At 48.1% G+C, this 43,444-nt stretch carries 37 protein-coding genes (1 of these 37 only partly in view); 12 read left to right on the plus strand and 25 right to left on the minus strand.

What is annotated here, in order from left to right; all coding sequences use genetic code 11:
• The 4 genes in view from BFC18_RS02390 to BFC18_RS02405 are tightly spaced (at most 9 nt apart) and all read left to right on the plus strand, a layout consistent with a single transcriptional unit that may run on beyond the window.
• A protein-coding gene (locus tag BFC18_RS02390; RefSeq protein WP_070123593.1) for a hypothetical protein crosses the window boundary here: on the plus strand, positions 1 to 324 show its 3' end. Its footprint begins 489 nt before the window's first position; only the last 324 of its 813 coding nucleotides appear in the window; its start codon lies off the left edge, out of view; it ends in the stop codon at positions 322 to 324.
• A gap of 9 nt (positions 325 to 333) precedes the next feature.
• A complete protein-coding gene (locus BFC18_RS02395) occupies positions 334 to 1,371 on the plus strand; it encodes an extracellular solute-binding protein (RefSeq protein WP_070123594.1) in 1,038 nt (345 codons plus the stop codon).
• A complete protein-coding gene (locus BFC18_RS02400; RefSeq protein ID WP_070123595.1) occupies positions 1,368 to 2,888 on the plus strand; it encodes an ABC transporter permease in 1,521 nt (506 codons plus the stop codon). The genes BFC18_RS02395 and BFC18_RS02400 overlap by 4 nt, the downstream gene beginning before the upstream one ends.
• Positions 2,888 to 3,898 carry an ABC transporter ATP-binding protein gene (locus BFC18_RS02405; RefSeq protein ID WP_070123596.1) on the plus strand — a complete coding sequence of 337 codons (1,011 nt, stop codon included), beginning with the start codon at positions 2,888 to 2,890 and terminating at the stop codon, positions 3,896 to 3,898. The genes BFC18_RS02400 and BFC18_RS02405 overlap by 1 nt, the downstream gene beginning before the upstream one ends.
• Positions 3,899 to 3,982: 84 nt before the next feature.
• On the opposite strand, the gene BFC18_RS02410 is transcribed toward BFC18_RS02405, so the two are convergent.
• Together BFC18_RS02410 and BFC18_RS02415 are read right to left on the minus strand one after the other, a co-directional pair.
• Positions 3,983 to 5,011 (minus strand): methionine synthase, encoded by a 1,029-nt coding sequence (locus BFC18_RS02410; protein ID WP_070123597.1) that lies wholly within the window; start codon positions 5,009 to 5,011, stop codon positions 3,983 to 3,985.
• A gap of 24 nt (positions 5,012 to 5,035) precedes the next feature.
• Positions 5,036 to 6,019 (minus strand): putative oxygenase MesX, encoded by a 984-nt coding sequence (locus BFC18_RS02415; protein ID WP_070123598.1) that lies wholly within the window; start codon positions 6,017 to 6,019, stop codon positions 5,036 to 5,038.
• Between the two features lie 350 nt (positions 6,020 to 6,369).
• Between BFC18_RS02415 and BFC18_RS02420 the strand changes: the two genes are divergently transcribed.
• Positions 6,370 to 8,667 (plus strand): FepA family TonB-dependent siderophore receptor, encoded by a 2,298-nt coding sequence (locus tag BFC18_RS02420; RefSeq protein ID WP_083272878.1) that lies wholly within the window; start codon positions 6,370 to 6,372, stop codon positions 8,665 to 8,667.
• 795 nt (positions 8,668 to 9,462) lie between these two features.
• On the opposite strand, the gene cspE is transcribed toward BFC18_RS02420, so the two are convergent.
• From cspE to xdhA, 8 genes are all read right to left on the minus strand, one after another.
• Positions 9,463 to 9,675 (minus strand): transcription antiterminator/RNA stability regulator CspE, encoded by a 213-nt coding sequence (cspE, locus tag BFC18_RS02425; protein WP_070123599.1) that lies wholly within the window; start codon positions 9,673 to 9,675, stop codon positions 9,463 to 9,465.
• Positions 9,676 to 9,990: 315 nt separating this feature from the next.
• Complete coding sequence (locus BFC18_RS02430) at positions 9,991 to 11,205, minus strand: urate hydroxylase PuuD (RefSeq protein WP_070123600.1); 1,215 nt, start codon at positions 11,203 to 11,205, stop codon at positions 9,991 to 9,993.
• 3 nt (positions 11,206 to 11,208) lie between these two features.
• Complete coding sequence (gene guaD, locus BFC18_RS02435) at positions 11,209 to 12,501, minus strand: guanine deaminase (protein ID WP_070123635.1); 1,293 nt, start codon at positions 12,499 to 12,501, stop codon at positions 11,209 to 11,211.
• Positions 12,502 to 12,524: 23 nt separating this feature from the next.
• Complete coding sequence (uraH, locus tag BFC18_RS02440; RefSeq protein WP_070123601.1) at positions 12,525 to 12,848, minus strand: hydroxyisourate hydrolase; 324 nt, start codon at positions 12,846 to 12,848, stop codon at positions 12,525 to 12,527.
• A 2-nt stretch (positions 12,849 to 12,850) separates the two neighbouring features.
• Positions 12,851 to 13,363, minus strand: coding sequence for a 2-oxo-4-hydroxy-4-carboxy-5-ureidoimidazoline decarboxylase (gene uraD, locus BFC18_RS02445; protein ID WP_070123602.1), 513 nt, complete (start codon positions 13,361 to 13,363; stop codon positions 12,851 to 12,853).
• The gene (xdhC, locus tag BFC18_RS02450; protein ID WP_070123603.1) at positions 13,360 to 14,184 is read right to left on the minus strand and encodes a xanthine dehydrogenase accessory protein XdhC; all 825 of its coding nucleotides are present in this window, start codon (positions 14,182 to 14,184) and stop codon (positions 13,360 to 13,362) included. The genes uraD and xdhC overlap by 4 nt, the downstream gene beginning before the upstream one ends.
• A complete protein-coding gene (gene xdhB, locus BFC18_RS02455; protein ID WP_070123604.1) occupies positions 14,181 to 16,538 on the minus strand; it encodes a xanthine dehydrogenase molybdopterin binding subunit in 2,358 nt (785 codons plus the stop codon). The genes xdhC and xdhB overlap by 4 nt, the downstream gene beginning before the upstream one ends.
• Entirely contained in the window at positions 16,531 to 17,973 is a 1,443-nt protein-coding gene (gene xdhA, locus BFC18_RS02460; RefSeq protein ID WP_070123636.1) for a xanthine dehydrogenase small subunit, read from the minus strand. Before xdhA ends, xdhB begins: the two co-directional genes overlap by 8 nt.
• Before the next feature lie 375 nt (positions 17,974 to 18,348).
• Here xdhA and BFC18_RS02465 point away from each other — a divergent pair, with 375 nt between their 5' ends.
• Together BFC18_RS02465 and puuE are read left to right on the plus strand one after the other, a co-directional pair.
• Complete coding sequence (locus BFC18_RS02465) at positions 18,349 to 19,002, plus strand: TetR family transcriptional regulator C-terminal domain-containing protein (RefSeq protein WP_070123605.1); 654 nt, start codon at positions 18,349 to 18,351, stop codon at positions 19,000 to 19,002.
• Entirely contained in the window at positions 18,999 to 19,910 is a 912-nt protein-coding gene (gene puuE, locus BFC18_RS02470) for an allantoinase PuuE (protein WP_070123606.1), read from the plus strand. The genes BFC18_RS02465 and puuE overlap by 4 nt, the downstream gene beginning before the upstream one ends.
• Positions 19,911 to 20,010: 100 nt before the next feature.
• Here the strand turns inward: puuE and BFC18_RS02475 are convergent, their stop codons facing one another.
• Complete coding sequence (locus tag BFC18_RS02475; protein ID WP_070123607.1) at positions 20,011 to 21,342, minus strand: NCS2 family permease; 1,332 nt, start codon at positions 21,340 to 21,342, stop codon at positions 20,011 to 20,013.
• Between the two features lie 377 nt (positions 21,343 to 21,719).
• On the opposite strand from BFC18_RS02475, the gene BFC18_RS02480 reads away from it, so the two are divergent.
• Positions 21,720 to 22,724: an adenosine deaminase gene (locus tag BFC18_RS02480; RefSeq protein ID WP_070123608.1), complete on the plus strand. Its 1,005-nt coding sequence runs from the start codon at positions 21,720 to 21,722 to the stop codon at positions 22,722 to 22,724.
• Positions 22,725 to 22,862: 138 nt separating this feature from the next.
• Here the strand turns inward: BFC18_RS02480 and BFC18_RS02485 are convergent, their stop codons facing one another.
• From BFC18_RS02485 to BFC18_RS02530, 10 genes are all read right to left on the minus strand, one after another.
• A complete protein-coding gene (locus tag BFC18_RS02485) occupies positions 22,863 to 23,921 on the minus strand; it encodes a purine nucleoside permease (protein ID WP_245680322.1) in 1,059 nt (352 codons plus the stop codon).
• A gap of 62 nt (positions 23,922 to 23,983) precedes the next feature.
• Positions 23,984 to 26,467 carry a TonB-dependent siderophore receptor gene (locus BFC18_RS02490; RefSeq protein ID WP_070123610.1) on the minus strand — a complete coding sequence of 828 codons (2,484 nt, stop codon included), beginning with the start codon at positions 26,465 to 26,467 and terminating at the stop codon, positions 23,984 to 23,986.
• Positions 26,468 to 26,665: 198 nt separating this feature from the next.
• Positions 26,666 to 28,099: a uracil-xanthine permease family protein gene (locus BFC18_RS02495; protein WP_070123611.1), complete on the minus strand. Its 1,434-nt coding sequence runs from the start codon at positions 28,097 to 28,099 to the stop codon at positions 26,666 to 26,668.
• Complete coding sequence (locus BFC18_RS02500) at positions 28,096 to 29,466, minus strand: adenosine deaminase family protein (protein WP_083272879.1); 1,371 nt, start codon at positions 29,464 to 29,466, stop codon at positions 28,096 to 28,098. The genes BFC18_RS02495 and BFC18_RS02500 overlap by 4 nt, the downstream gene beginning before the upstream one ends.
• A gap of 369 nt (positions 29,467 to 29,835) precedes the next feature.
• Complete coding sequence (locus BFC18_RS02505) at positions 29,836 to 30,201, minus strand: AraC family ligand binding domain-containing protein (RefSeq protein WP_070123613.1); 366 nt, start codon at positions 30,199 to 30,201, stop codon at positions 29,836 to 29,838.
• A gap of 14 nt (positions 30,202 to 30,215) precedes the next feature.
• Positions 30,216 to 31,445 carry an allantoate amidohydrolase gene (locus tag BFC18_RS02510; protein WP_070123614.1) on the minus strand — a complete coding sequence of 410 codons (1,230 nt, stop codon included), beginning with the start codon at positions 31,443 to 31,445 and terminating at the stop codon, positions 30,216 to 30,218.
• Positions 31,442 to 32,665 (minus strand): pyridoxal-phosphate-dependent aminotransferase family protein, encoded by a 1,224-nt coding sequence (locus BFC18_RS02515; RefSeq protein WP_070123615.1) that lies wholly within the window; start codon positions 32,663 to 32,665, stop codon positions 31,442 to 31,444. Before BFC18_RS02515 ends, BFC18_RS02510 begins: the two co-directional genes overlap by 4 nt.
• A gap of 8 nt (positions 32,666 to 32,673) precedes the next feature.
• On the minus strand, positions 32,674 to 33,453 hold the full coding sequence (locus tag BFC18_RS02520) for a sulfite exporter TauE/SafE family protein (RefSeq protein WP_425388346.1): 780 nt from the start codon (positions 33,451 to 33,453) through the stop codon (positions 32,674 to 32,676).
• A gap of 43 nt (positions 33,454 to 33,496) precedes the next feature.
• Entirely contained in the window at positions 33,497 to 35,092 is a 1,596-nt protein-coding gene (locus BFC18_RS02525; protein WP_170826549.1) for a gamma-glutamyltransferase family protein, read from the minus strand.
• Positions 35,085 to 36,278 (minus strand): amidase, encoded by a 1,194-nt coding sequence (locus tag BFC18_RS02530; RefSeq protein WP_170826550.1) that lies wholly within the window; start codon positions 36,276 to 36,278, stop codon positions 35,085 to 35,087. Before BFC18_RS02530 ends, BFC18_RS02525 begins: the two co-directional genes overlap by 8 nt.
• Positions 36,279 to 36,536: 258 nt before the next feature.
• Here BFC18_RS02530 and BFC18_RS02535 point away from each other — a divergent pair, with 258 nt between their 5' ends.
• Positions 36,537 to 36,932: a rhodanese-like domain-containing protein gene (locus BFC18_RS02535; RefSeq protein ID WP_170826551.1), complete on the plus strand. Its 396-nt coding sequence runs from the start codon at positions 36,537 to 36,539 to the stop codon at positions 36,930 to 36,932.
• 52 nt (positions 36,933 to 36,984) lie between these two features.
• Here BFC18_RS02535 and BFC18_RS02540 read toward each other — a convergent pair whose 3' ends face one another.
• A complete protein-coding gene (locus BFC18_RS02540) occupies positions 36,985 to 37,548 on the minus strand; it encodes a DUF924 family protein (protein WP_070123619.1) in 564 nt (187 codons plus the stop codon).
• Between the two features lie 191 nt (positions 37,549 to 37,739).
• Positions 37,740 to 38,558, minus strand: a complete 819-nt coding sequence (locus BFC18_RS02545) for a MurR/RpiR family transcriptional regulator (RefSeq protein ID WP_070123620.1) — start codon at positions 38,556 to 38,558, stop codon at positions 37,740 to 37,742.
• A 260-nt stretch (positions 38,559 to 38,818) separates the two neighbouring features.
• Between BFC18_RS02545 and BFC18_RS02550 the strand changes: the two genes are divergently transcribed.
• Positions 38,819 to 39,445: a CPBP family intramembrane glutamic endopeptidase gene (locus tag BFC18_RS02550; protein ID WP_070123621.1), complete on the plus strand. Its 627-nt coding sequence runs from the start codon at positions 38,819 to 38,821 to the stop codon at positions 39,443 to 39,445.
• Positions 39,446 to 39,603: 158 nt separating this feature from the next.
• Positions 39,604 to 40,224 (plus strand): CAP domain-containing protein, encoded by a 621-nt coding sequence (locus BFC18_RS02555; protein WP_211481005.1) that lies wholly within the window; start codon positions 39,604 to 39,606, stop codon positions 40,222 to 40,224.
• A 16-nt stretch (positions 40,225 to 40,240) separates the two neighbouring features.
• On the opposite strand, the gene BFC18_RS02560 is transcribed toward BFC18_RS02555, so the two are convergent.
• The gene (locus tag BFC18_RS02560; RefSeq protein ID WP_070123623.1) at positions 40,241 to 40,702 is read right to left on the minus strand and encodes an Lrp/AsnC family transcriptional regulator; all 462 of its coding nucleotides are present in this window, start codon (positions 40,700 to 40,702) and stop codon (positions 40,241 to 40,243) included.
• A 155-nt stretch (positions 40,703 to 40,857) separates the two neighbouring features.
• Here BFC18_RS02560 and leuA point away from each other — a divergent pair, with 155 nt between their 5' ends.
• On the plus strand, positions 40,858 to 42,513 hold the full coding sequence (leuA, locus tag BFC18_RS02565) for a 2-isopropylmalate synthase (RefSeq protein WP_070123624.1): 1,656 nt from the start codon (positions 40,858 to 40,860) through the stop codon (positions 42,511 to 42,513).
• A gap of 535 nt (positions 42,514 to 43,048) precedes the next feature.
• Here the strand turns inward: leuA and BFC18_RS02570 are convergent.
• The coding region (locus BFC18_RS02570; RefSeq protein WP_139138930.1) for a helix-turn-helix domain-containing protein at positions 43,049 to 43,444 on the minus strand (396 nt) is incomplete at its 5' end.

A 43,444-nucleotide genomic window follows, 5' to 3' on the forward strand; every position in this document is an offset into this window, starting at 1 on the left:
CCAACGGAAGTGATTGATGACATTAAAGTGCGTCTTGACCGTGTTGTCGCGAAGTATGCAGAACAGTTGTCTGAAGTGGCAACCACACTGGTGTTTGATACCTATCTGCAACGCTTCGAAGGCATTGAGGGCGCGTTAATTGAACTCGATGCACCACTGGTTGAAGATCTGGAGAAAGATTTCAATGTTTCATTACCGCAGGCTATTGAGCAAGACAAAGGCGTAGATGCGGTGCGTGACGTGGTGAATGCCATGCAGGTTAAGTTAGATAAGGCCTATGCGTTACTGGCAGAAGCGGAAAAAAATCGTAAAAGCGTGTTTTAAGGATTTATTATGCAACGCAGAACGTTCGTTCAGGGCTTAGGGCTGGCAGGCTTAGCTGGCGGTTTGGGGTTATTACCCGGCATGTCCTTCGCTAATCCGGCCAATGCGGTGTCCGTTGATTCACTACCCAAATTGAAAGGTGACCTCACGCTTTATCTTGGCAGAGGTGAGGGTGGACTTTACGAGAATGTGCTTGAAGCGATAAAGAAAAAGAATCCGGGATTGAATCTGCAAATCCGCCGCGGTGCGACGGCAGAACTTGCTAATATGCTAGTCGCCGAAGCTAAAGCCGGCGTGAAACGGGCAGATTTGTTCTGGGCCGTAGATACCGGTTCTATTGGTATGATCACTAATCAGGGGTTGGCCAAGCCCCTGCCTGATGATGTGGTTAATCAATTAAAACCGGGCTTTCAGTATCCCATGTGGTCGCCAGTAACCGGGCGCATTCGCACCTTACCGTATAATACTGAGCGAGTACGCGCAGACCAGATTCCTGACAGTGTGATGGCCCTTGCCGACACCGACCTGAAATTAGGCTGGGCGCCTGCTTATGCTTCTTTTCAGTCTTTTGTCACCGCAATGCGTATTCTTGAGGGCGAAAAAGCCACAGCCAACTGGCTGAAAGGTGTGAATAGCAAGGCGAAGAAATATGCCGGTGAACTGGGTGTGGTAATGGGCGTTGAGCGTGGCGAAGTCGATTTGGGTTTTGCCAATCATTATTACACGTTGCGACTAAAAGCCGGCAAGCCAGATGCCAAGGTGGATATTGCTTATACCAAGAACGACGCCGGATGTCTGGTTAATGCCTCGGGCATTATTTCGCTTACTGAGGGTGATTTACCGATAAACTTTATTCGCTACCTGCTTACTAAAGAAGTGCAGTCTTATTTGGCAACGGAGGCGAATGAAATCCCACTGGTTGCTGGGGTTGCGCCGCCCGTTGGGCTTACCCCATTGAGCAGTATTTCTCCTCCTGATTTGGATCTTCGTAAATTAGCTGATATAAGACCGACATTAGATTTGATGAGGAATGTTGGCGTTCTGTGAAAAACCTGCCTAAATCGTACCCCTTTGCAATCATCATTGCGGTGATTGCAATTTTGCCTGTTGGCGTTTTATTTAGTCTTGCCTCTGACAATACCGCCTTTTTTGATACCAGAAATATCACCGTATTGTTAAATACGTTGGCATTGATGGGGCTTACGGTGCTTGGCGCTGTGCTGATTGGCGTGCCGTTGGCATTGCTCTCCGCCTACGTGAACCTTCCGCTAAAACGTTTATGGCTGATCCTATTTGCAGCGCCCCTTGCAATGCCGAGTTACCTTGGCGCATTTACCCTGTATTTTTCTTTCGGCCGCGGTGGCGAGATTGAAAGTTTGACCGGCTTAACGACGCCTTCTCTGGAAGGGGTATGGGGAGCTGGCTTGGTCATGACATTGTACACCTATCCGTTTGTGATGATGACGACCCGCTCGGCACTGCTTAGTCTGGATGCCAGTCAGATAAATGCTGCACGCACGTTGGGTTTATCATTAGCCGCGAGTATTTGGCGCATTGTATTGCCCCGGGTGGTGAACAGCATTGCCGCTGGTGCGCTGTTGGCTGCGCTTTATGCGTTATCTGATTTTGGTACGCCGGCGATCATGGGGCTGGACACCTTTACCCGGGTCATCTTTGTTGAATACAATGCCTTTGGTCTAAGTCAGGCTGCCATGTTGTCGCTTCAACTCATGCTTATTGTGGTACTGATTTTGTTTATTGAATCACAAATTCGAGGCGCAAAGGAGCGGCCGGGTAAGCATATCCAAATACACATGCATCCAGCGAAAAGTCTCAGTTTTGTTGGGCTGTTTTCGCCGGTGATTCTCATGTCTTTGGTTCTGCCTTTAGGCATTTTTACCTTGTGGCTTTTGCAGGAAGGTGCCGAAGGGTTTGATATTGCCTATGCGTGGAATTCTGCCTATGCGTCTATGCTGGCTGCTGTTGTTGCTGTCATTCTGGCCATACCCGTTGCCCATGCTGCCATTGCAGGTCGTGTAGGGCGGTTCTTTGAGCGCATTACTTATTTCGGGTTCGGTGTGCCCGGTATTGTCATGGGCACAGCCTTAGTTTATTTAGGATTACAAATTCCGGTTCTGTATCAAACGCTGGGCTTGCTGGTGATTGCCTATGTATTGCGCTTTTTACCGTTAGCGGTGAGTACGGTTCGTAGTACCACTGAAAATCAGGATGGTGGTCTGGTAAACGCAGCACGGGTGCTGGGCGCTTCGCCGAAAGAAGCTTTTTTACGTGTTACCTTACCCCTTACAGCCCGTGGCATGATTGCCGGCGCTGCATTGGTGTTCCTTGAAGTTATGCGCGAATTACCGGCAACATTGATGCTGGGTCCAACCGGTTTTGAAACGCTGGCAACCTATTTGTGGCGTGTTTATGAAGCTGGCTATTTCGGTCGTGCTGCGGTGCCGGGCTTATGTTTGGTGTTCATTTCCGGGCTTGGGTTGATCCTGATGCTCACTGGCGAGCGAAAAGCAGAATTTTCAGTTAACGAGAGTCAACATTCCTGATGCTAGAAGTTAATGGTTTATCAGTCGATTATGGATCTAATCGCGTGGTCCGAAATTTAGATCTTAAGCTGAACGAAAGCGAGATCTTGATGTTAGTCGGACCTACAGGTTGCGGCAAAACAACGGTATTACAAGCGCTGGCGGGTTTGATCCCTGTTACTGAAGGGAAAATTGCACAAGGTGGATGGATCTCCACGCCGGAAAAATCAGTCCCGCCGGAGAAACGTAATGTGGGCATGGTGTTTCAGGACTTTGCCCTTTTTCCTCATCTCACTGTAGAGCAAAATGTTCAGTTCAGATTGAAAGACAATACGCTGGCTGATCACTGGTTGGAATTACTCGGGCTCAGTGACTTCCGACAAGCTAAGCCTTCACGATTATCTGGCGGACAAAAGCAGCGGGTGGCGCTGGCCAGAACGCTGGCACATGAGCCTAGCTATGTATTGCTTGACGAACCGCTTTCAAATTTGGATGCGGCACTTAAAGACACCTTGCGCTGGGATATTCGCGATGCACTCAAGAAGGCTGGTGTGCCGGCGATTTGGGTAACCCACGATCAAGACGAAGCCCTGTCAGTGGGTGACAGAGTGGGAATATTGAATAAAGGTGTGCTGGAACAACTGGACACGCCAGAGCAGTGTTTCGAAAAGCCGGCCAGTAAATTTGTCGCACGTTTTCTTGGTGAAGCCAGTTTTTTACAAGGCCGTATTGCTGGTAGCAACGTCGAAACAGCCATTGGCAGCGCGCCGGTGTATACCGCAAATAATGCTCAAGAGTTAGTGGAGTTACTGGTTAGGCCGGATGATGTGATTGTGTCGCACAGCCCAGAACATGCCAATGCCACCGTGTTGCGGAGTCGTTTTGAAGGGGGCAGCCGATTACTGTTTGCTGCACTGGATTCTGGTGAAACGGTGAGTGCCAGAGTATCTCATGAGCTAAAGGTTATGCCTGATCAGCGGGTACATTTAACGTTGCAATCTAGCCATCCATTGTCTGCACTCAGCCAATGATTTTTATTGGATAAAAGTAAGTTTGGAAGCACATTTTCCGTTTTCAATGCGGTCAATGTGCTTCAACTCAATCTCAGGGGTAATCTAGGCTGATACCTCTTCTCTAACGATATCAGCGCCTGCTGCTAATGCTGCAAGCTTGCCTCTGGCGACATCTCTGGACAAAGGCGCCATGCCGCAGTTGGTACAAGGGTAGAGCTTGTCCGCATCAACGTATTTCAGGGCTTCTCGAATCGTCGCTGCAACGTCCTCGGCAGTTTCTATTTCCGGGGTAGCCACATCGATAGCGCCAACCATCACTTTTTTGCCTTTGAGCAATGCAAGCACTTCAAACGGCACGCGCCCGTTATGACATTCCAATGAAATAATGTCGATGCTCGATTTTTGGATAGCAGGGAACGTTTTTTCATAGTGACGCCATTCTTCGCCTAATGTTTTTTTCCAGTCTGTATTGGCCTTAATGCCGTAGCCATAACAAATATGCACTGCCGTTTCGCATTTTAAGCCTTCGCATGCTTTTTCCAGTGCTTCGATTCCCCATTCATTCACTTCATCGAGGAACACGTTAAAAGCAGGTTCATCAAACTGAATAATATTCACGCCGGCGGCTTCAAGCTCTTTCGCTTCTTCGTTCAGCGCTTTTGCAAATTCGAAAGCCAGGGTTTTACGATCTTTATAATAATCGTCATAAAGTGTATCCACCATGGTCATTGGGCCGGGGAGCGCCCATTTAATTGGGCGATCGGTTTGTGCCCGCAGGAACTTAGCGTCGTCAATGAACACAGGTTTCTGGCGACTGACAGGGCCGACGATCCCAGGAACGCTCGCATCGTAGCGATTGCGAATTCTTACTGTCTTTTTATTTTCAAAGTCAACGCCACTTAAGTTTTCGATAAAGGTTGTGACAAAGTGCTGTCGAGTCTGCTCTCCGTCGCTGACAATATCGATACCTGATTTTTCTTGTTCTTGCAGCGTTACCCGAAGGGCATCGTTTTTACCTGCAATCAGTGCTTCTCCTTCTAGTCTCCAAGGAGACCAAAGCTGTTCAGGTTGTGCCAACCATGATGGCTTTGGCAGGCTTCCGGCGGTGGAGGTCGGGAATAATTTTGTCATTGTAATACTACCTGTAGCGTAAAATCAGTATGCAGACGCAATGTCAGAGGCCCATTGCTTAAGCGTATTTTCATGTTTTTGAATGAAGTTTTCTTCGCACCATTTACCTTGCTCAATGGCAAGACGGGCGCGCTCTTCCTTGTCGTATACCACTTGCGTTACTGAGTGGTCGTGATTTCTTAAGCTTGGTTTGTATACCTCGCCAGCGACAGAATTCGTGTTGTAGATTTCTGGTCGATAAATCTTCTGGAACGTTTCCATTGTGCTAAGCGTACTGATGAGTTCCAACACGCTGTAGTCGTTCAGTAAATCGCCGAAGAAAAAGAAAGCGTAGGGCGCTGAACTATTCGCAGGCATGAAGTAACGCACTTTCATCCCCATAGTTTTGAAGTACTGCTCTGTTAGAGATGTATCATCGGGTTTGTATTCCGTGCCTAACACCGGGTGCTTATTACTGGTTCGATGATACGTTTTGTTGTCTGAAACACTTAAACAAATGACTGGTGGCTTACTGAAGTTTTCCTCATAAGCCGAGGAATTGATAAAGTCCTGAAACATTTTACCGTGCAGTTCACCGTAATTTTCCGGTACTGAGAAATGGTCTTTTCCTTCATTGTGCTTGCGCAATACCACACTGAAATCGTAGTCGCGTACATAAGAAGAAAAATTGTTCCCCACAATACCTTCAATACGTTTATTCGAATAGTGATCTACGATGCTGGTTTTCAACACTTCAATCGTTGGAAACGTCTCACCGTTGCCTTCAACGTCAACGTCAACATGCACAATATCGAGCTCTACAGAATAACGGTCTTTTTGCGGGTTATCCCAGTTTGCCAGGCTATTAAAATTGTTATTGATCATGTTTATCGCTTTGCGAAGATTCTCCTGGCGGGCTTCACCGCGGGCCAGGTTAGCAAAGTTTGTAGTCAGGCGAGTGTCGTCCGCAGGTGAGTAGTGCTCATCAAAGCGAACAGTATTAATGGTGTAAGTGAATTTGCTACTCATAGTAATCTGAAGTCCCTGGATCAAAAATTAAATTGACGCGTTACGTCATGAGTTAATTCTAGGACGACTAAACTATGATGAATATTGATATTATTTAATGGTTACATGAACAACGCTCATGGTTTATGCGCGAAAAACCGAATTTTTCGGCTACTCCTTATTACATTTTTGTCGAATGTTGCCACGGCCAGCGTTCAAATAGTCTGGTTTCCCCGGTTAATGCCTTAATCAAAAGAGAATTTCTTTTGAAGGGTGGATTCAAGATGCTACTTAAGTATAATACGCACCACAATAAAAATAAGAACTATTATCATTCTCATGAAGTAAACATACTTAAATAGGAATCTCGCATGTTTAGAACAAACCGGAAGTTTGTCTGCACAGCAGTGTCTGCTGCTATCACCTCACTATTTTCAGTCACGGCACTTGCACAAGAAGATGCAGAAACGTTGGATGTCACCGTTGTTAAAGCCGCTTCAGAAGAACTGAAGCAAGCGCAAGGTGTGTCTGTAATCACAGAAGAAGATTTCAAACGCCGCCCAGTTACCAATGATATCTCTGAAATTGTGCGTACCATGCCAGGTATTAACCTGACAGGTAACTCATCTTCAGGCCAATACGGTAATAAACGTCAGATTGATATTCGCGGAATGGGCCCGGAAAACACCTTAATTCTGATAGACGGTAAGCCAGTGTTATCCCGTAACTCAGTGAAAATGGGGCGTTCAGGTGAACGAAATACACGCGGAGACAGTAACTGGGTGCCGCCTGAAGCCATTGAAAGTATCGAAGTAATTCGTGGCCCTGCGGCGGCGCGCTATGGTTCAGGGGCGTCAGGTGGTGTGATTAACATTATCACCAAGTCGCCAGAAGTTGCTTCTACAACGGTGTCTCTGCAAACCGAAATTCCACAGAACGACTATGAGGGTGGGAACCATCGCATCAACTTGGTTAGCAGTGCACCGCTGTCTGATCGCTTTTCTCACCGTACTATTGTGAACTACAACAAGCAGGAAGCAGATGATCCGCAATTAAACCTGGAAGTTACCGATACCACGTCGGGGCGGGGTGGTGAAGCAAAATCGGTGGGTGCAGGCCGTGAAGGTGTTGAAAATATCGACTTCCGCACCCTTGTACGCTTTCAGCAAAGTAAAGAACATCGCTGGGATTTCGAGGCCGCTTTTAGTCGCCAGGGTAACGAATATGCAGGGGATAACGCCTTTCAGGGAATTCGCTATGGTGTGGATGAAAATGATAATCCAATTATTCCCACGGAAGATGAGCTTAGCGAAACGGATGCGCTGGCCCTGATTGGGGAAGAAACGTTGGTGATGTACCGCCGCACGCTCGGTATTACCCACACCGGTCAGTACGATTTCGGGGATTCGTTCAGCTACATTCAGTATGAAGGCACAACGAACAGCCGTTTAGGGGAAGGTTCAGCTGGTGGTGGTGAAGGTGCCATCAATAGTTTGGATAAAACTACCATCAAACTGTCTAACATCACTGCTAAGACAGAGTGGAACGTACCCCTTGAGCTGGGTGGATTCGCCCAAACTGCAACATTTGGTGCTGAGTTTCGCGGTGAGACCCTCGACGATGCCGTGAGCAATCAGCTTACTTTAAATGTCGCCGATGAAAGTGAGATCCCAGGGGCGAATGCCGATCCTGAAAGTCGTCCGTCAGAAACGGATGCCACATTAATTGGTGTTTATGTTGAAGACAACATTTTGCTATCCGAGACAGTAACGCTGACGCCAGGCGTACGTTTTGACAACCACAGTGAAGCGGGCACTAATTTGTCACCCAGCTTGAATGCATCCTGGCAGGCAACAAAGAATATTGTTGTACAGGGTGGTATCAGCCGTGCGTTTAAAGCCCCTAACCTGTATCAGCTGAACCCTAACTACGTGTATTACACCCGTGGTAATGGCTGTCCGCTGGACTTCTCAAGCCTGGGGGGCGGCTGTCACATTATCGGTAACCCTGATCTTGAACATGAAACTTCAGTGAACAAAGAAATTGGTATTAACTATACCAACGACGAAGGTGTTAACGCCGGTATCACTTACTTCCATAACGATTACAAGAATCGCATCGGTACCGGTAACGTGGCGCCGGAATACATCCTGCCAAGTGAAGAGGGTGGTGAAGCCAATGTACAGGTTTTCCAGTGGTACAACATTCCTGAAGCCGTGATACGCGGTTTGGAAGGTAACCTGCAGTTTAACCTGACTGACAGTATTCAGTGGTCGACAAACCTTACTGTTATGCTGGAAACGAAAGACAAAGAAACCGGCATACCGCTGTCTATCGTGCCGGACTACACGGTTAATGCGATGCTGACCTGGCAGGCAACAGAGCAAATCCAGCTTGTACTGAGCGGTCAGCACTATGGTAAGACTGAAAGTCCTGAACTGAGCCAGACTTCAGGTCAGGCGATTACCGGTGAAGACCGCGATGCATACACCATCGCAAACTTAAATGCGGTGTACCAGTTCAACGAAAATCTGAGCTTCAATTTATCGGTGAAGAATTTCATCAATACTGACGTTCGTCGTGAAGGGACACAGGCTTCCAGCGCAGGTGCAAATACCTTCAATGAACCTGGTCGAAGCTACCTGGTGTCTGCAAATTACACGTTCTAATCATGATTAATAAACCCTTTTGAGGCAATAAATTCGCTAAGCGTTTCAGATAGAAACAGCGGCCCCATTTTTGTTTAATTAAACCATGACCCATACCGTCTGATGATGGTATGGGTTTTTAGGTTCTTGTATTCGTGTTTAACAGTGAATAGGTAATTTGGGACTGAGCTACGTCAGGATAATATTTGCGAAGTTCAGCTGTATCGCGTTCGTATTTATTATTGACGGTAACGACGAAATCAAGACAGCCGTCGATTTATGATCTGAAATGCGGTGAAGTACAACCTACAATAGCTAAACTAAGAAGGGAAACGCTGACAGAACGGTAAAAAATCATAATAAATTTCATTCTAAAAGCCGGTAACTGTGGTGCCGTCGACAGACGGAACAGGCGATTTGCGATGACCAGGGGAGCCAGTGTCCACAACTCGAATAACTGTTTAGAAGAAATATAAGATTGAAAAGAGAACTTAAATTTACAATAGCGAAGGTTCTTTCAAACGAAAGGGGAATTTTAGCTTTCTGTCGTGGGCTAAATTGTTAACAACCAGCTTAAAAATTTATTTTTATCAGCGTTATTCTGGAGGTGGATGAGCTTTGCATTATTCATATCTCTGAACGCAACACTGTTCTTATTTACAGAGATAGATGAAATTGGTGGCTGTGCTTCAATCGTCACGCCATTTAAAGTATGAATCATATTATTTTTCTTTTTTATAAGGGCAGATATGCCGGGAATACTGTTTCTTGAGGGTACTTTGAAAAAGGACCGGACGGTCCTTTTTCTGAGGTCGATTACGCAGGAACTACGTTGCTCGCCTGTGGTCCTTTCTGACCTTGCTCGATAACAAATGCTACCTGCTGGCCTTCAGAAAGAGACTTATAACCTTCTGATACAATTGAACGGAAATGAACGAATACGTCCTTACCGCCGTTTTCTGGCGTGATAAAACCAAAACCTTTATCTTCGTTAAACCACTTTACTGTACCATTTACTGAATTAGACATATTTAATACCTTTAATTTATTTGAGTGATGAAAATTTTCATCGGAATTACTATAGAAATTAAGACAAACCATTAACCATTAGAGCCAATGTAAAATCGAGTTCATCTTGAAAATAAATTAAAGAGGAAAAAGAGGAGCATCGAACAGTAGTAGATAAAGCTGCTTTTTCTAAAGCTAGGCGAAGATACGCTTATTTAGTGTGAATGTATACTATTATTTTAAGTTATTTTTAATATGGCTGAATTAAAAGACAATTAACCGGTACATAAATACCTTTTCTGACATTCATGTACCGAAAAGCTTGCTGCAGTTTTTTTAACGCTGCTGATACCAGCTTGCGATAGCCTGTCGTTCCTCTTCGGTCATGCCGGTTTTATTGAGAAACGGCATGTCTTTAGTAACAGCGGCACGCTGATAGATTTGCGGTGCATAGCGTTTAATATCTGCCCAGTTGTCGAATTTTACGCCAAGAGGCGCCACCTTGAAAATATCATCGGTAGGTTCAGATGCATGGCAGCTGGTGCAGTGTTTTTCGACAAGCGCCGCTACTTCATTATCTGCATCAGTCCGCACCGTCGCTGAGGATTCTTTTTTATCTTCATCTGCTGTCGCTTCCGCAGAGGGGGCGGCAACCGGCATCGATACCCAGATGGCTAACAACAGCATACCGATAGCGCCAGTAATTAAGATAGAGGGCTTTTTAACATGCTGGTGTTTGAGGTTGAAAAAGTGACGTATCCAGGCAGATAGCGCCATAATTGCAATCAGTACCAACCAGTTTTGAGGATGTTGATAGGTCATCGGGTAATGGTTGCTGATCATGATGAAAAGCAATGGCAGCGTAAGGTAGTTATTATGCACTGAGCGCAATTTAGCACTGGCGCCCCAGGCCGGGTCGATGTCACCTTTGTTTGCTACCGCAGCCACCATCTTGCGCTGATTTGGCATAATGTTCAGGAACACGTTAGCCACCATAATAGTGCCTACTAGTGCACCTACGTGAATGTACGCGCCCCGGCCACTGAATAATGTGCTGGTTAGCCAACTGGTAAAGCAGAGTAGGGTAATTAAAAAGATTGCAAAGGCCTTTGGGGATTTGGCCAATGGGCTTCTACAGGCTAATTCATAAATTGCCAGGCCACCAAAGATTACGCCGAGTCCAGACAAGATTGCACTTAGTGGTGTAAGTGCGTTTACCGACGGATCGATTAAATAGGCGGATGCGCCGAAGTAATAAACAATAATCAACAGGGCGAAGCCACTTAACCAGGTGGTGTAGGCCTCCCATTTAAACCAGTGCAGCGTGGTGGGCATGGCTTCAGGGCCGTAGGCGTATTTAGCAACCTCGTAAAAACCGCCACCATGGATGGCCCATAAGTCGCCTTTTATGCCTTTCTTCTGTTTCCACTCTGGCGGTGTACGCAGGCTGTTATCCAGCCAGATAAAATAAAATGATGCGCCAATCCAGGCGACACCGGCGATTACGTGAAACCAGCGTACGAATAGCGAGAGCCAGTCGAGTCCCTGCATGGTTTAAATCTCCTGTTTTTTGTATTGGGGCGACCCGGCAATCCAGGTTTCCACAATGGTACGGTCGTCACCCAGCATACTCAGTGCAAACAGCATTTCTTCGGCTGTATCACGGTTATTCAGGCGGTGTTCGGTGAGTTCGTCGAAGGCTGGCTCTACAATAATAAAATCAGCGAAGGTGCCGGGATTCAGGTTGCCAATTTCGCCGCTAAGTTTATGCGCATGGGCTGCGCCCTGCGTCATTAGGTACAAGCCCTCAATGGGCGACAGCGCAGTTTGTTGCAGTTGACACACTTTGTAGCCTTCACCATAAGTACGAAACATATTGAAGGTGGTTCCGGCACCAACATCGGTGGCCAGGGTAACCGGTACTTTCATGGTGCGGGCCTTATTCATGTCGAACAAGCCGCTGCCGAGGAACAAGTTTGAAGTGGGACAAAACGCAATCGTCGCCTTGGCGTCAGCCATGCGTTGCCATTCGCTATCGGTAAGGTGAACACAGTGACCAAATACGGCACGTTCCCGCACCAGGCCATAATGGTCGTATACATCGAGGTAGCCATCCCGTTCGGGAAACAATTGCTTTACCCAGTCGATTTCTTTCTGATTTTCACTCAGGTGGGTTTGAATGAATACATCCGGGTGTTCACTCGCCAATTTCCCTAGCATAGATAATTGTTCGCGGCTGCTGGTTGGCGCAAAACGAGGCGTAATGGCATAAAGATTCCGGTCCTTTCCGTGCCACCTTTCAATGAGCGCCTTGCTGTCGGCATAGGCCAATTCTGGTGTATCGATAAGTCCGTCTGGACAATGCTGGTCCATACACACTTTGCCGGTAACCATGGCCATGTTCTTGTGGTGAGCCGCTTGGAACAATGCGTCAACCGACTCGGCGTGTACGGTAGGGTATACTAACCCCGTGGTAGTGCCATTTTTGAAAAGCTGACGCAAAAACACCTCTGCCATGGCTGCGGCATATTCGCTATCAGTGAATTTCTTCTCGGTGGGAAAGGTGTAATTTTCAAGCCAGCTTAACAATTGCTCGCCATAGCACGCTAACATCTCGGTTTGCGGAAAATGCAGGTGGCTATCAATGAGCCCTGGCATGATCCAGCGATGTTTATGATCGTGGATTACGGCTTCAGGGTAATCATCGCGGATGTCACCAAAGTTACCAATAGCGAGAATTTTTTCGCCCTGAACGGCCAGACCACCATCGGCGTAGCATTGTAAATCCTGCTGCGGGTTATCGGTAACCTGAGGAAAATGCAGGATCTTCGCACGAAACAGATAAATCGGGTTGTGTAACGGTTTACTCACTAACTACCCCGGTAACTACTAAAGCCAAATGGAGATATCAACAGTGGCACATGATAGTGGCCACCGTCTTCGGTCATCACAAAGGTAATATCTACAAAAGGGTAGAAACTGTCTCCATGTTGAGCAAGAAGATAGGCTTCACAGTGGAATCTAAGTTGATAGGTGCCCGCCGTAAAACTCACGTCGCCCCAGGTTTTGCAGCGGCCGTCGTCGTCTGTTTTCCCTTCAGCGGTGGTGCCATCGGGGAAGGTAAGTGTGAGCGGTAATGCACTGGCCGGCTTACCGGAAGTGGTGTCGAGTACATGACTGGATAAAGAAATCATAGTTATCCTTCCGAATTCATTGCTTTGGAAATACGTAAACAGGTGATTTTTATTTGCTCTGCTGCTGCATTTTCCATTTCTTGCGCGGTGGTGTTACTTAAACGCGTCTCCAGTGCTTTCAGCATGGTTTCTGCTGATAAACCGGTAGCGCAGATAATAAAAATAAACCCATGTTTTTCACGGTAAGCCAGATTTTTCTCGCGTAAGGCAAGGAGTGTGGCTTCACTGGCTTCAGCGGTGCCAGACTGTTCACCCGCGGCCAATGTGCGCGTATTGGCAAATTTGCTCCGCAAGCTGTCTAAATCGCCAATCATCGGGTGAGCGGTGAAAGCTTCCAGGTAGTCGTTTTTATCCATGCCTGACCAAACACGGTTAGCGTGGCTGAGTATCTCTTCCTCATTTTTATAGGGCCGGTCGTCGGTCATCATGGTGGCCCAGCGCTGTGCGGCACAGGTTTGGGTAAACCAGCTTTTTGCATCTTGCCAGGGCAGGGCGTTGAGTGCTTTCACATTCATACTATCGCGGTGTCCTTGGTAATGGTTCGGTTAAATTCTTCGCTAGGGGTATTTAAAAGCGCAATAATTTGGGCGCTGATCGAAACCGCCACTTCTATGGGCTTTTTACCGGGAATAGACAGGTTCCCCACCGGCGTCACCAGTGGTTGTTGAGCGGCATCATCGAAGCCGCGATGGGCAAGACGGGTACGAAAACGCTTGGCTTTTGTATCAGAACCAATCATGCCGACGTAGGGAAAGCGTCCCGCTTTCAGAGCGGTTTCTGCCAATGTAAAATCAAGCTGATGGTCGTGGGTGAGAATAAGCAGCCAACTGTTTGCAGGCAACAGCGCCAATTCTCCTTCCGGCTGTTCATCGACAATCGTCGATACACCCTGCGGAATATTCATCGCACTGAAAACCGCATCGCGGCTGTCAACCCATCGAATGCTGAGTGGCAGTTGCGCAAGAATGGGAACCAGTGCTTGTGCCACATGACCGGCACCAAAAATCGCCAGCGTTTGGCAGTGACAGGTTTTAATTTCAAACAGCACTTTTACTGCACCGCCGCAACATTGACCCAGCTTGCTGGAGAGCGGATAAGATTCGATATGCTGAGACGTATTGCCTTCTGCAAGGAAAGCGCGAGCTTTGTTCACCACATCGAACTCCAGGTGACCGCCGCCGATAGTGTCGTATTGACTGTCGCCGGTGATCACCATTTTAGCGCCCTGTTCCCGAGGGACGGAGCCCGCCGCGCTGAGCACGGTAACTAACACATAGGCTTCGCTATGTTGATGGCAATAACTAATGGCATCAAACCAGGTACGAGGGCGCATCATGCTGCATTACTCCCGCTCTTTGCCTGCATCGCCATGACTGCATCAAGCACTTTCTCGGGCGTGGCAGGGGTAGGCAGATAAGGATCGGTTTGGTAGTCATCGAGGCTGGCGATCGCATCTTTAAGTGCACACCATACCGATATCGCCAGCATGAATGGGGGTTCACCCACCGCTTTAGAGTGGTAGATGCTGTCTTCATCGTTAGGCCGACGATACAAGCTCACGTTCATCTCTGCAGGGGTATCGCCAATGGCGGGAATTTTATAGGTAGCCATGTTGTTGGAGGTAAGGCGGCCGTGGTCGTCCCACTTCAGTTCTTCACTGGTGAGCCAACCCATGCCCTGTATAAAGCCGCCCTCAATCTGGCCAACATCAATAGCCGGATTCAGACTGGCGCCCACATCGTGCAGAATATCCACCTTTTCAACTTTGTATTCTCCTGTGAGGGTATCTATTGACACCTCTGAGGCCGCAACGCCATAAGCGAAGTAAAAGAAGGGGCGGCCGGTGCCGGTTTCACGGTCGTAGTAGATTTTTGGCGTTCGATAGTAGCCGGTGCTCGACAGTGAGATGCGTCCCAGATACGCTGCCTGGATCAGCGCTGGGAAGTCAATCGTGTGTTCGCCAATGGTAAGCTGGTAATTTTCAAACTTTGCGCCATCTGACGACACACCACACTCCGCCGCCCAGAATTCAATTAACCGTTCCTTCAACGTAATACAGGCATTTTGTACGGCTTTACCGTTCAAGTCGGTGCCCGAAGATGCGGCCGTGGGCGAGGTATTAGGCACCTTGTCTGTGCGAGTAGAGGTAACTTCGATGTCAGCAGTATCGACACCGAATTCATGGGCGGCAATTTGGGCGATTTTCGTATGCAAACCCTGACCCATTTCTGTGCCACCGTGATTCACCTGAATACTGCCGTCGGTATAAATGTGAATTAATGCACCGGCCTGGTTAAGGTGTTTGGCCGTGAACGAAATGCCAAACTTAACCGGTGTCATCGCTAAGCCTTTTTTGATGATCGGACTGGATTTATTGAAGGCGGTTATCGTTTCACGGCGCTGCCAGAAATCCGCGCTGGCCTCTAATTTACTGATCATGTCTGGTAGCAGGTTAAAGCCCACGTCCATGCCATAAGGCGTGGTATTACCGGTGGTCTCGCCGTACAGATTGCGCTTACGGATGGTCAGTGGATCTTCGCCAAGCTTACGGGCGATGCCGTCCATCATGGCTTCCGCGACGATCATGCCCTGAGGGCCACCGAATCCGCGGTAAGCTGTGTGAGAAACATAGGACGTTTTAAGTCGGTGGCCGACAACATGGCTGTCGCCAAGAAAATAACCGTTATCCACATGGAACATGGCGCGATCGACAATGGCGTCAGATAAATCTGCACTGTAGCCACAGTTTCCGTTTACGGTGATGTCTGCGCCCTGAATCATGCCGTTTTCATCAAACCCAATTCGCCAGCTATTTTCAAAGGGGTGACGCTTGCCGGTGACCGACATATCTAAAGAGCGGGGCAAACGACACTTCACTGCCAAACCGTTACGTTGCGCCAAAACGGCGGCAATACAGGCCCATTGCGCTGCCTGACTTTCTTTACCGCCAAAGCCGCCTCCCATGCGTCGCATGTCAACGGTAACGCGGTGTAGCTTTGTACCTAATACCTCTGCCACCAGTTTCTGTACTTCGCTGGGGTGCTGGCTTGAGGTGTAGATCATCATGCGATCTTCTTCTTCAGGAATCGCCATGGACACCTGACCTTCGAGATACATGTGTTCCTGACCGCCAACAAACAATGAGCCTGATAGCTGATGAGCTGCCCCGCTAACCGTTTCAATGGCACTTTCATTGCCAATAACATGGGTAGGTCGCACAAAGGACTGCTTCGCCAATGCGTCATCGACAGTGAGGGTAGGAGAGCCGTCGCTAACGGTAATAACACCTTTTGCAGCAGCAGAGCGTGCTTGTTCCGTGGTGTTTGCCAATACCGCATAAACGGGTTGGCCGTAAAATAAAATATCGTTCTCAGCCAGTACCGGGTCGCCATCGAAAACGGGGGCAATATCGGTATGACCGGGAATATCGTGGATGGTAATGACATCAATAACCCCGTCACTGTTGCGCACTGCATCAAGATCGATAGACTCGATTTTACCGGCAGCACATTCGCTGGTGCCAAGCGCGACATAGCCAATATTGGCGGGTTCTGGCATATCGTCAACATAACGCGCTTGCCCGCTAACCTGGCGAACCGCACTTTCGTGTGACTTATCTTTCCCAAGGGGACTATTTTGCTGACGGGTTGGATGGTCGATACCGGGTAAGGTTTGGACAAGTTTACGCATGGGTCACCACCCGTGTTTCAATAGCGTTGTTAGCTTGGTTTTCTAGCCAGAATCGATGCCACAAATTCCCTAAAACCTGTTTTCGGTAGGCGGCGGTAGCACGAACATCATCGATGGGGCTGAACGCGTCGGTAAGAATTTGCTTTCCGGTTGTTTTGCAAGCAGCATCCTGCCAGTTTTGGTTGATTAACGCCTGTTCTAACGGCGCACAATGTATAGGGGTGGCTGCCACGCCACCGAAGCCTGTACTTACCTTCGATACCACGCCATCTTCAATAACAACGTTAAAAACCGCGAGTACTGCCGAAATATCATCTTCCATGCGCTTAGAAATTTTATAGGCGGCTAAATGCTGGTTGGCTACGGGCAATGGGAAAGTGATTCGGTTAATCCATTCGCCTGCTTTGAGCGCAGTTTTCCGGTAACCGAGGAAAAAATCCTTCGCAGCAATCATGCGCTCGGCGTTGCCATCATCGACAATGATTTGCGCGTTTAATGCCAGCAGCAGCGGTGGCGTATCCCCGATAGGCGAGGCGTTTGCCACGTTGCCGCCCAAGGTCGCTTGATTACGCACCGGCAGCGATGCAAACCGGGTGAACAATTCCTTCAGTGATGGATAAAACTGAATGAGGGTTTCCATTGCCTGGCTTAGCGGTACCGCAGCACCGATATGAATGCCCTGGTCATCGGAAGAAATGGTTTTAAGCGCTGCCATTTGCGAAAGGCTAATCAGGCATTCGAACTGGATATTCTTCTGCGTGATTTCTAATGCTAGATCAGTGCTGCCGGCCACGAGAGGCGCATCCGGGTTTGCAGCAATGGCGGCTTTTAGGGCCACGCGGGTAGCAGGCATGAGTAATTTTGCGTTAACCGCCGGCGTGCTTTGCTGCGCTAACGTAGCCAGCTTTTCCAATGTTTGCGATTGTTGGGCATCAAATTTGTCGTCGGTTTTATCTGCACACGCCGAAAGCGTAGCATCAATAATGGGCCGATAGCCCGTACACCGGCAAAGGTTACCCGAAAGGGCATCAACGACGTCTTCCCGTTGAGGGTTACTCGCAGTATGATACAGGGCGAATGCTGACATAACGAAACCCGGCGTACAGAATCCGCACTGGGAACCATGATGCTCGACCATTGAGGCCTGCACCGGGTGTAGTGCTTGTTTGTCGGCAAGATCCTCAACAGTGATAAGTTGTTTGCCCTGCAAAGACGAAAGCAGAGCAATACAGCTATTTATCGTAGTGTAAGACAGTGAATTCCCTTCATCGCTTGGTGATGCAACAACCACTGTGCAGGCACCGCAATCACCGGCAGCGCAACCTTCTTTTGTACCGGTTTTACGTTGACGTTCCCTTAAGAAACGCAACACAGTCATATTCGGGTCGTTGACCTGTAGTTCGACAGGTTCATTGTTCAACAGAAAACGGACCATACCGAACTCCATGTATTTTTAAAATCGCTTGAACGCATTACTATATCTGCATTTTATAATTAAAAGTAGACCATTTGGTCAAATATTTATGGTAAAAAAAGGTCATCTCTAGCATTACGTTTCATTACGGTGCAATTGCACCATAAAGTGCACTTTAATGATGCGCCGACACGGAATTTATTGTATTCGCCGACGATTGAACTGGACCTAATAGCTAGTCTGACCATTTGGTCTAGAGTACTGCAAGATTTGTGCACAGCGGGGTTCGCGGCCTGTGGCCCGATCAGGCGTAAAAAAATCCCATCAAATCTGGTAACTGTGGCACTATGACTGAATAGTCAGGTTTGACCGAATTAACAGGAATCATAAGTTGTCATGAGTCAAGCAACTAAAGTGGATGCCAGTGTAGGAGCCCGAAATCGTGCAATTATCCTCACTGCCGCCGAAAAAGCGTTTGCAGCACAAGGCTTCAAAGGCACATCTGTACAACAAGTCGCAGATCAGGCCGGTTTGCCCAAAACTAATGTGCTGTATTACTTCAAAACAAAGCAAGAACTCTATCTCGCAGTATTAAAGGAAACCATGACGCTGTGGAACTCTAGTTTCGACCGCGCCACGGTAAATGATGATCCGGCCGAGATGTTAGCCGACTACATCGCTGAAAAAATGGAGTTATCTCGAACCAATCCGTTAGCCTCTAAAATTTTTGCTATGGAAATCATTAATGGTGCGCCGAACCTGAATAACTATTTCGATGAAGAGCACAGCGAATGGATGGAAGGGCGAGTTTCAATTATCAATAGCTGGATCTCGTCAGGAAAAATGCAGCCTATCGATCCGCATTACCTGCTTTTCAATATTTGGGCAAGCACGCAGCATTATGCGGATTTTTCTATTCAAATTACGCGACTTCGCGGAGCGAAGATGAAGAAAGCAGACTTCGCAGAAGCAACAAAACACCTGGTTACACTAACGTTAAATGGCTGCGGCTTGGACGTACCCGAAAAATACAGGATTGAAACACGATGAGTGATGAGGCGACCCGTTATCCCCGGGATTTAATTGGTTATGGCGCAACCCCGCCCAATCCGAAATGGCCGGGAAATGCACGTATAGCCCTGCAATTTGTCGTGAACTACGAAGAAGGTGGCGAAAATTGCGTGTTACATGGCGATACCCATTCAGAGATATTTCTTTCTGAAATTGTCGGTGCTCAACCTTACCCTGACCGCCATCTCAGCATGGAATCGTTGTACGAATATGGCAGCCGTGCTGGATTCTGGCGATTGCATCGCTTACTTACCGAGAAAAGTATACCGGTCACGGTGTTTGGTGTGACCATGGCGATGGAGCGCCACCCTGAAGCTCTTAAAGCCATGATAGAGGCGGACTGGGAAATTGCCAGCCATGCCATGCGATGGATTCATTTTCAGGATATGGATATCGACACCGAGCGACAACAAATCGAAGACGCCGTTAATTTGCATCAGAAGCTCACTGGAAAGAAACCTGCAGGTTGGTATACCGGTCGCACCAGCCCGAATACACTGAAGCTAATTGCTGAACGAGATGATATTCTTTACTGCGCCGATTCCTACGCAGATGATTTGCCGTATTACGACACCCAAAATGGGCAGCCGTTACTCATGGTGCCTTACACGCTGGATACCAATGACATGCGGTTTGCTACCCCTCAGGGCTTCAATAGCGGGGAACAGTTCTTTCAGTATTTGAAAGACGCGTTTGACGTGCTTTATGAAGAAGGTGCGACGGCCCCCAAGATGCTGTCGATTGGCTTGCACTGCAGAATTATTGGCCGTCCTGCTCGACTGGCTGCACTGAAACGTTTTATTGAATACGTGCAAAGCCATGACAAAGTCTGGATGGCTACCCGTGAGCAAATTGCTTTACATTGGAAAGCGCATTTCCCGCTTTAAAAATAGCTTTAGTGGAACGCATGACACGCGTCGTTTCTGCAACAGATAAAACAAAGGCCTCAAATTGAGGCCTTTTTGTTAGATGTGTATGGTTTGGCGGCTACTTGAGGTCAAAGATGTAACGCAGAAGGAAAACCAACGCCAATGCCCAGGTAATCTTACTCACTTGCTTAGCCCGGCCACTGCCAGCCATGGTGACCACATACGTGATAAAACCAAGGGCGATACCTTCAGAAATACTGAACGTTAAAGGCATGGCTAACAAGGCCACCGATGCTGTTGCCAACGCGCCTAAATCGTCAAAATCCAACTGGCGAATAGAATCCATCATCAAGATACCCACCATGATAAGCGCCGGTGTTGTGGCCATTAACGGAATCACTTTCATTAATGGCGTAAGGAACAAGGCTAATACAAAACACAGCGCGGTCACTATCGCTGTCAAACCCGTGCGACCGCCTGCGGATACCCCAGCAGCAGACTCAACGTAGCTGGTTACCGGTGAGGTACCGAGCGCTGCACCGACGACACTGGCAGACGCGTCAGCGGTCATCGCGGGCCCAATTTTTGGAAGCTTGTCTTCTTTATCGAGCAGATTGGCCCGACGAGAAACGCCAATTAACGTACCGATGGTGTCGAACATATTTACGAACATCAGCGCAAAAATCAGATCCCAGGTTTCATCGAAATGTTCGATGGGATACCAGATATCCATAGCAAAAAACGTGTCATCGATAGGGTCAGGCATACCAAAAATGGCATCAGGATGAGCGGTAAGATAACCATTCTCCGTTGGAATGAATGCACCAATAATCGATAAAATCACAATCGACAGTAAGATGCCGCCAGTAATATTTCGCATTACCACTACAATGGTGAGCAAAATACCGGCGAACGCCAACATGACTGCGGGGTCAGATAAATCGCCTAAGCTCACAAACGTTGCGGGGTTATCGACGACCAGGCCCGCATTTTTTAAGCCGATAAACGCAATAAACAAACCGATGCCGCATTGCACACCCACCTTCAGTGAAGGAGGAACGGCTTCAGCGACCTTGGTTCGCACACCGGTAAGCGTAAGCAACAAGAACAAGATGCCGTTCCAGAATACAATACCCAGCGCCGCTTCCCAGGGGACTTCCCGGCCCATACAAATACTAAAAGTAAAAAATGCGTTGAGGCCCATACCGGGCGCGAGTGCGATAGGGTAGTTCGTCATCGCAGCCATCAAAAAACTGCCTAAGCAAGCGGCAAGTGCGGTGACGGTGATGAGTCCGGCAACGGGCATGCCGCTGAGTCCGAGGATGCCTGGGTTGACTACCAGAATATAAGACATGGCGGCAAAGGTGGTTAAGCCGGCAATCACTTCCGTTTTAACGGTAGTTCCATGGGACTGTAATTTGAACAGCCTGTCCAGAAATGTGCTTGTCATGAAATTTCTCTGATTTTTTATCGTTATTACTGCGGCTGGTTGTGCAAATTCCTGACCATTTAGTCAAAAATGGTTTAAATTATGCTTTCTTTTCAGCTCTGTATCAGCTGATGAAGTTCGGCTTGTTGATTTCACTGAATAATATTGTGTGCTCAACAGAAAACCTTTATGAATTTCATCAACTTGTTGCGCGAGATTGTAACAAATTTCGGGGCTAAAAAGACATGTAAAGTCCCCGAACTCACCATTAAAAAGCACAATGTGATGCGCTTTGTGTTATTTTGGTGCAAGAGAAATAGATAACAAACACGCCTTCATTACGAGGCTATGCGGAATTAATCCATGTCAGGTTGGGTCCGCGACGAGGAAACAGCGTTATGTCGCTTAAACATCTGATAAGTGCTTTACCAAAAGCCGAACTACATCTTCATATCGAAGGCTCATTGTCGCCACAACTCATGTGGGAGCTGGCGCAGAAACATCATATTTCGCTGCCGTATCATTCTGTTGAGGAAATTGAAAAGGCCTACAACTTTTCTGACTTGCAGAGTTTTTTGGATCTGTATTATGCCGGTGCGGACGTACTTCGCAACGAAGACGATTTTTATCAATTGATGATGGCTTATTTACAGCGGTGTCATCAGGAAAATGTGGTTCATACAGAAATCATGTTCGATCCGCAAACCCATACGGATCGAGGCGTACCGTTTTCTACGTTTATGAAAGGGTTTTTAAAAGCGGTTCAGGTTGCTAAGGGTGAGTACGGAATCAGTGTGAAACTTATCATGTCATTCCTACGTCATTTAAGTGAAGCGCAGGCCCTGCAAACCCTGCGTGACGCCGAGGCCTGGTACGACGTGATCGATGCCGTCGGGTTAGACAGTTCTGAATTGGGACACCCACCAGAAAAATTCGAACGAGTATTTGCGGAAGCCAGAACCTTGGGGTTTAAGGTGGTTGCTCATGCGGGTGAAGAAGGGCCGCCTGATTACATTTGGCAGGCTATTAATTTGTTGAGTGTAGATCGAATCGACCACGGTGTTCGGTGTCAGGAAGATGAAGAGCTCATGGAATTAATTAAGCAACGTCAAATCCCGCTTACTGTGTGCCCGCTGAGTAACTTAAAACTGTGCGTGATAGACGATATGAGCCAGCACAATATCCTCAAGCTGCTGGATGCCGGTTTGTTGGTTACGGTGAATTCTGACGATCCGACATATTTCGGCGGATTTTTGAATGAAAATTTTGAAGCGCTGGATGTTGCTTTAGGAATGACGGAAGCACAGTGTCGACAGCTGGCGAAAAACAGTTTTACCGCCAGTTTCCTGTCTGAGGAAGAAAAACAGAAGTGGATTGAAAAGGTGGATGCTGTCAGCGTGTGAACGCGTTTGTGGGCTTAATCCACCCGCTGTATTCGTCGATGATGATAATATCTCTGCCACAACGTTCAAAAACGCCGCTGAAAGTGCTGTCTTTCAGCGGCGTTTTAGTATGGTTAACGGTGGTCAGTAGCGACCCGGTTATTCTGGCGTCTGGTTCTGGTATTTATCCCAATTTTTAATCAGCTCGTTTACTACCGTACTGCCAACAAGATAAGCCGCTTCTAACGACGGTACCATGGCAGCATATCCACCGTTTTCACGCTCCATCGCCAGATTTTCAGCAGCGGTAAGGCCTTCTGGCTGCATAGTAAAGTTACTTGCCGTTCGAAGCACCATAAAGCGATTTTTATCTGCTTTTCCTGCACGATCGAGATAAATCATCGCTTGATAGCTGCCAGTGTCTTCCATGCCTGAAGTCATAAAGTTACCTTCACCTTTGGTCCACAGCGAAACCCAGTCGTTGGCCCAGTCGTTCAGCAGCTTGCCGTGCCAGAACGTAGAGGCAGCAAGGTGATCGCCAATCATGACTTTGGGCATGCTTTGCGCATTGGGATAGTTTTTGTAGCGAGCGCGCAGTTCATCCATAGCTTCGGTATTCATCAACTTCAGCGATTTGGTGAGGTTGAACGCCCACTCACTTAAGTCAGTATTCAGTTTGTACATTTCGCCGTTAACAGCAGGGCGGCCTGCATCGGTTTGCGGACCATTAGCGAACAGTGGGAAGTAACCGGTAGGCCAGCTTTCAGGCATTTCCCGCGCATCAATTTCGTGTGCAAGGTCGCCGTCGACCAGATGACGGGTCCAAACGGCGGAACCAATGGTGCCGTCTTGGGGATCCATGCCCGCAATACCGGCTACCAGCCAGTAAGCTTGCGTTAAATCGAAGCGAGGATCGAGTCCCAGCGCCATGATGGCAGAAGATGCCCGCGCTGTGCCCATGCCTGTCACAATGGCGAGCACGCCTTTATCTTCGTTAGCGTAGATGTCATGAAAAGATTGCGGAAACGGATAGCGCGAGTCGAGGCCGTAGCGTTCCTTCCACATTTGAAATTCGCCGGCTTTATCACCTTCATCTTCGCCAATTTCAAACATCGTAACAACAACGGCTTTCACTTTTAATGGGGCGTTTGCTGCATGACTGAAAGGCGATGCCTGCAACAGGAAAAGACCCGCCAAACCCAATAACAATTGCTTCAAAATACTCTCCTGAAATAAAAACGGCATGCGATTGCATGCCGTATAGAATAACAACAAGGGCCTTAGAACTTATAGCCAAACTTGATGTTGAAGTGACGAGGCAGTTCAGGCAGAACGATCTGGCCACCGAAGAGGTCAGGGAAGTTTGCACGGAAATAGCGCTCATCTGTCAGGTTTTTCACTGTTAAGTTAACATCGAAATTTTCTGACTGATATGAAATACCGGCGTTAACCAGGGTGTATGCTGGAAGCGTTACCGCACCAGAGAAACCCGATTTGGTGGAGTCGGCATCAATTACGCTAACGCTGCTGGCGAAACCGTTCTGGAAATCATAGGTGGCTGTCAGAGAGTAAATATTCTCAGGCACGCCCGCCTTGATTGCGCCAGGGTTGCTGCTGCCAGCGCCTACAGCGAAGTTACCAATTGGTAAGCCACCGTAGATAGCAGAAGGATCTTCCAGATCTGGGAAGTCTTCAGCACCCAGGAAACCAAATTGGAAGCCGTTGTCTAACGCGGTGATGTTAGTCACTTCGGTATTAGAGTAACCGGCGGTGACAACCAGGCTTTCGTTCACTACCCAACGCAGCTCAAACTCAGTACCTTCTGTTTTGGTGGTGTTGTTTGTGATCACCATTTGAGAATTCAGGTCGGTACGTTCCTGCTCGTAAATAGACAGCGCGAAGTACAAGGTATCTTCAAGAAAAGAACCTTTCACACCATATTCAACCAATTCAGAGGTATCCATGGCGGCACCAGACGCGATGTTCGATGTCCAGATTTCAGCGCCCTGACCGGCAACCAAGGTAGTCTGGTCGGCAACAGTCACGTATGGAATCAAACCAAATGGTGTTTTATAGGAAATACTCGCATTCCATGATGTGCCATCCAGTGTATTTGATGCCTGAACCGGCGCAGTCACATCGCCTTCGCCACCAAACCCAAGAATCGACTGGCCGTCTTCAGACAGGCTGATAAACGAGTTAGAACCGTTACCGAATAGCAATTTGTCTACAGGAATACGGCTTTCCAGGTCGACACTGTCGTAACGTGCACCAAGGACGACATTAAGACCCCAATCCCAGGTTAAATCGGTCATTACCGCGAAACCTAAATCGAGGTAGTTACCGATGTAGTAATCGGTATAGTCGGAATCGGTGCGGGTAGACAGTAAACGTCTGTCCAGTGCCGTTGATGGCATGGTCAGATCGCGACGGTCGAAGAATTCATGGTGGAAATCGTCGCCGTGTTCAAAGTCGGTGTAACGCAGGGAAGGCGAAACCTGTACCTGAGCGTACAGTGAATCAAACTCGTAATCTGCACTGAATACCAGTTTGTCTTCTACCACCCAGCTATCGTGGAACTGTGAAAAACCATAGGCGTTTTCGTTGATGTTCTCATACGCTTCATAGAACAACTGGTTTTTAACTTCCCAGTTAGCATCTGAGTAATAGATCACGTCGAAATAAAGCGTGGTCACTTCGTTTTCCAGACGGTCATCAGCAGCAACCAGAACCTGATTACCAGAAAGCTGCGCAGTACCTGGGTTATCCAGTTGCATCAAATCATCGAAGTCAGCCGCCGTCATGCCTGCAGGGCTTGGGAAAATGAATGGGTTAATCAACCCTTCAACTGCATCATATTCTTGGTGAGAAATAGAACCATCGCCATCGGTATCGATGTTTTTCGCGGTACCGGTGATATAAGTACCATTGTCGATGAGATCTTGTGTCAGTCGGTTCCAGCCAGCAACCTGGTTACCTGCATAGTCATGGTACATACCACCAAACTGAACATTGATGTTATCGCTTACGTCTACATCGAAGGCAGCTTGTACAATGGTCTGGTCAGTTTGGGTGTTATCGTAGTAGCTGTCGGAGTTCTCGATTTCACCGTACAGGTAGTAACCCATGTCTTTACCTGCCAGTGTTGCAGGTCCGCCAACTTCAGCGGTCAGTACGCTTTTATCCCAGCTACCCATGGTGTAAGACATTGCACCTGTTGGTTCGTCAATGTACTTACCGCGACCAACAGCAGCAGACTTAGGATTGAAGTTCAGATAACCACCAATTTTTGCCGGGCCATAAATAGGTGATGCCGGACCACGAACAATATCGATACGGCTTGAAGCGCCAATTGGTGTTGGGTAGTTACCTGGGTTATCAAGGCGTTTTACGCCACGGAAGTAAGCTTCACCAGGATTACCACGAATATCCAGAGAGCCGGCTACGCCAAAGAAAGACTGAGTGAATGTACCAGGCGCGAATGCCACGAGCTCGTCGATATCAGATACGTTAAAACGTTCCATTTGCTCATCGGAGATAGTGGATGCAGAGCGTGGTGTTTCCAGGATAGATTTACCAAAACCAAATACGGCTTCAACATCCTGGCCCGGTAAGCTGCCTAGTGACCCCGTAACTTCGATTTTTTCGACGTCTTCGTCGCTAGGAGGGGTAGCTTCCTGTGCGAAGGCAGAAGCTGGTGCCAGTGCCAGACCAAATACAATGGCTCTGGTTAACGGCGATACCGCAAATTGGGTGTGTTTCATGATTTTCCTCTGTTTTAAGTTAACTGCCTCTGACGGGCGGCTTACAAATGCCGAACATGACGTAGCACGTTAGATGCCAAAATATTGTCCAATTGGTCAGGATTAAAATCTTCTGTAAATCTATGATTTACAATATTTAAATTTGTTTACAGAAAAAATTAAGAGAACTAACGTGCGAAACTTTGCTGTTAAAATGGACTAACTTGCACTCTCGTGGTGCGAAAGGCGCGTATTCTGCACTAAATCAGGAGGGGATTTCTTTTGTTCTTTTGGTGAATTGTTCTGCGCATTGAGATCTGGTAAGGGCACCTGCTTAGGCAACGTCATATCGAGAAATACCGCTGTCAGACCAGACAGTGTGACCGGAGAAGCGATGATGTTACCCAGCCACTGCGGAAAACCCAGCGTCATCTCCGGAACCATCATCACGCCCATGCCTAATCCCAGTGCTGAGGCAGTGATTAAGCTAGTACGACGATCGAAGTTCTGTTGCATAAGAATTTTTAGACCACCCACTGCCACCATAGCAAACATAACAAGGGTTGCACCGCCCAGTACGGCTTTAGGAATAGCCTGAAGAATGCCACCGATTATAGGGAAGATGCCAAAAAGCACGTAAAAGCCGCCAATCGCAATACCCACTCTTCGACTTGCAATACCGGTTAGCTGAATCACACCGTTGTTCTGTCCAAAGGTAGTATTGGGAAATGTGTTGAAGCAAGCGGCTAAAACAGAATTAATACCGTCGCCCAGAATACCGCCTTTAATGCGCTTTAGATAAACAGGCCCGGTAATGGGCTGATTGCAGAACACGCTATTGGCAGTAAGGTCGCCTGCGGTTTCCAGGGCACTGAACAGGTAAATTAATGCCAATGGCAGAAACAGTGCAAAATCGAAGTCGATACCGTATTTAAATGGGGTAGGAATGGCCAGAACCGGTAGGGATGACAAGTGCGCAAACGACACGTTACCGAAACTCCACGCGCATAGAGTACCCAGCGCCATACCAATAAAAATTGCGCTCAGTCTAACCCAAAGATTATTGGAGGCGTTCAGAAAGATAATCACAAAGAGGACAGACAGACCCAAACCCACATGATTCAACTGACCAAAGTCTACGCTTCCAAAGCCGCCGTTAAGATCAGTCATCCCTACTTTTATCAGCGACAATCCAATGGAGGTAATTACAATACCCGTGATAACCGGGTTAAGCAGTCGCGTTAGCTTGTGAATGAAAAAGCTAAGTACCACTTCAACCATGGCCCCTGCCATTGTGATGCCAAGTAGTAGCGCCATCACATCGTCGTCGGAACCGCCACGTTGGCGCACGGTAACACCGGCTAGAATGAGTGCGCTAACAAATGCAAAGCTAGTGCCCTGAACCGCCACCAAACCGCTACCAATACGGCCGAAAGATTTCGTCTGAATGATGGTGCCAATGCCTGAAACAAACAGCGCCATACTAACGAGAAATGGAATGTGTGCGTGTAAATCTAACGCGGCTGCGATAATGAGGGTGGGTGTGATGACACCCACAAAACTAGCAAGAACATGCTGAAATGCCGCCGTTACCGTTTTGATAGCGGTGGGCCGGTCTTCAAGGCCGTAAAGTAATTCATGGTTGTCACTCATTCCGTCTTCCTTGTGCTGCTACAGACTGCCGGCTTAAAGCGACAGATAAATTGATGAGGTGCCTGGTAATCTGGCAGTGCTTGCTTCTTCAGCCTTGCTTCAGCAAAACGATCCAGTGCGGCATTGAGTTTTGAAAGCTCATCGGCTTTTTCTGCTTCAGGTAAAAAACTGTGAGAAATTGAATTGGTGATCACTGTGCGCAACTCATTCCATGACAGATTGAATTCAGACACGGCAACAAAAAACTCATCACTTAGGGTGGAATCCCACATCCCCCGATCATCGGTAGACAGGGCGACAGGAATACCTAATCGTAGATATTCACCAAAAGGGTGGTTGGCATAGTCGTCAACGTATTCCAGTAACAGATTCGAAATAAGATTAATTTCAATCAGATAAGGGCCGTGGCGCATTAGCAATAAGGTATCCGGATCGGTGATGGTATTAAGGCCATGGCCAATACGGTCTGCCCCCATCAACAGGGTATCGCGTACATGCTGATTCGGTTCGTCTACTTCACCGGCATGAATAGACAAAGGCACGCCAGGCAGATTACGGCGCAATTCGCGAAAAACAGGCAAGAAGCGAAGAGGGTAACCTTTGTCATTATCTTCACGGCCAACAAGGTTAATGCCCACATAGTGTTCGCGGTGCGCATCTACAAAGGCATAGTGGTCTTTCAGTAGTTCTTCTACATTAGGCAGGAAGCGCACCAGAGCATATTGAAATTTCACTGTTACGCCGGTTTCTTCGCCGCGTTCACTGTGAATGGCGGCATCTAAAATTGCCAGCGCCGCTTCTGGGTCCATCACGGTACCGTCTGGATTCAGCATGCCATGAACCCCAGTTTGGGTTTCAAAATACTGTACGTTCTCGGCGGCGTAAGCCTGCATGTTTTTAATCAGCAACTCGCCAAGAATAGTGGGATTGCGAAACAGTTCGTTTAGCCGTTGCCAGTGTGTTTGAAAAAATGCATCACGACCTTCGCTTGGTCGGTCTAGGCGAATGCTGTTTAGCCAAGCCATTTTCTCTTCTTCCGTTAGCGACGTCAGCTTCTTGTAGCCTTTCTTTTCGCAAGATGACAGCGCATCGTAAGACGTTTTCTGTAGATTTTTAAAAAGCAAATAGGGCGCGGATAGTGCGAACGGATCGGCATCGTAGCCATCGCATAGCGTGAGGGCTGTGCGGGTATAATATTCATAACCGCCATTCAACGCAGGCGACGTAGCCAGTTCCCACCACCATTCGCTGAACGCAGAACCAGAAAGATGGTGATGCAAATCCCCCCCTTTTGGCAGGGCATGAACGAACTGATACAACTCCTGTTCGGTAGCTTGTTGTTTGAAGTCGCGGAACCAGGTCGACATAGACGAATCGACGCTAGGTTCAGAAGCAAAAACGGCTGATGCAGAAGAAAATAATAAAGTGGTAGAAATTAAAACAGAACGGAGAAACACGTGTGCAAATACTCTTAGTAAAATGAAACAGGGATCTGCGGGTCATTATTGCAAATTATTGTGCAAATTGTTGACCACTTGGTCATATGTGCTGTGACATTTTTATTGCACTGATATACAAAGAGTTTTTGCTGTTGATGGCGAGAGGTAATAGGTTAGGTGAAGAGATAGTTAACTTTATTGCACCCAAATGGTGAAAGGCTTCACCATTTGGGCGAGTTGGCCGCTATACAGGCTTAACGAAACGTTGAAACGTTAACCTTGTTCATTGGCTTAGTGTTAAAACGAGACGTGCTCTGGCAGAGTAACAAAAATGGAGTGGCGAACTTCGTTATACATGGCGCGACTGCAGTGGCCTTCGCCCTCGGTATCTTCTAAAAGCAAAACATCACCTGCGCCAAATACGCGCCGTTCACCATTAGAAACTTTAAATTCAGCGCGGCCTTTAATGATAAACAAAAGTTGCCTTGCGGGCGCGGGATGCCATTTAAAGTCGTAGTCTGCCGGTGTTTCCCGGAAAATCACGGTGCCTGCGTCAAAACGTTCTGATAATAGACCAATCGGGCCGCCATCTTGCAATGGAATATCCACTTCACCAAAGTGACTTTTTCCTTCATCGTCATTGTAAATACGCGAAATAAGCATGGTAACTCCCTGTATTAGTTTGCGAGGTGATTTATGGTGGCATGAAGTGCGGCCATTGCCACTGCGACATCGTCTTTGATAATGGCTTCAGCTGGGTGATGGCTAATGCCTTTATCACAGCGCAAAAACATCATCGCTACCGGGCAAATAACCGCCATTGCCATAGCATCGTGCCCGGCCCCTGAAGGCAGCGAGAACGGCGGGATGCCACACTCAGAAATCGCTGTATGCAAAATAGCCTGCAACCGCGAGTCGCAATGCACCGCTTCAGCGCTATGGGTTTGTTCAATCGTCATTTCTACATTTCGACGGGCAGCGATGGTTTGGCACTGCTGCAAAATTTGGTCGAGCACCGCATCACGTTGCTGATCGTTTTCACTGCGGATATCCAGCGTAAATCGGGTGTTCCCGGAAATGACATTCACCCCATTTGGGCGATTTTCAATTTTGCCTACGGTGGCGACCACCTTGTGCATCGCAGCCAGTTTTTCCACACACAATATCATTTCACTACTGGCTGCCAATGCGTCCTGTCGCATGGTCATCGGCACGGTACCAGCATGACCGGCCATACCTTTGATATCTATGTTGAAACGGCGCGCGCCTGCAATGGCCGTCACAATACCTACAGGCAAGTTTGCATCTTCAAGAACAGGGCCTTGTTCAATATGTAGTTCCAGGTAGCCAAGAACACGGGATGAGGTAATGTCGGCACGGTGAACCTCGTCAAAGTTCAACCCAAACTGGCTCATGGCTTCAGGTAAACTGATGCCGTTTTCATCTTTAAGCTTCACCCAGCTTTCTGGCCACTGACCAGTGAGTGCGCGACTCCCTAAAAGGGTAGACCCAAATCGCGTGCCTTCTTCATCGCCAAAACCCACGATATCGAGATGAAAAGGCAATTTTTTTCGCAAGCCCTGTAAAATCTGAATCAACGTGATAGGCGCAATAACGCCTAACATCCCGTCATATTTGCCGCCGTTTGGCACCGTATCTAAGTGGCTGCCAAGAATAAATCGAGGCGCATCAGGGTTATCACATTCATAGCGCCCCCAAAGGTTACCTGCGGCGTCTTGCCAGGTCGTCATACCTGCGTCGTTCATCCAGTTCGCTACCAGGCGGTTAGCTTGGCGGTGCTGTTCGGAAAGATAACGGCGGTCAAGATAAGCGGGCGATTGACTAATTTGTCCCAGTTCTTCTAACCGGGCCATCACCAGGCCGGCGAGGTTCTTGAAATCAATCATTCAGCGCGGCCCGCATAAACCGCCATTGCAGCATCAACCGCTTCACCGAGCGGCAGTGACATACCGCTGCGGCGAAGTACCGTTTCAAGAGACTGCAAGGTGTGATACACCGCATCTTCCCGCGCATTGTAGCCCATGGTGCCGATCCGCCAGATTTTGCCTTTAAGCGGACCGAAACTGGTGCCAATCTCAATGTTGAAGGTATTCAGCAGGGTGCTGCGAATTGCTTCTCCGTCAACTTCATCAGGAATGTTCACGCCGACCACGTTGGTCATTTTGTTCGACAGATCGCCAAATGGCTGCAGCGACATAGCTTGAATCCCAGCCAGCATCGCGTCGCCCGCGGTTTTGTGGCGACTCAGTACGGCTTCCTGGCCTTCATCGAGCAGATTTACTGCACATTCACGGGCGCAAAACAGCATTGATGCAGCTTCCGTGTGGTGATTCAAACGTTCTTCGCCCCAGTAATCCATGATCATTGGCAAATCAAAATAGTTTGATCGAATACGGCTACCCGAGGCTGATTGGTGATGTGCATCCCGTATGCCAGCTTCAACGTGATGACGCTTGCGTACGCACTCTACGTATTTTTCACTTAATGTGACGGGGGCACTGCCGCTGGGGCCGCCAAGGCATTTCTGCAAACCCACCGATACCGCATCTAATCCCCATTTATCGGTTTCAAACGGATTGCCACCAATAGATGCAGTGGCATCACTGTAAAACAGCACATCGTAGCGCTGACAGATTTCACCTAAATGCTCAAGTGGTTGCAACATGGTAGTAGAGGTGTCGCCCTGAACCACGGCCAACACTTTTGGACGGATCTCACGAATAGCCGCTTCGATTTGCTCCGGCGCGAATACTTCACCCCAGGCGGTTTCGATGGTGTGTACTTCTGCACCTGCACGTTCTGCAATTTCAGCCAAAAGATGACCGAAACGCCCAAAAACCGGCACCAGTACTTTATCGCCTGGCTCGATACACGACACCAACACCGCTTCAATACCGGCGCGAGACGTACCATCAACCAGCAACGTTTGCTTGTTGTTGGTGTTGAACACCTGGCGATACAGCGCCATGACTTCATTCATATAGCCAGTCATTACCGGGTCGTACTGACCTACAAGTTGTGTCGACATAGCCTGCAATACACGGGGATAGCAGTTGATTGGGCCGGGACCCATGAGCAAACGCGGGGGGAGAGATAGCGGTTTCATTGATATTCCTAGAGTAGAGATTGGGCAAGCATGCGCACACCCGTGATGATAAGAACCACTGCAAACACTTTTTTGAGTACGGCGGCATTGAGCTTGTTAGCAATGGCGGCGCCCACGGGAGCAAACAAAACCGTTAACGGTACGATGCAGGCAAAGCCAAGTAGATTGACTAATCCGTAGGTGGCAAACGGGGCATCTGCCGGTCGCTCACCAACGATTAACATGGTCAGGGCGGCAGGCAAAGAGATGATAAGCCCAACCGCTGCGGCAGTGCCTACTGCACGGTGGGCGGGATAATTGCAAAATGTCAGCGAGGGCACGGTAAGAGTACCGCCGCCAATGCCAACCATACTGCTGAAAAAACCGATACAGGTGGCCATGATTCCCTGACCTGTTTTGCCCGGTAAACCATCGCGGATAGCAGTTTTCTTTCCGATGAGCATGTTTAGCGCAGACAACGTGGCGATGGTACCGAACAACAAGGTAAGCCACTGACCGTCGATGCGAGTTACCACCGTGCTACCGGCCAATACGCCGATGAGGATAAACACGGCCCAGAACTTTAAAAGCTCGCCGTCTACATTGCCTTTTTTCTTGTGCGCCATGATTGAACTGACAGACGTGGGCACAATGGTCGCGAGTGATGTGGCGGTGGCGACTACCATGGCAGTGTCGGCACTGATCCCCAGCGCCTGAAATAGAAAGAACAACACCGGCACGATAACAATGCCGCCGCCAACACCGAGCAGACCAGCCAGCAACCCGGCAAAAACGCCGGTTCCCATCATGGCCAGAATAATGTTCAGATTTTCACTGATAAATTCCAAGTCTTTATTCCTCTTCGTCGGATGGCATGGCAACAGCAAAAGCCTTGCCGTCGCTTCGTGGGTCGGTAGCGGCTTCCGTTGAGCCATCGGCATGGCGCACAACCGCGCCGGCGTGTCCCATCAATTCGTTGCAAGCATCGACCACTACCATGTCGTGCCCTTTTGCTAACAGCGCTTCGCCAACGTAATCATTAACGTCACGTTCAACTTTCAGGTTATGACTCACATCTCCCCAGGTACGACCCAACAACCAACGACCAAGCGCAATGGAACGGTCTAACGGTTTGTCATGATATACATGGCGGGCAAACACAGCAGCCTGGGTTTGCGGTTGTCCTTCACCGCCCATGGTGCCGTAACTGATCCTGCGTCCGTCATTCAGCTCTGCAAATGCGGGGTTAAGGGTATGAAACGGGGTCATGCCCGGCTGTAAATACTGGTTGCTGTTTTCGTCTAACGAAAATGAGGTACCGCGATTGTTCCAGACAATGCCCGTAGAAGGGCTTACCACCCCACTGCCAAACTCCCAGTAAAGCGACTGAATGTAGCTCACCATTCTGCCTTCGCTGTCGCAGGCGCCCATCCAGATGGTATCGCCTGGTTTTGCCTCATGTGGCCACGGCAATGCGTTATCGATATCGATATTCGCTCTCATCGCAGCAAGTGATGCCGGGCTCAGTAGGGTTTGTAAATCGATATCCAGGCGAGCCGGATCGGTAACATACTGGTTGCGTTTAATGAATGCCTGCTTAGTACACTCGATAAGTAAGTGCACCATGTCGGCATCATCAGTGCCTAAGCGCCACACTTGATCATAAAGTGCGAGGGTTAGCAAAGAGGCAATACCCTGTGTGGGCGCAGGCAGGTTGTACAAGGTGCCTTTTGAGGTAGTAACAGACAATGGCTCAACAATTTTCGCTTCATATTGCTGAAAGTCTGCCAATGTGATCGGTGAGCCCGCGGCGGCCAGGTCGACAGCAAGGCGCTCAGCAATATCACCCTGATAGAAATCATCCAGGCCCCGTTCAGCGAGCTGCTTCAATGTTGCCGCGAGGAGAGGCAATTTTACGATTTTGCCTTTCTTTAATGGCTTTTCTTTGATCAGAAATTGGCTAAAAGCTGGATCGTGACCTAAATCCTCAAAGGTTTTAAAGCTTGCGTCTGACATACTCTGGGTGACTTCAATGCCCCAGTTTGCCTGATTAATTGCTGTATCGAGTAAGGTAGCCAGTGGCAATGGGCTCTGCCAGCCTGCACTGATTTCCAGAGCCTTTTGCCAGCCTGCTACTGCCCCCGCCATGGTCAGTGCGGCTTTGCCGCCTCGGCTGGGAATGGCATCATCGCCTTGGTAAAATTCTGCCGTTGCGCCTTTTGCAGCAACACCAGCGGCATTAATGCCAACAGGCTTTTTACCTGGTTCGCTGATCAGCCAGAAGCCGTCACCGCCTAAGCCATTCATATGCGGATATTCCACCGCAATAGAGGCGGCAGCCGCGACCATTGCTTCAATCGCTGTACCGCCTTTCTCGAGAATATTATTACCTACCTGCGCGGCAGCGTAGTGGGGCGCAGTAAAGCCAATAACCGGTTTATTATTCATTATCATTATTTCCATATAGGGTCTTTGCCAGACGGATCAGGGTCTTATCGCTGCCCTTTGGTCCTAGCAGCGAAAAGCCGCAAGGCGCACCGTCAAGTGTGAGTGCTGGAATGTGTAATTGCGGGCAACCGCTGAGTCCTGCTAACGAGGTCAAAGCTAGGAGCTTGCTGCGATAGTCTGCCAGTTCTTCTGCATTGGCGTCTATCAATGGTGCCAGGCCAGGGGTGGTAGGGATCAGCAGAATTTGATTTTCAACCAGGTTGTTGAACCATTCAGAGAACGCTGTACGTTGTTCCTTCGCGGTGGCGATTTCGTCGCCAGTCAATGCTTCGCAGTTGTTTAGACGCAGTTGAATATCATCTGCGATGTTCGGTTTTGTCGTGCTCAGCCAGTTGCCATGCTGCTGCCAAATTTCGCTGCCCTGTAAAATTCTGAACATGTCGCCAGTGGGCCAGTTACCGAATGCGGGAGAGCAGGCACCACGTAACAGCTCAGAATGCCGTGACTGGTTTTGCACCCACCATGTCTGAATATGCTCACCGTGGGCTGCCATTGCAATTAAGTTATCGACTTTTACTACAGGCAATGTAACAGAGTCAGTTTGTGTGGGAAGTAACACTTCCATGGTGTGAGATAGCGTCGTTAAATCTTTAGTGAGTACACCAACGGTATCGAAGCTGGGGGCCAGTGCTACCATGTTATCCATAGCGATAACGCCGTGAGTCGGGCGCAGACCGAATAAACCCTGATAACTGGCCGGCACACGAATTGAACCACCTGTATCGGTACCCAATCCGATATCCGCCAGTTGCATAGAAACTGCCACAGCCGAGCCAGAACTCGACCCACCGGGTATACGATCAGGGGTAACCGGGTTAAGAGGCATGCCGTAGTGTTTATTCTGCCCGTTTAAACTATATGCCAACTCATCGGTAATGGTTTTTCCTACAAAACGTGCGCCATTTTCCAGTAGCGTCGTTACCACTGACGCGGTTTCAGATGGGATGTCATGAGATGCTAACCAATCAGGGTTGCCCGCAGCCGTGGGAATACCCGCAATGTGAAACAGATCTTTTACCGCCAAGCGATAACTTGCCAGTGGCACGGCACTGTTTTTCGGCGCATCCAGCGAGGGCGCATGGAGCTTTTGTTGAAAAGCCATAAACGGATTATTCGTCGTTTGCATGACGTGAAGTTGCCTGTGAGAAAAACCATGGGGTAGGGCTCTATGAAACAATCGTTTCATGAACCTGTCAAGGGAAACGGCTGCCATAGGCAACAATTTTTCCCATCGTTCAGGATGATAGCCACTATATATGTTATGAATTTGTAAAACATTGCTGCACTGCAGTATGGTTCATCCATGAGTCTGCCACTTTTCTTCCAGATAAAGCGCTCATCTTTTGTGGGTAAGACAACGGTTTTTAACTTTGGAGTAATAAAGATGACACTGAAAAAAGGCTTTAAAACGCTTTTACAGGAAGCAGAAGCACAAATAGACACAATGAGTGCGAGTGAAGCGAATGAAACGGTTTACCGAGCCGATGTGGTGCTGGTGGATATCAGAGACGTGCGCGAGCTTGAACGGGAAGGTCAAATCCCAGGCGCCATTCACGCGCCTCGGGGTATGCTTGAGTTCTGGGTCGATCCTGAAAGTCCGTATTTCAAACCCGTTTTCGGCGGTGGCAAGAAATTCGTGCTTTACTGTCAATCCGGTTGGCGCTCTACGCTAGCCACTGCCACATTGCAAAATATGGGGTTTGACGACGTTGTGCATATCGAAGGCGGCTTTGACGCCTGGAAACAAGCAAGACTACCCGTAGAACCTTACACCCGCTAATCGTCAGCGATAAAAAAACGGAGCTCGATGCTCCGTTTTTGTTCAATTTGGCTCACGCCTCTATAAAGTTATTATTCAGAAAGGCTTCTTCTTCCCGGGTTGACGACCGGCCTAGCGCCTCATTCCGTTGTGGATAGCGACCAAACTGCAACAATAACTCCCGGTGCTCTTGCTCGTATTCAAACTGCAGCTCAAGACCATCAATATTGAACAATTCCATTGCCATATCATGAATCGCTAACGATTCAGAATGCATGAAGGGCATAAACAGAAAAGTTTTCTGTTTTACGGTAAGTGCTTTGTCTGCCTCAACCCTCAGCGCCTCCTGAGACAACGCCAGTGCCATTTTATCGCACTCAAATGCTTTAGCTGAGCCGCGATACATGTTGCGAGAAAATTGGTCGAGGACGATAATTTCAGCCAGTCTACCTGAAGGCGTTGCACGCCAAGGCCACAGTTCGCACTGCGCCGCAGCCGCATGCACTTTTCCAAATCGTGAGCGGATAAGATTATCTAATCCCTCATCGGCACGGAACCACTGCCCGGGATCTAACTCTTCAAACCAAAAAGCCAGAACGCTTGACGCTTCTTCCAGAGGGATAATTGATGTTTGCATAAAACTCCTGTGTATCACATCCATTGTGTTCAGGGAGGAATCAAAGTGAGGTTGAACCTGTTCAACATCGATAGATTCGTAGTCCATTACCCTAATATTGTCACAAAGGTCAAAAAGTAATCAATAAGTATGGTCTTTTTTTTACGTGATTATACAAAAAAAGATTGATTAGTATGACTGCGAGAAAGGGATTAAGGTTCCAATTCATCGAGTTGGTCGTACATGGCGGCAATCTGGGTTGCTCGTCGAAGGGCTTGATCACCTAAACGTTCGAACACTTTATTCGCGAGGAAGGAAATTAGGCTCATTGGTGCAGCATAACTATCAAATGCACTTATTTGACCAGGATGGCAAATCAAAAGGTGATCAACTTTATTGCTATAAACTTGTCCGGTTGGGTCGGTAATGAGAATGGTGGTGTGGTCACTTAAGGCGTCTACAATACGTTTGAATATACGGGTACGACGACGAAAGCCAAGTAACACGACAACTTCGTTAGCCGGGATATCAATGAGATCTTCGCCTAGCGATTGGCCCGGTTGGGGCAACAGTCTAACTGTACTGCGGACCTGTTTTAACTGTTGACGAAAATGCAGCGCGATAGGATACGCGTTGCGGTAACCAATCAACGTAATACGCTGTGAATCTGCCAGTAACGACACCACTTGTTCTATAGTTTCAGGTTTCAGCCCCTCGAAAGTGAGCGCCAGGTTACGCATTTCTTGTTGAAAGTGGTCAGATTCTCCCTCACCCGTAGGCAATGGCAAGCCTTTTTCCCGCATCGACAGCATGGCATCTTTAACTTGCTGGTGAGAGTCGAAACCTAACTGACGAAAAAAACGGCTCACTGTTGCCTTCGACGTACCAGATAAACGTGCGATCTCTGCGGTGCTTTTGCTCACCAACGCAATAGGATGTTGCTGAATAAACGTTGCAATTTGCTGTGCAGAAGGTGAAAGAGAAGGGTACTGCTGCTCAATTAAACCCAGGAGATCGGTTTGCGAGGCCATTAATCACACTTGTAAAAAAAGGTTCTGCGCCAAAGGTAAAACAAATTTGCCAAGTAGCCAACCATTAGTGGCATTTAATCCCGGTGATATGCTTGCCCATTTTTTGCTTCAGACGCATTGGCTTAGCCGTTCCCCTGCAATTAACAACGAAGCTACAGACATTAAATCACGTGAGATAAGGGTGATTTTTTAAGCACATTGTCGTATTTCCCATTATACTGTCACTGAATTGTCATATTGCTATGTTAGAGGGCTGTTGTATGCGACTGTGGATTGAAATGGTATTGCTGTTTTTTGCTTTACCTGTCGCAATTGCTTATTGGGTAAATCAGGTTGCTGATTACCTCATGCCGTTACTTGGTGCGGTGGGTATAGCCTGTTTAGCCGTGCTTCTGGCCGACAAGCAGTTTAAACGTTTTCGTCTTTGGCATTGGCAGGATTTTTTCACCCATTTGCGCACTACGCTGAAAATGTTCATTCCTTGGGCATGTTTGTTGGCTGCCGTGGTTTATCTGATAAAGCCGGAGCTATTTCTGCAGTGGCCGCTGCAAGAGCCTGAACTCTGGGTGCTTACTCTGCTGATTTACCCTATTGTATCGGTGATCCCCCAGGAAATTATCTTCCGCACATTCTTTTTTCATCGATATAAACAAATTTTGCCCTCGAAAATGGCACGCTGGGGCTTAAGCACCTTTGTTTTTGGCCTGGTGCATCTGGTGTATGGCAACTGGGTTGCCATGGTGCTGTCGTGGATTGGCGGCGCACTGTTTGGCTACCGTTACATGCAAACCCGCTCAACACCCGTTGTGGTGGTTGAACACGCTATCTGGGGCAGTTTTATTTTCACCGTCGGATTAGGGTCGTACCTGGTTATTTCACCGCCTTGAATGCGAAGATTAAACCTTAGAACGATGTAAGGTAGAACGTTAGCATTCGGGTTTATTCATACCACTTTACTTGACGGATTTATTTGAAGCGATAGGGTAGAGCGTAGGGATATTGTATGGCCTTAACTCCATTTTTGACTGTGACAAAAGGAAATGCATTGCGAATTGCTACATTATTTACGCTCATCTTTTCAATAAACGTCTTCACCGTAGGTGCGAGTGAGCAACCCGCTGAAAATGATGTCACCGCATGTGGCTTTAGTGCTAAAGCCATCGCTCTCGCCCGGCTCATTCAGCAGGACCCAGGGCAGCAGCGTACCGTTATTGAATGTCATCCTTTGCTTGCTCAAGCAGCTGAAGACAAAGCCCGGGTTATGGCTGAATTTGGCGCGGTCATGCATAACCTTGGTGGCAGCCCTAACAGCCGCTTGCGCGAAATTGGCTTTCCCTTGCCGCGGTATTACAGTGTGGTCATGGGCAATCAAGTAGAAGCCATCGCAGGCGGCTATTCAACGCCAGAATCTGTGTGGCGCTCTTTTAAAGACTCCAAGCCCCATCGACAGCATTTATTGGGTGAGCTCGACTTCTATCGCGAACAACAATATATGGGAGTGGGATTTTATTCCCACCGCAACACGCCCCATGTTGAATATTGGGTGGTGTATGTAACCAAAGCGGCTGACGAACTCCCGGTACCTTATTTTGAATACATATCGAACAAAGGCGTCTTTGTTGTTCAACAAATTAAACCCGAACTGGATTTATCTATGCCGAAATAAGTTCAGGTAAATCATGCTAAACCGGTATCGCTGTACTCTTTCGGGGCGATTTTAATACGAATGAAGAGTGAACACCGCTTACCCCTTCAACGCGGGTGAGTTTGTTCAGCAAAAACCGCTGAAAATCATCCATGTCTTTTACAATAACCTTCAGCAAATAATCTGCCGACTGACCCGTAATTAAATGGCTTTCCAGAACTTCGGGAAAAGCGGCGATGGCGTTATCAAATTTTTCGAACCGCTCTGGCGTGTGCTTGTCCATGACAATTTGAATGAACGACAGCAGTGTGAGGCCCATTTTCCGCGCGTTGACCAATGCGATGTATCCATCAATATAGCCACTGTCTTCCAATTGTTTTACCCGTCTTAAACAGGGGGAAGGTGAAAGGTTGACGGCGTCAGCCAACTCCTGATTTGAGATCCTGCCTCGCTTTTGTAGCGTTTCAAGGATCTGTCTGTCAATCTTGTCTAATTCCACAGTTTTTCCTCCGTATGGCATAAAACTTCATATTTTTTGCATCTCGCGCTACATTATTGCCTTGGTGGGGGAAAGTTGGCAAGTGTTTGCAATTCTCTGCTAATCGAAATGTCGTACACTAGGTGAACCGTTATTTTCCCCGGAGTCTTTGTTTCATGCTTACTCATCCTCAAACAAAATATCAGCGATTCATTGGCGTATCGTTACCTGACCGCCAGTGGCCAAACAATGCAATTACTCAAGCGCCAGTCTGGATGAGTACCGATCTTCGCGATGGCAATCAGGCGCTTATCGACCCCATGTCTATCGAGACCAAACTTCGATTCTTTAAAAAGCTGGTTGATATCGGTTTTAAACAAATTGAAGTGGGTTTTCCGTCCGCATCAGATATCGACTTTCAATTCGTGCGCTTGCTCATTGAAGGCAACCATATACCTGACGATGTGACTATTGAAGTGCTTACCCAAGCGCGTTATGAGTTGATTGAGCGCACAGTGGAAAGCCTGCGTGGCGCCAAGAATGCGATTTTACACATGTATAATCCGCTAGCGCCGGATTTCCGGGAGATTGTTTACAACACCGATAAAGCCGGCGTGAAAAACATCGCATTAACTGGCACCCGCTGGGTGAAAGAACTCACAGCCAATGCACCAGAAGTGAACTGGACGTATCAGTACTCGCCGGAAGTGTTTTCCAGCACAGAAATTGACTTTGTGAAAGAGGTGGTGGTCGAAGTTGTGGACATTTGGCAGCCAACCACAGACAACAAAATCATCATCAATTTACCGGCAACGGTGGAAATGAATACGCCGAATACCTATGCCGACCAAATTGAGTGGATGCATCGCAACCTGAATCAAAGGGAATGCATTGTATTGAGTGTGCATCCGCATAATGACCGGGGTACCGCCGTGGCTGCGGCTGAATTGGCGCTAATGGCGGGGGCTGATCGCATCGAAGGGTGTTTGTTCGGCAATGGTGAACGTACGGGGAATGTGGATATTGTTACCCTGGCAATGAACATGTATTCCCAGGGCGTATCACCGCAACTGGATTTTTCCGATATCGATCAGGTTCGCAAGTTAGTGGAAGAATGTAATCAGTTGCCGGTTCACCCTCGTCATCCTTATGCCGGGGAACTGGTGTATACCGCTTTCTCCGGCTCGCACCAAGACGCTATTAAAAAAGGCATGGCCGTGCAAAGCAAAGACGGCCGCTGGCGCGTACCTTATTTGCCTATCGACCCGGCTGATGTAGGGCGCGGATTTGAAGCGGTAGTTCGCGTGAACAGCCAGTCTGGTAAAGGGGGCGTGGCCTTCTTACTGGAACAGGAAGCGAATCTGCAACTGCCCAGAAAACTGCAAATTGAATTCAGCCGTACCGTGCAGCGAGAAAACGACAGTACCGGTAAGGAAATGTCGGCAGCGCGTATGAAAGAAGTTTTTGAACAAGAATACTTCGATGCCACCATCCCGTTTGCTTATTCCAGCAGTACAATCACGTCAGTAGGGAAAGCAGGGCAACAGGTGAATATTCAGTTTGCGCTAAATAACGAAGTGTATTCTATTGAAGGCACCGGTAATGGGCCAGTTGAAGCGGCGGCCAATGCGTTAAGTACGTTCCTGAATAAAAAGGTAGAAGTGGCAGACTATCATGAACACGCCATTGGTGAAGGCGCGGGCGTTAAAGCGGTGTGCTACATCGAGGTAAAACTACAAGGTACTGAATCCACCTTTGGTTGCGCCAGCGACAGCAACATTATTACCGCCGCAATCAAGGCACTGTTGTCGGGGGTAAACCGACTGATGTGAGACTGGTTCGAATCCCCATTGACACGCTATTTGACGCTGAATTACTATGAATATTGAGCTGAGAGCGCTGACCAATATTGCAGAGCGTTGAGCGATTGCCTCACTCAGCTTACCGAATATATACAGGCCGCAAGGAAGCGGCCTGTTTTCGTTTAAGGAGATAGTCGTGTATCTGCTCTATGCTGATGAATCAGGCTCAGTTGATGATCCAAAATCAGACACTTTTTTCTTCAACTGCTCGCCAATACACAATCTCGGCTCAAAGTATTTGCGTGTGTGCTTCAAAAATCGCTTTATTATCCTCAGACATAATCCCCTTGGCCTTTTTAAAGCTAACAACGTGCTTTGATGATTGTCTTGCGGCTTGTTACCGAAAATCTAAAGGTAAAAACCCTTAGCGCGGTATCGTGATATATGATAAATCCATTGTTGAACGGAATGTTCAGATACTTTCGCATACCTTTAAATGTACTAGTGTGATTACCAAGGGATACTGACGGTATAAGTACCAAGCGATTTTGACGTAATCACACTATCAATGTTGCCGAGCTTCGGCAAGCTTTGCCAGCCGTAACGCAGTGGTATTCATGTTTTCCCTCAGCCAGATATTACGAACGCCGCTAGCGTGTATGTCGACGTTTCTTTCAGATTTGAGCAGCCGTGACACCTTGGATTGACCCAGGTGTGGGTTAGCCAGGGAGAATTCGATGACCACTTCCTCAATAGCTCTGTCAGTACGGTTTTTGTGATGAAGATCCGGCGTTTCCTGACGTTTTAACGATTCGGTTCCACCTTGTTTTATCAGTTTACGATGACGGTAAATCGTATCGCGGGAGACGCCACTAAGTCGGGATGCCTCTGCCACATTTCCAAGCCTGTCAGCCAATGCTAATACCTCAAGCTTCTTCTGGATCTCATTGTCTTCCGAGGA

Source organism: Alteromonas confluentis (genome assembly GCF_001757105.1).
In the GTDB taxonomy this organism is placed as follows: Bacteria; Pseudomonadota; Gammaproteobacteria; order Enterobacterales; family Alteromonadaceae; genus Alteromonas; species Alteromonas confluentis.

What these genes read in the sequence shown, in the direction of transcription:
- BFC18_RS02395 (WP_070123594.1), top strand. Translation starts at nt 334, where the DNA reads ATGCAACGCAGAACGTTCGTTCAGGGCTTAGGGCTGGCAGGCTTAGCT.
- BFC18_RS02535 (WP_170826551.1), top strand. Translation starts at nt 36,537, where the DNA reads ATGACACTGAAAAAAGGCTTTAAAACGCTTTTACAGGAAGCAGAAGCA.
- uraH (WP_070123601.1), bottom strand. Translation starts at nt 12,848, where the DNA reads ATGATTTCTTTATCCAGTCATGTACTCGACACCACTTCCGGTAAGCCG.
- BFC18_RS02525 (WP_170826549.1), bottom strand. Translation starts at nt 35,092, where the DNA reads ATGAATAATAAACCGGTTATTGGCTTTACTGCGCCCCACTACGCTGCC.
- BFC18_RS02405 (WP_070123596.1), top strand. Translation starts at nt 2,888, where the DNA reads ATGCTAGAAGTTAATGGTTTATCAGTCGATTATGGATCTAATCGCGTG.
- leuA (WP_070123624.1), top strand. Translation starts at nt 40,858, where the DNA reads ATGCTTACTCATCCTCAAACAAAATATCAGCGATTCATTGGCGTATCG.
- BFC18_RS02495 (WP_070123611.1), bottom strand. Translation starts at nt 28,099, where the DNA reads ATGAGTGACAACCATGAATTACTTTACGGCCTTGAAGACCGGCCCACC.
- BFC18_RS02540 (WP_070123619.1), bottom strand. Translation starts at nt 37,548, where the DNA reads ATGCAAACATCAATTATCCCTCTGGAAGAAGCGTCAAGCGTTCTGGCT.
- BFC18_RS02480 (WP_070123608.1), top strand. Translation starts at nt 21,720, where the DNA reads ATGTCGCTTAAACATCTGATAAGTGCTTTACCAAAAGCCGAACTACAT.
- BFC18_RS02545 (WP_070123620.1), bottom strand. Translation starts at nt 38,558, where the DNA reads ATGGCCTCGCAAACCGATCTCCTGGGTTTAATTGAGCAGCAGTACCCT.
- BFC18_RS02465 (WP_070123605.1), top strand. Translation starts at nt 18,349, where the DNA reads ATGAGTCAAGCAACTAAAGTGGATGCCAGTGTAGGAGCCCGAAATCGT.
- BFC18_RS02530 (WP_170826550.1), bottom strand. Translation starts at nt 36,278, where the DNA reads ATGCAAACGACGAATAATCCGTTTATGGCTTTTCAACAAAAGCTCCAT.
- BFC18_RS02505 (WP_070123613.1), bottom strand. Translation starts at nt 30,201, where the DNA reads ATGCTTATTTCGCGTATTTACAATGACGATGAAGGAAAAAGTCACTTT.
- BFC18_RS02475 (WP_070123607.1), bottom strand. Translation starts at nt 21,342, where the DNA reads ATGACAAGCACATTTCTGGACAGGCTGTTCAAATTACAGTCCCATGGA.
- BFC18_RS02420 (WP_083272878.1), top strand. Translation starts at nt 6,370, where the DNA reads ATGTTTAGAACAAACCGGAAGTTTGTCTGCACAGCAGTGTCTGCTGCT.
- BFC18_RS02550 (WP_070123621.1), top strand. Translation starts at nt 38,819, where the DNA reads ATGCGACTGTGGATTGAAATGGTATTGCTGTTTTTTGCTTTACCTGTC.
- xdhC (WP_070123603.1), bottom strand. Translation starts at nt 14,184, where the DNA reads ATGATGCGCCCTCGTACCTGGTTTGATGCCATTAGTTATTGCCATCAA.
- xdhB (WP_070123604.1), bottom strand. Translation starts at nt 16,538, where the DNA reads ATGCGTAAACTTGTCCAAACCTTACCCGGTATCGACCATCCAACCCGT.
- BFC18_RS02430 (WP_070123600.1), bottom strand. Translation starts at nt 11,205, where the DNA reads ATGCAGGGACTCGACTGGCTCTCGCTATTCGTACGCTGGTTTCACGTA.
- xdhA (WP_070123636.1), bottom strand. Translation starts at nt 17,973, where the DNA reads ATGGTCCGTTTTCTGTTGAACAATGAACCTGTCGAACTACAGGTCAAC.
- BFC18_RS02515 (WP_070123615.1), bottom strand. Translation starts at nt 32,665, where the DNA reads ATGAAACCGCTATCTCTCCCCCCGCGTTTGCTCATGGGTCCCGGCCCA.
- BFC18_RS02410 (WP_070123597.1), bottom strand. Translation starts at nt 5,011, where the DNA reads ATGACAAAATTATTCCCGACCTCCACCGCCGGAAGCCTGCCAAAGCCA.
- BFC18_RS02415 (WP_070123598.1), bottom strand. Translation starts at nt 6,019, where the DNA reads ATGAGTAGCAAATTCACTTACACCATTAATACTGTTCGCTTTGATGAG.
- cspE (WP_070123599.1), bottom strand. Translation starts at nt 9,675, where the DNA reads ATGTCTAATTCAGTAAATGGTACAGTAAAGTGGTTTAACGAAGATAAA.
- BFC18_RS02490 (WP_070123610.1), bottom strand. Translation starts at nt 26,467, where the DNA reads ATGAAACACACCCAATTTGCGGTATCGCCGTTAACCAGAGCCATTGTA.
- BFC18_RS02520 (WP_425388346.1), bottom strand. Translation starts at nt 33,453, where the DNA reads ATGATGGGAACCGGCGTTTTTGCCGGGTTGCTGGCTGGTCTGCTCGGT.
- BFC18_RS02500 (WP_083272879.1), bottom strand. Translation starts at nt 29,466, where the DNA reads ATGTCGACCTGGTTCCGCGACTTCAAACAACAAGCTACCGAACAGGAG.
- puuE (WP_070123606.1), top strand. Translation starts at nt 18,999, where the DNA reads ATGAGTGATGAGGCGACCCGTTATCCCCGGGATTTAATTGGTTATGGC.
- BFC18_RS02510 (WP_070123614.1), bottom strand. Translation starts at nt 31,445, where the DNA reads ATGATTGATTTCAAGAACCTCGCCGGCCTGGTGATGGCCCGGTTAGAA.
- uraD (WP_070123602.1), bottom strand. Translation starts at nt 13,363, where the DNA reads ATGAATGTGAAAGCACTCAACGCCCTGCCCTGGCAAGATGCAAAAAGC.